We start from the raw sequence: 55799 nt of genomic DNA, 5'->3' as shown, positions 1-55799 counted from the left end.
GCGCGGGGGCTTGCAGCTATGGCCTGATCGAGCGCTGCCAGGAGGCTCTCGACCTTGCCGAGTTCCGCCGGCCCCTCATGACCAAGGGCATTGACGGCCCGCAGCAGGAGCCGCAGCCGGACCTCCTCAGGCAGATTGGCAAATGCCGAGGCCTCGAAGCTGCGAACGCCCGCCTGCGGCGCATCGCCGCGTGCCCGAAGCTGAAGGAAGCGCTCGGCACCGTCGACCAGCACGTCGATCGCCGCATTGGCGCGCGCCAGCCTGCCTGCGAGTCGCGCCAGGCTCCTGCTGTCGCCCCCCTCGGCCGCGAGCTGCGGCAGCAGCGCGCGCAGCCGCGGCCGGGTGAAGGCGGTGTCGCGATTAGTGGGATCATCGGCAAAGCCGATCTTCGCCCGCCTCAAGGTCGCGATCAGCTGCGACTTCGGGACATCGAGCAGCGGGCGCACCAGCACGACGCCGTCGCGTTCCGTGAGGCGCGCCATCGCCGACAGCCCGGCAAGCCCGCTGCCGCGGACAAGGCGCATCAACACGGTCTCGGCCTGGTCGTCGCGGGTGTGGGCGGTCAGCACATGGCTCGCGCCGGCCTTGTGTGCGGCTTGCGCAAGCAGGCGGTAGCGGGCTTCCCGTGCGGCGGCAGGCAATCCCGTGTTCGGCTTCGCGCCGCGCCAGCGCAGGGTCCGGTGTACCAGCCCGAGTTCGGCCGCCAGCCGCTTGACCTCGCGCGCCTCGCGCGCCGCCTCCGGGCGCAGGCCGTGATCGACGGTGACGACGGTCAGTTGCGGACCGCGCGCAAGACCGCGCTTCCAGCGCGCGGCGAGCCACATCAGCGCGACCGAGTCAGGTCCGCCGGAGACCGCGAGTACCAGCGCCGGCGCGCTTCTGAGCTCGGCGAAGAGTTGCTTCGCCGCGCGCGCCGAGATCGGTGAGTTGTCGTCGTCTGACATGACGCTGCCCAGGCAATCACCAGACTATTTAGCGCGGCGCCATCCGCATTGTCAGGGCGCAAATGCCATGCGTCAGCACTTCACCCGCTTCTGCTCGCGATCGACGGCGGATTTGACGCCGGCGGAGGCGCGCGGATATTTGCGGCCGACCTCGCCGAAGGCGGCGCAGGCGGCCTCCTTCTCCTTCAGCGCGGCCAGCGACTGGCCGAGCCGCAGCAGGGCATCCGGCGCCTTGGCGGATTTGTCGTATTTGGTGGTGACGGCGAGGAAGGCTTCCGCGGAGTCGCGATATTGCTGGCGCTGGAAATAGCTTTCGCCGAGCCAGTATTGCGCGTCGCCGAGCAGCGGATCGCTCGGATATTTCTGCGCAAAATTCTTCATGGTCTGCTCGGCCAGCGCATAATCCTTGCGCTGCATGTAGCCGATGCCGAGGTCGAACTCGTCGCGCGGCGTTGCCGAGGGCGGCAGGGTCGTCAGGCCGGTGCCGCCCGATGGCGCCGGATAACCCGATTGTGCCGGCGGATAGCCGGGCTGAGCTGCCGGCGGCACGCCTTGCTGGTAGCGCGGGCTGGTGTTGGCGAGATCGAGCGGCTCGCCAGCACCGCGCCCGCCGCCAGGGGCGCCTGCCGGCATCGGCTGCTGCCCGCCACCGAGCGCACGCGGCGCGCCGGGCGCATTCGGGTTCTGGTTCGGATCGAAGGAATCACCGCGGCGGCGCACGCCGGGCGCACCGGGCGCCGGCTGCTCCTGAACGATCGGCGCGGGAGCAGCGATCTGCGGCTGCTCGTAATTCGGCTGAGCCTGTTGCTGCTGGCGGTAGGCCGGCGCGGACTGCGCAGGCGGTACGGCTGCGACCGAGGGCTGGACCGGCACCTGTCCGGGCGCGGCCTGCGCGCCACCCTCGAGCGCCCGCAGCCGCTCTTCGAGCTGGCGGTTACGGTATTGCAGCTCCTCGTTCTGGCCGGTGAGCTGGCGCAGCTGGTTCTCCAGCCGCTCGATCCGCATCTCGGGGTCATCGTCCGACTGCGCCAGTGCGGGCGAGCACAAAGAGAACAGCGCGGCGATCGCCACGGTGCCGGTAAAGACCTTGGATCTGGATGACATCTTGCCCTGACGACGAAAACGAAATCTGCGACGGAACCTGCGACGCGCCACACATTGAAAGGCAGTACGCCAAAAATGTGACTGGCACCACGGGGTTTCGGTCACAGATGGCTGAAACAAAACCGGCGCCCGAGAGGGCGCCGGCATAATCGGTTCCTGAAGATGAACGGCGCCTGACTGATCGTCAGGAGCTCGCGTTCAGCACGGTGACGGCGCGACGGTTCTGCGACCAGCAGGAAATATCGTTACAGACCGCGACCGGCCGCTCCTTGCCGTAGGAGATCGTGCGCATGCGGTTCGGATCGATGCCGCGCGAGGCGAGGAACGAACGCACCGACTGGGCGCGGCGGGCGCCGAGTGCGATGTTGTATTCGCGGGTGCCGCGCTCGTCGGCATGCCCCTCGATGGTGAAGCTGTACTGCCGATAGTTCTGGAGCCACTGCGCTTGCTTCTCCAGGGTCACGATCGCCTGCGGCGTCAGATCGGTCTGGTCGCTCTCGAAGAACACGCGGTCGCCCACGTTAACGACGAAATCCTGCTGGCTGCCAGGCGTCGCAGCATTGGCCATCGCATCCGTCGCTGCGTTCTTGTTCGCGCATGCGCCCATCGACAGCGCGATCGCAACCACCGCAGCCAGCTTCAATCCCTGGAGGATACGCATAGGGTATTTCATTCCGGAGCCTCCACGCTCACGTTCGTCCACTGCTGTCCGGTCTACAGGGGGTTGGTTAAGCGAACGTTCCGTCAACCTTGATGGAACCTTGCTTCAGCCGGTCAAATGCCCCTAAACCGCGAAAAGCAACCGTCATGGTTAATGGGTTCTAAATGTGGCGCGAGGGTGAAGCAACCTGCAGCAACCGGCAAAAGTGCAGGTTTTTGCTGGAATTTTGGGCTCGAACGATGATGGGGATGAACGGAGCCCCGGCCGAACGGCGCGCGGCGGCTCGAGGCGGTGACGGCAGGCAATCAGACGTGAGCGGCTTCCGGCACCAGTGACGACCGCTGCGGGATCTCGCGCTGCCCACCGCGCCCGAACAGCATCCGCCGCTCGAAGGCGGTGGAGCGCATGATCGGATAACGCTCGAACACCTTCTTCCGGAAGGTCGGGAAATCCGCCGCCATCAGTCCGAACGGCTTGGTAAGACCCGGCACCAGGCGGGGCTCGGCGATCGTCTCGTGCAGGAAAACCCGACGGTAGAAGGCCTGATGCTCGGGACGGACGATGGCGAGGCCGAGATCGGCATTGAAGTGCTCGCACGCCATGTAGGCGAGCCGGGTCGTCAGATAGGGCAATTCCGGCACCCGCTTCACCTGGTCGGGATCGGCGACAAAGCGGGTCGGGTCGATCATGACCTCGCCGCGATCGAGCCGCGGCAGCAGGATGTCGGGGAAGACGTCGGCCGAGGTGGACTCGCGCCATTCAGAAGTCAGCACGCTGATGCGCACGGAGCTGCAGAGCTGGCCACGGAGATAGACGCCGAAGGTCCACGCGTTCGGCAACTCGTCGTAACGGTCGGTGACCCGGGCTTCCGCGGATTCCCTGACGGCACCCTCGCGCAGATAGGCGCGGTAGCGGAGGTTGTAGATTTGCTCCTTCTCCGCGTCCGTTTCCGCGAGATGATAGTCGACGTCGGTCAGAAGCTCCGCTCCCCGTCCAACAGCCGAAATGACAGATCTGGCTGAGGACTGCATTCGAACTCCTTACCCACCACCAACAACACCACGCGAACCTGGGCCATTTGCCGCTGACAACTTGCGCGCGCGTGACGATTTATTAACACCTCCTTAACGACGATGCAAAGCAATCGACGCGATAGGGTTAACCCCCGTAGCACTACGGTGGGTTCAGCAACTGTCTGAAACGACGTTCAATTTCTGGATGTGGACTCAGGCGAAGGAGCGTGAGCTGACAACCTGGAGCAGGCCCTCGCCGCGCCGTCCATGCGAGGCGTTGAGGAGCTGGCGCATCCGCACGGCGGGCACCGGACGGCTGAACAGATAGCCTTGCGCCTCAGAGACGGTGCCGTCTGCGCTGATCAGCTCGAGCTGCTCATTGGTCTCGATGCCTTCGACCACCACGGCCATGCCGAGGTCGGCCGACAGCCGCGCCACGCCACGCAGCAGCGTCAGCGGCCGGTCGGTATCGATGCCCTCGAGGAAGGAGCGGTCGATCTTCACCTTCTGCATCGGGAAATTGTGCAGATAGCTGAGGCTGGAATAGCCGGTGCCGAAATCGTCGAGCGAGATGCGCACGCCGAGCGCATGCAGTTGCGACAGCGTGTCGTGGGTGAGCTGGGTGTTACGAAGCAGCGAGGACTCCGTGATCTCGATCTCCAGCCGATGGGCCGGCAGCCCCGAGACCTCGAGCGCGTAGCGGATTTCGCTGAGCACGTCGCGCTGGTGGAATTGCTGCGGCGAGAAGTTGACGGCGACGCTGACGCCGTCGGGCCACTTCATGCATTCCATGCAGGCGCGGCGCAGGATCCAGCGGCCGAGATCGACGATCAGCCCCATGTCCTCGGCGACCGGGATGATGTCGACCGGCGAGACCGTGCCGCGCACCGGATGATTCCAGCGCAGCAGCGCCTCGCAGGTGGTGATCTTGCCGGACTTCAGATTGACCAGCGGCTGGTAGAACAGCTCGAACTCCTCGTTGGCCAGCGCCTTGCGCAGGTCGAGCTCGAGGATGCGGCGGGCCTCGACGGTCGCCGCCATCTCGTCGCGGAAGAAGCAGAAGGTGCCGCGGCCGTCGGCCTTGGCGCGGTAGAGCGCCATGTCGGCGTTCTTGAGCAGCGTGTCGGCCCTGACGTCGCCGTCCGGCGAGGTCAGCGCGATGCCGACGCTGGCGCCGATCTCGACCAGGTGATTGTCGATGCGGTAGCGCTCGCTCAGGCGTTCGACGATGCGGCGGGCGAGGCTCGCGGCATCCTCGGCCGAGCTGATGTTCTGCTGAAATACGACGAACTCGTCGCCGCCGAAGCGGGCGACGAAATCCTCGGGACGCAGCATCTCGCGCAGGCGGTTGGCGACCGCGCACAGGAGCTGGTCGCCGCAGGGATGGCCGAGCGTGTCGTTGACCTGCTTGAACTGGTCGAGGTCGACGAACAGCAGCGCCGAGAGGCGCTCGGCGTCGTGCGAGATCGCCAGCAACCGTTCGATCTCGTCGCGGAACGAGACCCGGTTGGGCAGCGCCGTGAGTTCGTCATAGCGGGCGAGATGGGTGATCCGGGCTTCCGCGTTGGTACGCTCGGTGATGTCTTCCAGCAGCAGCACCGTGCCGCCGCCGGTCATCGGCTGGAACGTCCAGGCGAGTGCGCGGCCGCGCGAGGAATCCGGGTCGGTGGTGACGATCTCGCAGATCCGCGCATGCTCGATCTCGGCGAGGATCTGCTTGCCGCTCTCCGCCGAGATTGAGCCGGCGGCGATACAGGCTGATACGATGTCGGCAGCGGTGGCGCCACGCTTGACCAGATCTTCGGGCAACGCCATCAGCTCGCCGAAGCGATGGTTCATCACCGCAAGGCGGCCGTCGGCGCGAAACATGCACAGGCCATGCGGCATGTTGTTGAGCGCGGTGTCGAACTGGCTTGCCAGGGCGGACTCACGAAAGCTCGAGGTCAGCGCCTTGACGAAGATCGCATGCAGGCTGAGGTTGATGTTCTTCAGCCCGACGAAGAAGAACACGAGCAGGACGGCGAGCCCGATGTGGTAGAAGCCGCCATGCAGCAGCAGCGCGAGCGACATCGGTGCGCAGGCGAGCGCGACGTGCCACTGGATCACCCGGGGCTGGCCGTAATTGCGGGCGGCGCCGCCCGCGGTGTAGCCGATGCCGATGGCAACACAGAGCATGTCGGCAATCGGATCGTCATTGTTGTAGATGACGACGAAGGACCACAGGCCGAGCACCGCCGCATAGCTGAGCGCGCCGAGCCAGTAGCGCGGCTCCAGGTGCTTGGCTTCCTCGAACGACAGTGGGTGCGTGCGGTTTTCGTATCCGCGCATCTGGAACGCGCGCGCGGTGCCGATGGCGATCAGCAGAAATGCGAGCGGCCACAGCCAGACATCGCCTGTCTTCAGCGCAGTCATGACCGCGGCCACGGCCGCGGAGGCCGAGCCCAGGAAAATCGCCCAGAAATTCTGCACCATAGAGTTGATGAGAGCGGCGTAGAGTATCGGCTCCAGCTCGTCTCGATCGCTCTGCTTCTGGTCGGCCAGCTGCATCGGCTTGTTACGCGTCCTGTTTGGCGCGTACTTTTACCCAGACCTGATGAAGCCTTTCTGAGGGAACATCGTTAAAGTCGAGTTGTTTTTCGGCAATAGCGAACATGTTTCCGCTGAAATATCAAGCAACTAGGCAAGCGTTGCCGGGCACAAGGTGAAGGAAAGCTTGCGTCCCGCGCCAAACCCCGAAAAAATCGGCATGTTTTTTCGAAAACATCGCACGTCTGAACGCGCAATGTCTTAGCCCCGATGTTTCACGCGAACTGTATCCACTTCGCCCGCAATCGCTCTAGCCGGGTGTCGAGGACAGCAGCGGCGACCATGCCGGGTCGGAGGCGAAGCCCGGCGTCGGCACCTTGAGCTCGTTGCGGCCGGAGATGTCGACGGAGAACAGCGACGGCCCGCCGCTGCCGCCGGGATCGCGGAAGAACATCAGCACACGACCGTTCGGCGAGAAGGTTGGCCCTTCGTTGTGATAGCCGGAGGTGAGCAGCCGCTCGCCGGAGCCGTCCGGCTTCATGACACCGATCGAGAACTGCCCGCCGCCCTGCCTGGTGAAGGCGATGTAATCGCCACGCGGCGACCACACCGGCGTCGAATAGGTGGCGTTGGTGTCGTCCTTGGAGAAGGAGATGCGCTGCGCCTGTCCACCGCCCGCGGCCATCACATAGATCTGCGACCTGCCGCCGCGATCGGATTCGAAGCAGATGCGGGTGCCGTCCGGCGAGTAGGACGGCGACGTGTCGATCGCCGGCGTGTCGGTAAGGCGCGTGGTCGAGCGCGAGCGCAGATCCATCACGAACAGGTTCGAATTACCGCCCTGCTGCAGGCTCATGATGACGCGCTGGCCGTCCGGCGAGAAGCGCGGCGCGAAGGTCATGCCGGGGAAATTGCCGACGATCTCGCGCTGGCCGGTCTCGATGTTGAAGAGATAGACCTTCGGATCGCCCTGGCCGAACTCCATATAGGTGATCTCTTGCGAGTTCGGCGAGAAGCGCGGCGTCAGCACGAGGTCGGAGCCGCGCGTCAGATAGCGCACATTGGCACCGTCCTGGTCCATCATCGCGAGCCGCTTGACGCGGCGCTCCTTTGGACCGGTCTCGTCCACGAACACCACGCGGCTGTCGAAATAGCCCTTTTCGCCGGTCATCTGCTCATAGATCTGGTCGGAGATGATGTGGGCGATACGGCGCCAATATTCCGGCGAGGTGAAATATTGCTGGCCCGCAAGCTGCTGGCCCGTGATGACGTCCCACAGGCGGAATTCCGCCTTGAGCCTTCCGTCCTGCCCCCGCGTCATGCGGCCGGTGACAAGGGCCTGCGCGTTGATGGTCTTCCAGTTCTGGAATTGCGGCGCGACGTCGATGTTGCTGATGCGCTCGATGAAGGCGGCCTGGTCGATCGGTGCGAACAGGCCCGACCGCTTCAGATTGTTGGTGATGACCTGGGTGACGCCGTTGCTGACGTCGCCGTCGGCGGGCGAGCCCGGCACGAAGTTGGAGATCGCGATCGGGATCGGCCGAAACTCCGTTGGATTGAGTTCGAGCCGCTTTTGGCCCTGGGCCAGGGCGTGTCCGCCCCCGAGCGTCGCGAGCGCCGATCCTGTCAGCGTCATGAAGCGGCGGCGGTTCATCGATAGGACGTCATTCATCGCAAAATTCTTTTGTTCGGATGTCACAACATATCTTTCAGGCCGAAGCGCATTGGAATGGTCTTCCAGGTGTCATACTGCTGCTTCGGCAGGAACGAATAGACCTGACACTGCACGATGGCGCGCTTGGCGCTCTCCGCCACCGCCTGAGCAATCGACCGAGACGGGCCGCGAACGGCGACGATAATCGGCTCGGACGCAAGCGAGCCGTCGATTTTCATCGGGATATCGATGTCAGCCTCGTATTGCTCGGCGTCTTGCCCGTTATAGGTGGGCGTGAAGCAGCGCCGGACCGCATTCGTGAACGCGCCGCCCCACGTCGCAACGTTGTTGGCAGCAGTCCCGGTCGTCGATCCCAGCGCAGCCGACGCATTCAGCGCCGCGCCGGAGATCTCGTGCCGGGTCGCCGCGCGCTTGTCGAGGTCGCGCTGGATCTGCGCGGGATCGAAGCTGCGCTCCTTCGGCTTCGGTTGCTGTTGCGGCTGCACCGCCGCGACCTTCTGCTCGACCGGCTTCGGCGGAGGCTTCTTGGTCTCCAGCTTCTTCTGGAGCTCGGCGATCGGATCTTCCTTGGCCGGATCAGGCTTCTTTTCCTGCGGCTTCGGCTCTTCTTTGGGCTTGGCCTCGGCAACGGGCTTGGGCGGCTCGGGCTTCTTCTCGACCGGCTTCTCGACGGGTTTCGGCGGCGGCTCGGGCGTCGAGTTGGTCTTGATCAGCTCTTTCTTCTCGGTGACCTTGCCGACCGCGTCTTCCTCGGGCTTGGCCTCGGCGATCTTCTCGACCTTGGGCTTCGGCTCTTCCTTCTTGCCGGTCTTCTGCCCCGACATCATCTGCGCAAGCTGATCGGTGGAGATGATGTCGATCGGAAGCGACTCTTCCGCGACAAAGGCCTTGCTGCTAAAGGTGACCAGTCCCCATCCAAGCACGAGGACGTGGAGGGCAATCGACGCAACGAGTGTCTTGTCGACGTTCACCTTCACCGGTTTACCCCTGATCCGCCTCGGTCACGAGCGCCAGCTTCTTGAAGCCGGCGCCGGACAACAGGCCCATGACCTTGGCCACCGTTCCGTAATCCGCCTTCTTGTCCGCGCGAAGATAGATGCGCTCCTCGAGCCCGCCGCGCGCGTCCGTGATCGCCTTCAGCTTCGGGATCAACTCGTTGATCGCGATCTCGGCGTCGTTGATGAACACCTTGCCCTTGATGTCGACCGACATCTGGATCGGCTTCTGATCGTTGTTTTCGAGGCTCTTGGCCTGGGTCTGCGGCAGGTCGAGCGGCACACCGACCGTCAACATCGGCGCCGACACCATGAAGATGATGAGCAGCACCAGCATCACGTCCACCATCGGCGTGACGTTGATCTCGGCCACGACGGGCTTGCGCCGGCCGCGGCGCCCGCCGCCTCCGGACGAACTAGCTACGTTCATCGCCATGATCGAGTGCCCAAATTGCCCCTCACACTATACATCCCGTCCGTCAGCCCCGCTCGTCGATCTGACGCGACAGAATGGCGGAAAATTCATCAGCGAAACCTTCCAGCCGCTGGGCCTGCCGGTTCACCTCGGAAGTGAACTTATTGTAGAAAATAGTGGCAGGAATGGCGGCGATAAGGCCGACGGCGGTCGCAAACAGCGCTTCCGCGATGCCCGGCGCGACCACCGCCAGGGAGGTATTTTTCGATGCCGCGATCGACTGGAAGCTCGACATAATGCCCCAGACCGTGCCGAACAGGCCGACGAAGGGGCCGGCGGAGCCGACGGTGGCGAGCACCAGCAGCCGGCGTTCCAGCCGCTCGACCTCGCGCGCGATCGAGACGTTCATCACCTTGTCGATGCGCATCTGAAGGCCCGCGACCGAGCGGGCGTGGCTCTCGAACGAGCGCTTCCACTCGCGCATGGCGGCGACGAAGCAGGCCGCCATGGAATGCGTCGGCTTGGCCGAGAGCGTGCGATAAAGCTCCTCGATCGACTCGCCGGACCAGAAGGCCTGCTCGAACCGGTCCATCGAGCGGCGGGTGCGCGCGTAAAGAAAGATCTTGTCGATCGCGATGGCCCAGACCCAGACCGAGCAGGCGAGAAGCCCCAGCATCACCGCTTTCACGATCCAGTGAGCCTGCCAGAACAGCGCAATCAGCGACACGTCCGCGGAAGCGGCAACCGGAAGGGCTGACTGAGCCACGTCGGCCGGATTCATAAGCAGTATCCTCTCAAGGCGATCATTTCCCTGACCTCTCCGGCCAGCAAATGGCTGCCGGTTCCCCAACAGCCGCGCTAGCACCGGCGCGGCCGGCAAGCCCGCTCAAAGCCTTGTCTTTCTGGGGTACAGGGGCTCGTCCAAAGCCGGCCGCCTGCATTCCCTGCCAAGATGTCAAAACTATGGGCCTTGAGCACGGCTCCGGGCACGTCTGTCCGCAATTACCAGAGCCCGCCGATGGTTAACGTGCGGTTACCACGGCCGAATTTGGCTGCCGGAAAGGTAGGCAGCGCAGGCGGTTCGCCGCTTTGCCGCGGGGAGGCGCTACCTGCCTGCCGACGTATTCGAGCCGCCCGCTCCGGGCGAGATCGGTTCCCTCCCCCCCTTGCGGGGGAGGGCTAGGGGGAGGGGTACCGCACGGGGGCTCCCACCGAAATCGGACGCACGCAACGAGCACCTTTTCCTGAGCTACCCCTCTCCCCCGCCCTCCCCCGCAAGGGGGGAGGGAGCGCAGCGTGCTCCGTGCGGGCACCCGATTTCTTACGCTGACCGTTCGATCACCGCTGCCATCAGCGGCCGATTTGCCCGACGGATTCCGCCTGATAGGCTGCGCTTGCATAGATCAACAAGGGCCGGGACAGCCGGCCTCGCCAAGGGAGCAAGCCGTGCAAAATGCGGGAACACGCCTGCGGTGGCTGAACGCCGCGATCATATCGATCTGCCTCACAGCCTTTGACCCCGCCCACGCGGCGTCGGTCGCGCCGGTCGCTGCGCAAAACGGCATGGTGGTGTCCGCGCAGCATCTGGCGACCCAGGTCGGTGTCGATGTGCTGAAGCGCGGCGGCAATGCCGTCGATGCCGCTGTGGCCGTCGGCTATGCCTTGGCCGTCGTCTATCCGGCCGCCGGCAATCTCGGTGGTGGCGGCTTCATGACGATCCAGCTCGCCGACGGCCGCAAGACCTTCCTCGATTTCCGCGAGACCGCGCCCAAGGGCGCGACTGCAAACATGTATCTCGACAAGGATGGCAACGTCATCAAGGGCATCTCGACCAAGGGGCATCTGGCCGTGGGTGTGCCAGGCTCCGTCTCGGGCATGGAATATGCGCGCGAGAAGTACGGCACTATGAAGCGCGCCGACCTGCTCGCTCCCGCGATCCAGTTCGCCGAACAGGGATTTGTGCTCGACCAGGGCGACATCGACCTGCTGCGCACGGCAACCGACGATTTCAAGGACGATCCGGCATCGAGCGCCATCTTCCTCAACAACGGCCAGCCGTTCGGCGTCGGCGATCGACTGCAGCAATCCGAGCTGGCGAAAACCCTGCGCGAGATCAGCAGCAAGGGCACCGACGGCTTCTATAAAGGCTGGGTCGGCAGCGCCATCGTGGCGTCGAGCCAGGCCGGCAAGGGCCTGCTGACGCAGGACGACCTCGACGGCTACAAGACGCGCGAGCTCGCACCTGTCGAATGCGACTATCGCGGCTATCACGTGATTTCCGCGCCGCCACCGAGCTCGGGCGGCGTCGTCATCTGCGAGATCCTGAATATCCTGGAGGGCTACCCTCTGAAGGAGCTGGGCTACCATTCCGCGCAGGCCGTGCACGTGCAGATCGAGGCCATGCGGCATGCTTACGTGGACCGCAACAGCTATCTCGGCGATCCGGATTTCGTGAAGAATCCGCTCGACCGCCTGCTCGACAAGAATTACGCCACCAAGATCCGCGCCGTGATCGATCCGAACAAGGCCGCAATCTCCAAGGACATCAAGCCGGGCGTCGCGCCGCACGAGGGCAGCAACACCACGCACTATTCAATCGCGGACAAGGACGGCAACGCGGTGTCGGTGACGTACACGCTGAACGATTGGTTCGGCGCCAAGGTGACGGCGGCCAAGACCGGCGTGCTGCTGAACGACGAAATGGACGACTTCACGGCCAAGGTCGGGGTGCCGAACCTGTATGGCCTGGTGCAGGGTGAGGCCAACGCGATTGCTCCCGGCAAGCGTCCACTGTCCTCGATGAGCCCGACCATCGTCACCAAGGACGGCAAGACGGTCATGGTGGTGGGCACGCCCGGCGGCAGCCGCATCATCACGGCGGTCCTGCAGACCATGATCAATGCGATCGACTACGGCATGAATGCGCAGGAGGCGGTCGACATGCCGCGCATCCACCAGCAATGGCTGCCTGATATCACCAACGTCGAGAGCTATGCGCTGTCACCGGACACGCAGAAGATCCTGGAAGGCATGGGCCACAAATTCGGACCGCCGCAGCCGGCCAACCATTTGGCGGTCATCATCGTCGGCGCGCCGTCGCTGAACGGCGAGCAAGTCGGCAATAATCGTTACTACGGTGCGAACGATCCACGCCGAAACTCGGGATTGGCCGCCGGGTATTGATCTACGCCACCGTCACGACTGTCATACCCCGTGGAAGCGGGGTATCCAGTACGCGGCGGCTCCTCCGTATCTCAATGCTGTCTCTGGAATACTGGATTGCCCGCCTTCGCGGGCAATGACGGCGGTAGGAATGGTCGAGGGCCGCCCCTCTACCACTTCTCCTTCGAGGTCCGCACGTCGAGCTCGAACGACCAGGCGCGCTCGGGCTGGCGATAGAGGAAGGCGAAGGCATCGACGATGCCATCGATGTCGATCAGGCTGTCCTCGCGGCCGGCCGCATCCGGGAATCGTGAAAAGATCTTGTCGCCGGCGATCGCGCCGTCGACCACGACATGGCCGACATGGATGCCGTCGCTCGCGTATTCCTTCGCCATCGCCTGCGCCAGCGTGCGCAAGCCGGCCTTGGACGAGTTGAAGGCGCCGTAGCCGGAGCGTCCGCGCAGCGAGGCACTGGCGCCGGTGAACAGCAGCGTGCCGGTCTTCTTCGGCACCATGCGGCGCACCGCCTCGCGGCCGAACAGGAAACCGCCGAAGCAGACCACGCGCCAGGCGTTCTCGAAATAGTCGGCGTCCATCTCGATGATCTTGCCAGGCGTGTTGTTGCCGGCGTTGTAGATGGCGAGGTCGAGGTTGTCGCCGGCGGCATCGAACAGCGCGACGATGTCCCCCTCCCTGGTCGCATCGGCAACGAAGGGCACGGCTGCGCCGCCCGCCTTCGTGATGTCGTCGACGACGGCCTGCAAGGCAGACAGCGTCCGGCCCGCGACGATCACCTTGAGCCCATCGGCCGAAAAACGCTTGCAAAGCCGGGCTCCGAGCCCGCGGTCCGGACCAACGCCGATCACGATTGCCGTCTTCATTGCAACTCTCCGAAGGTTGATAGGGTCAGGCCGCCGAGGCGGGCTCGGGGCAATTGGTCAATCGCGCGGGATTGCCGATCGCGGTGCAGCCAGCGGGCACGTCACCCGTCACAACAGCGCCGGCGCCGATCTTTGCGAAATCACCGATATTGATGTCACCGAGAATGGTCGCGCCGCCGCCGATGTAGACGCCGCGGCCGATGCGCGGCGAGCGCGTCGGCAATTCACCGCGACGGCCGACGCTGACGTTCTGGAGGATGGTGACCTCGTCGCCGATCACCACATTCGCACCAATCACGATGCCGGTGGCGTGGTCGAGATAGACGGACGATCCAATGGATGCGGCCGGATGAATGCTGATCTGCAGCAGGTTGGACGCCTCGTTCTGAAACAGCAGCGCCGCGTCGTGATGGTCATGACGCCAGAGCCAGTTCGAGACGCGCCAGGCTTGCAGCGCGACGTAGCCCTTGTAATGCAGCAGCGGCGGCAGCAGGTCGGTGATGGCGGGATCGCGCAATGCGATGGCCTGCAGATCCCGGCTGGCGGTTTCGATCAGGTCTGGCTCGCCTTGAAAGGCGTCGCGGGAATAGGACGTGAAGCGCGTGCGCCCGGTGGTGCCGCTGCCGAGCCGCTGCCCGATCAAATCGGCCAAAGCGGCAGCAAAATCATCATGAGCGAGAATGGCAGTCGCAAGGGCCTTGCCGAACACGGGGTCGGCATCGGCCGCGCGCTGCGCCTCGCTGCGGACCTGTTGCCAGAGGCCGTCGCTCGCCGTGATCGCAGCTTCCGCCATTGTCGCCTCCGGTCCGCCCACTCTCGTGAAGGCGAATATAGGCGGTCCGGGTCGGGGCGCCAGTCACGCCGCCGGGACGCGCTTGCTTTCGCCCTCAAGACCGGGCCGGGCCCGCTTGCGCAGGCTGAGCGCGTAGAGCCAGCCGCCCGCCGCGATCAGAATGGGCAGGACGAAGAGCACGACATCGCGGAGCAGGATCATGGGGCGATACTCCCCTTCGCAAAAGAGACCGCGCGGCTGAGTGCGAACGAGGCGAACCAATAGAGATAAAGGCTGAGAAAGAACCGCCAGGATTCGCCGAGCTGCCACTGCGGATAGAGCTGGACTTCCGTCGGCCATCCATTGAGGAACGCGATCGCCACCGGCACGGTGTTTCCGAACCGGTCGAACTGCGCCGAGGCGCGCTCGAGGAGCGCGATGCCATGGCTGATCTCTCTGCGTTCGGCGTTGGTCATGGTCGGGCCCGTCAGCGCGCGGGAGATGCGCCGTCAGGGCTTGGTCGGGCCCAGCGCGGATCGGGTTCTACCGGTCCTGCACATGTACGTGATCGACGCCGCAGAACGCACGCCCACCGGCGCAGAGGCGAAAATGGCAATCGGGATCGGACGCGCAGCCGCCATAGACCAAGCCGATGTAGCCCAGCACCGCCAAGGCGGTCACGGCAAGCAGCAGGCGGGTGTAGAGGTCCATGATGCGCGTCGTCCAGACAAGAGCAGCGCGGCCCGGTGAGGCAGCGCAAGTCTTAGTATCGAATGACCGAGTCTGGGTTCTGGCCGCTCGTAGCCAAGCAACGACTGGATCTACTCCCTCTCCCCGTTCTTACGGGGAGAGGGTTGGGGTGAGGGGCCTCTCTCCACACGCGAGATCGTCGATTGACCCGTACCCCCTCACCCGCCGCGCTCAGGGGCGTAAATGCGCTCCCGAGCGCGTCGACCTCTCCCCGCAAGCGGGGCGAGGTGAAAAAACCAAACCGCCCGCCTGCGGGTTGCGCAGGCGGGCGGCTCGGGGCCATCAGGACTTTGGGGGCATGCGCCTGAAGGCTTTGAGAGGCAGACCCCGGATCAGCCTTTTTAGATCAGCCTTGCGGCTGGTCGGTCGGCGGCGGGGTCGGGCGCGTCTTGTGCTGCGCCATGAACTGGTCGAACTCTTCCTTGTCCTTGGCGTGACGCAGACGGTCGAGGAAATTCCTGAACTCGACCTGCTCTTCCTCAAGCCGCTGCAGCGTCTCGGTGCGGTATTCGTCGAAGGCACGGTTGCCGCTCGAGGGCGGGCCGAAGCCGAAGCCGAAACCACGGCGCTCCATGCGGCCGCGCATGCGGTCCATCTTGTACTGCATCCGCTCCATCTTGTTCTGCCAGCGATCCTGGTGGCTCCAGCAACCCATTTTTCTGCTCCCGAGTGTGAAAAAGAGAAGGGCAAGTCCGATCGGCCACCAGATGATGAAGCCGAGGATGGTCACGGCGATCCAGCCGGGATGCCAGGGCGTATCGAGCATGTGGGGGCGCTCATAGCGTTCGTCAGAGGAACCGCGCCATCGATTGACATCAGCGGTGTAGGCCATTTCCATCTCCATCACGGCACCAGCGCCGTTGTGAATGTAAATAACATTTACATAGCTAGACCATCCCGCGGTTTTGTCAAGCCGGCCGCCTGACAGGGGCGCCGAATTATTTGCGCAATTTTATTTCGGCTTGCCCCAGGGGCCGCTGGGCGGCAGGCCAGAACCGGAGGATGCCTCCGGTGGCACCGGCGGCGGCTCGGCGCTTCTTGCGGGCGGACGGCGGTCGGTCGGGAAGCCGAGGCCGCGCAGATAGATCAGCACTTCGGCTTCGAGCAGGTCATCCGGCGACATCGGCAGTTTTCGCCGCGCGGCGTCGCCACGCGAGAACAGCGAGGCCACGCCGTGCGCCATCGACCAGATGTGCAGGGCCATCATCATGGCTGGTGGCCGCGGCGTGCCGGGCGGCGCCAGCGCCGCAAGCCGCTCGGCGGCTGCGCGAATGATGTTGAAGGCGCGTTCACTGGCGGCCTGCAGGGCCGGATTTGAATCGACCGGCACGCCTGATTCGAACATCGCGTTGTAGAAGGCGGGCTCCTCGCGGGCAAAGGCGAGATAGGCCTTGCCGACACGCTCGAACGCCGTGACCGTATCCGGTCGCCCGTCGTCCCAGGCCGCGGTCAGGCGCTGCTCGAACTGCTCGAAGCCGCGCTGCGCGATCGAGGACAGCAACTCCTCGCGGTCGCGGAAATGCCGGTAAGGCGCCGCCGCGCTGACGCCGGCCATGCGCGCAGCATCGGCAAAGGTGAAGCCGGCCGCGCCCTTCTCGGCGATCAGCCCGAGGGCAGCCTGCAACAGGGCTTCCTTCAGATTGCCGTGGTGATAGCCGCGCTCGGTGCGGCCCTGGTCCTTACGCCAGCTCATGTGAACAGCTTTTACATGAGCCGGGCGTGAAGTCACTAGCGCAGGCCGGATTTGATTAACCGGCCACCTCGTCATTCCGGGGGCGGCTCGACCCGGGGCTGCTCGACGAGCCGAACCCGGAATCTCGAGATTTCCGGGTTCGCGCGTGTGCGCGCCCCCGGAATGACACGGCCTAGCCGCCGGGGATCGGCAGCACCGGCATGATCTCGACGCGTTCGCCGGGGAAGATCGCGAAGTGCGGGTGGTTCTCGAACATCTTGGCTGCGGCCTCATGGGACGCGGCGCGGACCACGGTGAAGGCGCCCATCTCGTTGGCGATGTCGGCGACCCCCTTGCCATCGACCTTCTTGGTCTTGCCGAGAGGGCCGCCCATGGCCTGGATCGCGCCTTGATGCTTCTCGACCCAGCCTTTCCAGGCCGCCATGCCCTCCTGCTCCTTCGCCTTCCGCTCGGTCTCGGACATCGCGTTCCATGCGGCCCATTGCGGGCTGGTCTTGCTGCCGAGGAAAACGGCGAGATAGGTATCGGTGCTCATTGGTTCTCTCCTTTGTTGATGGATGATGGATCGACGAGCCGCGAATTGATCCGCGGCCGTCTCGGCTACGTCTTCAGATCGTCGAAGCCGGCGGCGGCTGCCTGCACCTCCGGCGGAAAGTCGGCCATCTCCTGCACCTGCCGGATCTCGATGACTTCATTGGCGGAGGCCGGGCACTTCTTCGCCCAGGCGATCGCCTCCTCGCGCGAGGCAACCTCGATCATCCAGTAGCCGCCCAGAACTTCCTTGGCTTCGGCGAAGGGGCCGTCGGTCACGATGGGCTCGCCGGTCGCGAACGAGACGCGCGCGCCCATCGACGGCGGGTGCAGGCCGTCGAGCGTGATGAGCACGCCGGCATCCTTCAGCGCCTCGTTGTAGCGCATCATCGCGGCGACGCGTTCGGGATCGAGTTGCACGTCCGGCGGCGCGGTCTCGTAGCCGAGCGGGATCATCAGCATCATGAATCGCATGAGCAGTCCTTGCTTGCTTTGTCGTTTCGGGTTTGCGCGGCAAGGCGCCACCCCCCGGAAGGACGGGAGCGGCGGGCGCGGGTCGCCCACCCTCACCTCTAAGACGAACCAACCTTTACGGAACCGACAAGGTGATGAAAATTATTCCGGAGGTCATTGCGCCGGCCGCTAGCGCGGCTGCGGCAGGAGGCGCCCATCCCTTCGGGCAGCGCCGAAATAGACGTCGATGCGGCGGACCTTGCCACCGGCAAAGGTGAAGAACTCCGTGTTGCGAAAGCTCCTGCCATCTGTCGCCAGACAGAGATAGGTGACGAAGGCCTCGTCGCCCCGGACGAAAATCCGCTCGATGTCGTGTCGCGCGATCCAGCCGGTGTCCCGCCAGCAGCGCTCGAAATAGGCCGCCTTGTCGAGGTCGTCGTCGAACGGACTGGTGAAGCGGAAATCGTCGGCCAATGCGTCGGCGACCCGTTGCCGGTCGTTGCCGAGATAGGCGGCGAAGAGGTCTCGAATCAGGCGCTCGCGGTCATCGGGCATTGAGGTCTCCGCAGAGAAGATCCTCTTGAAGACGATGCACGAACGCGTGCCCCGACATTGCTTGCCGAATTTCAACAGAGACGATGCGAAAATATCGCGAGGCGGGTCCGTACGATTACGGACCGACTATGTCCACCGCCGTGCATATAGGACGAGAATCTTCGCGGGTAGAACAACATGGCCGGCGCACGCGGAACCACGGAGACCGCGCAGCTTGCTGCAAGGATTTACAGTTGATCAACGCGTGCATGCAACTTTTCGGGAAGGCCAATTGCAGCTGGGCCGACGCATAGTTGAACCATTCCGGGGACCTTCAAGTGTTCAATTTCAACAGCAAGGCCAAAGTCCAGCACGCGCTCGCGGAAGTCGACGCCCTTGATCGCTCGCAGGCCGTCATCGAATTCGATCTCGACGGCACCATCCTCGATGCCAACGAGAACCTTCTGAAAATGAGCGGCTATTCGCTCGCCGAGATCAAGGGCAAGCATCACAGCATCTTCGTCAGCCCGGCCGAACGCGAGAGCGCCCGCTACCGCGACTTCTGGGCCAGCCTGAACCGCGGCGAATTCCAGACCACGCAATACAAGCGCTTCGGCAAGAACGGCAAGGAAGTCTGGGTTCATGCCTCCTACGCCCCGCTGCTGGACAAGAACGGCAAGGTGGTCAGCTTCATCAAGTTCGCCACCGACATCACGGCGTACAAGATCAAGACCATGGAAGACTCCGGCAAGATCGCCGCGATCAACCGCGCGCAGGCCGTGATCGAGTTCAACATGGACGGCACCATCGTCACCGCCAACGAGAACTTCCTGGGCGCGATGGGCTATTCGCTCGACGAGATCAGGGGCAAGCATCACAGCATGTTCGTGACGCCCGAGGACCGCGCGAGCTCGGCCTATGCCGCATTCTGGGCCAGGCTGAACCGCGGCGAGTTCGAGGCGGCCGAATACAAGCGGCTCGGCAAGGGCGGCAGGGAGATCTGGATTCTCGCGACCTACAACCCGATCCTCGACGAGACCGGCAAACCGTTCAAGGTGGTGAAGTTCGCAACCGACATCACCGCGCAGAAGATGAAGGGCGCCGACAATGACGGCCAGCTCGCCGCGATCCAGAAGTCGCAGGCGGTGATCGAGTTCAACATGGACGGCACGATCCGCACCGCCAACGAGAATTTTCTCAAGGCGGTGGGCTATTTGCTGGCCGAGATCAAGGGCCAGCACCATTCGATGTTCGTCGAGCCGAACGAGAAGAATTCGGCGGCCTACCGCCACTTCTGGGAGAGGCTCAACCGCGGCGAATACCAGGCCGCCGAATACAAGCGGATCGCCAAGGGCGGCCGCGAGATCTGGATCCAGGCGTCCTACAATCCGATTCTGGATCTCAACGGAAAACCCTACAAGGTGGTCAAATACGCCACCGACATCACCGCGCAGGCGATCGGCCGCAAGAAGGCCGACAATGCGCGCGGGCTGATCGAGGCGGTCGCGGCCGGCAGCGAGCAGATGAGCGCCTCGATCCGCGAGATCTCCGAGACCATGGCGAAATCGCGCGAGACCTCCAAGGTCGCGACCACTAGGGTCGAGTCCGCGGACGGCCAGGCTCAGAAGTTGACTGCGGCGGCCCAGGCCATGAGCGGCATCGTCGAGATGATTTCGGGCATCACCAGTCAGATCAACCTGCTTGCGCTCAACGCCACGATCGAATCGGCGCGGGCGGGCGAAGCGGGCCGCGGCTTTGCCGTGGTCGCCGCCGAGGTGAAGAACCTCGCCAGCCAGGCCAAGCAGGCCACCGACACGATTACCTCCGAAATCGACGCGCTGAACACCATCTCGGGCGACGTTGCGAGCTCGCTCACCGCGATCAAGGCCGCGATCGCCGGCGTCAACGAGTTCATCGCCTCCACCGCAGCCGCGGTCGAGGAGCAGAGCATCGTGACCTCCGACATGTCGTCGAACATGCAGCGCGCATCGGCAGAGCTGGCGTAAGCTCTCGCTTTATCACTATCCCCGTCGCCCTTCGAGGGCCGCTGAAGAAGCGGCCGCCGTAGGGTGACGGTGAGAGAGACCGACACCCTTATCCTACTGCTCCCAGCGTCGCGTCGCTTCACTCGCCCCTTCCGGCAGCATCTCGAAGACCGGCGAGGCCAACACCGCATGGACATGCAGCATGGTCGCTCCCGAATTGCGAAAACCGTGCTTGCGTCCGGCGGGAACCAGCAGCGCCTGTCCGGCCGTCACCGTGATACGCTCGGCTTCGACCCACATCTCCGCCTCGCCCGCCCGCACGGTGAGCACCTCCTCGACCGTGTGGCTGTGCGTCGGCGCGCCGGCGCCGGGATCGACCCATTGCTCGAAGATGCAGAGCGCGGTCGCGCCGTTGCGCGCGGATGTCACCATGCGGGTCTTCACACCTGGCCGCCATTCCTCGAGCGGGATCGTGCTGGGATCGATGAGCATGGCCTGGAGCCCTTCTTGCCGGGACGAAAGCGAAGTAAAAGGAGCCGGCGCTCGTGCGCGCCTCTTTCGAACACAGGACAGATTAGCAAATGCCGCAGGCCCCACAAAACGTCGCCCTCGTCACCGGAGCCGCGCGAGGCATCGGGCTGGCGACGGCCAAGAAATTCCTGGCCGAAGGGTGGCGCGTCGCGCTGCTCGATATCGAGGGGGAGCTGCAGGCGGGCGCGGCGGCGGCCCTGAAGAATCCCGATAATGCGCTGGCAATCACCTGCGACGTGTCCGACGCAGCCGCCGTGGGAGCTGCAATGGCGGCGGTCATGAGCCGCTTCGGTCGGCTCGATGCTCTCGTCAACAACGCCGGCGTCGCCGTGTTCGCGCCAGTGCTGGAGACCAGCGACGCCGACTGGAACAGGATCATGGCGGTCAATCTCACCGGCCCGTTCCTGTGCACCAAGGCGGCCGCGCCGCTGATGCGCGAGCAAGGCGGCGGCGCCATCGTCAACGTCACCTCGATCTCGGCGGTGCGCGCCTCGACCCTGCGTTCGGCCTATGGCACCAGCAAGGCGGGCCTTGCGCACCTAACCAAGCAGCTTGCGGTCGAGCTCGCCTCGCTCAACATCCGCGTCAACGCAGTCGCGCCGGGGCCGGTCGACACCGCGATGGCGAAGCAGGTGCACAGCAAGGAGATCCGCGCCGACTATCACGACGCCATTCCGCTCAACCGCTACGGCCTGGAGGAGGAACTCGCCGAAGCGATCTATTTCCTGTGCTCGGAACGATCGAGCTACATCACCGGCCAAATTTTGGCCGTCGATGGCGGCTTCGATGCGGCTGGCATCGGCCTGCCGACGCTGCGCGGCGAACGGCGGAACGGGTGAACATCGTAGGGTGGGCAAAGGCGCGCAAGCGCCGCGCCCACCTTCCCTTCAGATTTGCGATGCCATTGGTGGGCACGCTACGCTCTGCCCACCCTACGGGATCGAGCTTGTGGAGTGCTCCATGCGACGCATGTTCTTTGTGGGTGCCTGGATGCTCGCATCTGCGCTCTTTACCACCACCCCCGCCATGGCCGAAATCCGCATCGTCCAGTCGCCGGGCGGAGAGGTCGGGCCGTTCCTCGACCTGTTCGAGCAGGTGCGCGAGAGCGGCGAGCGCGTGGTGATCGACGGTCCGTGCCTGTCCGCCTGCACGCTGGTGCTCAGCATCGTGCCGGGCGAGCGCATCTGCGTCACCAAACGCGCGATACTTGGCTTCCACGCGGCGCGTTCGGTCGACCGGCGCGGGCGTTTTTATGCCGAGCCCGAAGCCTCCGACGCGGTGCTGCAGGCCTATCCCGGCCCGGTGCGCGCCTGGATCAGCCGGCACGGTGGCCTCTCGTCCAGATTGCTTTTGCTGAAGGGCCGCGACCTTGCGGCGATCTATCCGCGCTGCCGCTGAGCAACAGGCGGCCGCCAGCGATGTGACCGGGTTGCATCCGGCGCTGTCCGGCTATTAGGCAGTTTTGCAAAATCCCGACGATCCGACACGAAATCCGCTCAACCGCTTGGCAATGCCTGCCCAATTTACGCGGTTTGCGGCCTTTCCCGACCGTCTATGATGGCCCCGTCCAGATTGAGGCCGCTCGGGTCACGATGGCTGCAGGGCCGTCATAATCTCAGCAGTGGTCACAGACTAGGATGGTTTCGCTTTTTCAAGATTACTCATTTTCAAACCCATCGCAGGCCGTGCAGCCCATCGATTTTCACTACCGCCTGTCGGACCAGGGACGCATTGTCCTTGGCCAGTTGAGCTCCGAGGAAACCGTCGAATTCGAATTGCTGTCGCGGCGCCACCGCGAGGACCTGATGGACCTGCCGTCCGAGCTGCGGCTGCTCGAGCTCTATGTGAAATATATCGGCTCGGGCGCAGAGGCCGCGCTCGCGCCGTCGGAGCTCGCATGGCAGGCGAGCGAGCCACTGCAGCGGCGGAGACCGCCGCGTGCGCGAACGGCACGGCCGCGCAACTACATCCTCTCGATGATCGTGATCGCGAGCGTCAGCTTCACGCTCATCGCGTTGCTGGTGAGCTAGCCGGCAAGCGCGACGGCGAAATTGCGCCGGCCACGCATTTCGTTAGGCCTAGTAGAGCCTCTGGATGGTCTGCGCCAATTCCAATGTCGCGCAGATGAGCATGCCCCAAAGTGCAAAATTGATTTGTAGCGCCGCTGCCATCGGTCGCTCCCCTTCCAAGTTACGCCCACCCCAGTTTGTAGAATTTATGAAGAAATTATTAGCGATTCTGTCGTGGAGTTTACAGCCTAATATTTCGCCAGTTGTTGTGCGATGCGATCCTCATCATTTCACGAAGCGGCCTCACTGCTCTCGCAATGTGATGCGAGAGCACGATTCCATATTGGGCCTGGCGGCCACGTCGTTTCCCTTAGGTTCCATTTAACCGGCGCGATGCAAAGCTCCGCACGCGGAGTTTGCGTGTCGCGTACCGCACCAAGGGTCCGGCATGCTGCGTCACGGCTTCGTCTTGCTCACTTTTTGCGCAGCGCTCCTCGGATGCGCGGCGGCGCCGGCGCAGGAGCGCCGACCGATCGCATGGGACGGCCTCGGCCGGGATCCGAACCAGGCCCCTCACCGCCCCTCTGTCACAAAGCGGCGCACAGCGAACCCGGCACCTGCGCAGGACAATCCCAATCAGGAGCGGGAAAGAGTGCTCGCCACCTTGCGCCCGTTCTCCGAGGCGTGGTGGGTGGTCCATGACGAAATCGAGGCGGAGAACGACAAGCAGCTTGGCACGAAACTCGTGATCTGCCCTCGCTGCGTCGAACCGTCCCCGCCAAGCGATGACGTGACCGGATCGCGCCGGTGAGCGAGCATCCGGCCGATCGGTCGTGTGACATGCCGACAGCTAACGGGCCCTCTCCCGCAACTACGGTAGAGAGATTACGGCTTGGTGCATCAGGCGGTCACGCCTGTCACATGCCCTCGGCCGGGCAGTTCACCATCCAGGGAATGCCGAACTTGTCGACGCACATGCCAAAGCCCTTGGCCCAGAACGTCTTGCTGAAGGGCATGGTGACGGTGCCGCCGTCGGCGAGCGCGTTGAACTTGCGCTCCCCATCCGCGGGGTCGGTGACCGTGAGCGAGACCGAAAAGCCCTGGGCTTTTTGAAAATGCTCGGGTGGCGCGTCGGAGGCCATCAGCACGCTGCCGTCGGGCAGCGACATCCGCGCATGCATGATCATCTTCTCGCGGCCGGGCGCGGCGGGCATATCCGGCGGCGCTTCTGATGAGCGCATCATGGCGTCGATCTTGCCGCCCAAAACCTTGGCGTAGAAGTTGAACGCCGCTTCGCAGGTGTCCTGATAGAACAGATAGGCATTGAGCATCGTTTCTCTCCTCTTCGTTTTCTTGGCGGTTCGTTGGCAGTTCCTTGCAGTTTCTCGGCGGTTTCTTGGCTGCTCTTTCGGGCAGCAAGCCTTGTTACTTTTCGGTGAGCTTCTTCAAGCTGGCGAGGCCGGTCTCGAAGTCCTTGCCGATCATGTTGTCCATGTTGATGAACACCTGCATCACCTTGGACATGAACGGCGCCGGACCGTACATCGCCCATGTGACCAATGTGGCATCGCCTTGCGGCACAAAGGTGAACTCGGCGGTGTTGTGGCCTTCGAACGGGCGCTCGAAATCGAGCTTGATCCGAAGCTTCGACGGTGTGCTTGCCTCGAGGATCTCCATATGCCCGGCGCCGACATTATTGTTGCCGTCCCAGGCATAGGTCGCGCCCTTGCCTGACGCGGTTCTGCCGAAGGTCCGCTTCATGCCGGGGTCGCGATCCTCATAGGGCGACCAGCTCATCCAGAAATGGAAATCGGCAACGTGCGGATAAATCGCATCGGCCGGCGCCTTCACGGCGAGCGAGCGCTCGACACGGAACGTATCGGGTTTTGTCAATGCGAAGACGAGGACCGCGGCTATGCCGACGGCGAGGACGACGGCGATGATGGCAATGGCTTTCAGCATGAGTGGCTCCCTGGATATGGAATTAAGACGAAGGGGAACGGCGGGAGCCGACAATTGGCGGGACGAAATTTTTGGCCGTCACTTTGCCTTTGCGCCCTGCCTGGCGCCGCCATTGGCGCCCTTCGGCTGGCTGTCCCGGATCAGGCGATCGATGTGCATGCGGATATGGGCGGCTTCCGCCGAAGTATTGGCGAGCGCGATGGCGTGGTCGAAGGCGATGCGGGCTTCGTCGTTGCGGCCGAGCTGCATCAGGAAGGCACCACGCACGCCGTGGAAATGAAAGTAGTTGGTGAGCTTCGGCGCCAGCGGCTCGATCAGCTCGAGCGCCGCTTGCGGGCCGCGCACCTTGGAGACGGCAACCGCGCGGTTGAGCGTCACCACCGGCGAAGGTTGCATCAGTTCGAGCGCGCCGTAGAGCAGGTCGATCTGTGTCCAGTCGGTTTCCTCGGGCGTCGACGCGCGCGCATGCAGCGCGGCGATCGCGGCCTGGACCTGATAGGGGCCGCTGCGGCGATGGCGCATCGCCTTGTCGATCAGCGCCAGGCCTTCCGCGATCATGTTGCCGTTCCACAGCGTACGATCCTGGTCGTCGAGCAGGATCACCGCGCCGTCCGCGGCAAAGCGCGCGGCGCTGCGCGCATGCTGCAACAGCAGCAGCGCCGCGAGCCCCATGATCTCCGGCTCGCTCTGGAACAGCCGCAGCAGCAGCCGCGCCAGCCGGATCGCTTCCTCGCACAGCGGCTTTCGGATCTCCGCCGTGTCGCCGCTGGCCGAATAGCCTTCGTTGAAGATCAGGTAGATCATTGCGGCAACACCGGCGAGCCGCTCGGAGCGTTCGACCGCGCCGGGCGTTTCGAACGGCGCCCCGGCCTCGGCGACCTTCGCCTTGGCGCGGGTGATGCGCTGCTCCATCGCCGCTTCCGAGACCAGGAAGGCGCGCGCGATCTGCTTCACGGTGAGGCCGGAGACGATGCGCAGCGCCAGCGCGATCTGCTGGGTCGCCGGCATCTGCGGATGGCAGCAGATGAACATCAGCCGCAGGATGTCGTCGCGGTAGTGCGAGCCGTCGAGCCGCTCGGCGAGCGCGCCCTCGGCGTCGTCGAGATCGGAGATGGCCTGGTCATCCTCCGGCAGCGGCTGCTGCTTGCGGGCGCGGCGGACCTCGTCGATGGCGACGTTGCGGCCGACCATGATCAGCCAGGCCGCGGGATCGCGCGGCGGCCCGTTCTGCGGCCAGGTCTTGAGCGCGCGCAGGCAGGCGTTCTGGAAGGCCTCTTCGGCGGTGTCGAGATCGCGGAAATAGCGCAGCAGCGCGCCGACCGCCTGGGGGCGCGCCGAGGTCAGCGCGGTCTCGATCCAGGCGGTGTCGGTGTCGCTCACGCCGAAATTCCTCCGGGCCTGAACACGCCCACAGGGCGCACCTCATAGGCGCCGCCGGGATTGGCCGCGCCGAGGTCGCGCGCGACGTCGAGGGCTTCGTCGAGGTTTTTGCAGTCGACGATATAGAAGCCGAGCAATTGCTCCTTGGTCTCCGCATAGGGGCCGTCGAGCACCAGCGGCGGGTCTTCCTTGCGCAGGGTCGCCGCCGCCGTGGTCGGCAGCAGCCGCGCCACCGGACCCAGTCGGCCCTGCTGTGTGAGCTTGTCCTGCACCACGGCGAGCTTCTTCATCACAGCCTCGTCCTGGTCCTTGCTCCAGGAGCCGACGAAGTCCTCGTCGTGATAGCAGAGGATCGCATAAAGCATGGGCAGCACCTTCCTGAACACTTGTTTTTAAGACGATCCAATATGCCCCGCCCCGACAGGGCTGCGGAAAAAATTTGCGAGAAAAATCCGTCGGATCGTGCCAAGGAGGGTTTTCAAAACGGAACCGACGAGGCACTTCGAATGAGCATGGGCACACTGGCCGTCCTGATCAACAGCACGCAGCAGAACTGGCTGCCGGAGCGCTGGAAGGCCCGGTTCGACGCGGTCTGCGGCGGCCGCCGCGTGGTGCTGCTGCCCAACGCCGGGCTCGATCCGGCCGAAGTGCACTATGCCGCGGTGTGGAAGCCGGTGCCGGGCGATCTCGGCTCTTTCCCCAATCTGCGTGCGATCTTCAATCTGGGCGCCGGCGTCGATGCGCTGATGGCCGACAAGAGCCTGCCCGACGTGCCGCTGGTGCGCGTCGCCGTGCCTGATCTCACCAATCGCATGACCGAATATGTCGTGCTGCACGTGCTGATGCACCACCGCCAGGAGCTGTACTTGCGGGACTCGCAGCGCGCAAAACGCTGGGAGCCGCAATATCAGTGGCCGGCGAGTGCCGTCACCGTCGGCGTGATGGGACTTGGCACGCTGGGTGCCGATGCCGCCGAGGTGCTGCGCCGGCTCGGCTTCCGGGTTGCCGGCTGGAGCCGCAGCCCACGCACGATCGAGGGCGTCGAATGCTTCCATGGCGCCGCGCAGATCGATGCATTCCTGCGCAAGACCGACATCCTGGTCTCACTGTTGCCGCTGACGCCGGATACGCACGGCATCCTCAACCGCGACGTCTTCACCAAGCTCAACCGCAGCAGCCCGCTCGGCGCGCCCGTGCTGATCAATGCGGGTCGCGGCGGCTTGCAGAACGAAGCCGATATCCTGGCCTGCCTCGACGACGGCACGCTTGGCGCGGCCTCGCTCGACGTTTTCGTGCAGGAGCCGCAGCCTGCGGACAGCCGGTTCTGGACCCACCCCAAGGTGCTGCTGACCCCGCACAACGCGGCCGACACCGACGCCGATGCAATCTCGGCCTATGTCGCCGAGCAAATCGCAAAGTTCGAGGTCGGCGGTGCGCTGGAGAACGTGGTGGACCGGGCACGGGGATATTAGACGCTTCGGCAGGCTGGGAGAGGCACGCACGCGCCCCACCCTCGCTGTCGTCCCCGCGTACGCGGGGACCCATACTGCGTGATTTATCGTTGCGGCTGGTCGCAGTACCGAACGACCAGTCTTCGACAAACTTCTCGCTGTGGCTATGGGTCCCGGGCTCGCGCTATGCGCGCCCCGGGACGACGGCCTAACTTTTGGCCCCCACCATCACGTCAATCGCCCCCTTCACGATCGCCTCGAGCTCCTTGCGCGACACGCGGGCGCGGGAGCGGATGGCGATCGAATGCACGGTTGCGGAGGCGAGCTGCGCCAGCACGGCCGGGTCGGCGCTCGCGGGCAACTCGCCCTTCTCCTTGGCGCGGCGGAAGCAACTGGCAAAGGCCTTGTCGAGCTCGGTCAGTCCATCCAGCACCATGGCACGGATCTCGGGATCGCCGACGGCTTCGGACGCCGCGGTCACCACCGTGAAGCAGCCGCGCGGACCGGTCTCGCCGGAGAGATAGATGTTCAGTGCGGACGCGAAGATGCGCTCGAGCCGCTGGCGCACCGGCATCTCCTGGCGAAAGATCTCCACCATCGAGGCGCGCGCGTCCTCGCGGTAGCGCTGGTAGCTCTTGATGTAGAGCTCGCGCTTGTCGCCGAAGGCGCCGTAGAGGCTCGGCCGGTTCATGCCGGTCGCTTCGCTGAGATCGTCCAGCGACGTCGCCGCAAAACCCTGCCTGCGGAACAGGTCGAGCGCCTTGCCGAGCGCGACGTCGGGCTCGTAGGCGCGCGGACGGCCACGCCGCTTCGGCTCATTGGCGGCAGCTGGCGGCTTCGATTTTTGTACCATTTCGCAAACTAATCCTTGACCGCCGCGATATTATACAAGATGGTACAAAAATCAATCTGGCCAGGTTGAGCGACATCCAAAGAGGAATTGCCCAAGGAGGCCCAAGATGGATCTTTATTTCTCGCCGCTCGCCTGTTCGATGGCGACCCGCGTCGCGCTGTATGAAGCCGGCGCCGAAGCGAATTATCTCGAAGTCGATCCGCCGACCAAGAAAGTGCTGAACGACGGCACCGACTTCCGCACGATCAACCCGATCGGCCTCGTGCCGACGCTGCGCACCGACGAGGGCGTGGTGCTGACCGAGAACGCCGCGATCCTGCAATATGTCGCGGATCGATTCCCGCAATCCGGCCTCGGTGCGGCCGAGGGCATCGATCGCACCCGGCTGCATCAATGGCTCTGCTTCATCGGCACCGAGCTGCACAAGGGCCTCTTCATCCCCCTGCTCGACCGAAAGGCGCCGCAGGAAACCAAGGCCTATGCGCTGGAGAAGAACCTGTCGCGGCTCGACTATCTCGACAACTACCTGAAGGGCCGCGACTTCCTGCTCGACCATTTCAGCGTGGCCGACGCCTATCTCGTCACGGTCATCAACTGGACCATGGCGACCCCGCCGATCGAGCTCGCCAAATGGCCGAACGTGAAGGCGTATCACGACCGCCTGCGCCAGCGGCCGTCGGTCGCGAAGGCGATCGCCGAAGAGTTCGAGCTGTACAAGGCCGAGCAGGCGCGCAAGAAGGCGGCGGCGTAAGGCCAAAGCGAGATCTTCATAGCGACGTCGTCCTGGCCAAACCGGGACGGCGTCGTTCCTTCAGCAATTCAGCTACCTCGGCGTTTGCAGCACGATCCCATAGCGACCGTAGATCCGATCGATCGTGCCGTCGTTGCGCAGCCGTTCCAGCGCCCCATCGATCGCCTCGCGCAACGCATCATCCGGGCGGACCATGCCGACGGCGACATTCCAGTTGAGGTCGGCCACGCCCTCGTCGCGATCCAGGATCCGGAGTGGCTTGTCAGGATGCGTCAGATTGAAATAGCTCGCCGCGGTGGGCGTGACCGCAGCCGCATCGATCTCATGGTTTGATACGGCATCGAGGCTGTCGGTCTCGAAGCCGAAGGTCGATGTGGGCACGTGCCGCTGACCGATGATCATGGCAGCGACAGAGCCGACCTGGACCCCAACCTTGGTATGCTCGCTGAGGCTCTTGAACGAAGTGAGCGCGCTGGATGACGGCACCGCGAGCGCGACGCCCGTGCGATAGTATGGTTTCGAGATCCTCAAACGGGTCTCGCCTTGCGCTTCGCGATCGGCGATGACATCCAGGAGAATGTCACAGTTGGCGCTGCGCATTTGATACTGCGTGATGATCCAGTCGAGCCGCAGCGAGACACCGAGCTCGCGTGCCAGCACCTGTCCCAACTCAACCTGAAAACCGGGCGGATCGCCGCCCTTGCGCGCAAAAGGGAGCGAGTTGGGATGCGCGCATAGTCCGAGCGCGCCACTGGCGCGGATCGCGTCCAGGGTTCGCGCCTGCGCCGGTCCCGACAGCCCGATAGCGGCACCGACGATAACCAGGACAATTGCTTTCATGCCGCGTCTCATCTGGATGGATCAGGTCCCGGAGGGTCAGCCCTCGCGCGGCTTCAAGGCGCGGATATATTTGACGATCTGGTCGATCTGCGCGTCGCTGAAGCTCTCGCCGAATGCCGGCATCGCACCTTGCTTGCCGATCTTGATACGGTTGTGCAGAAATTCGTCGTCTCGTTGCGAATTCATCAGTTGCGGTCCCCTGCCGGCAGCCCGGCCGCCGTCGGAGTGACAAAAGCCGCAGGTCCCCGCGAACAACTGTTCGACGTCCAACGACCCGTTGTCCGGCGCCGGCGTGGCAGATTGAGCTCGAGCCACCACAACGCACAGCAACGAGGCCCCTAGCACCGCCGGAAGCGACATCGAATGCAGTTTCAACACGTCCGCTCCATTCCTGAATCACGCGCGGCCGCTGCAATCGACCGAGAAGCGGGCTTGCACCCGTTTCTCGGCAGATCGTTTGAGGCAGACTATTTCAAGCTGAAGACGACGAGGGCGCCGTCGTCGCGTGGCATGCTCTTGTAGACGCCGCCGAAGTTTGGCGCATATTCGTCCGCCAGCATCCCGCCGAAGCCGGCCGTCACGGCGATATATTGCTTGCCGCCGACGGAGTAGCTGACGATACCGCCCTGGTGGCCGGTGCCGTTGTTGTGCTTCCACAACTCGGCCCCGGTTTCGGCATCGTAGGCGTGAAGGATGCCGCGGGAGTCGGGTACGAACACGAGATTACCCCCGGTCGACAAAACGCTCCCAAGCGGCGGCTCGGGAAAGCGAACCTCCCATTTCTTCGCGCCCGTTATCGGGTCGCGCGCGTCGAGATGTCCGTAGATCTCGCCGCTCGGAGGCGGCACCATCTTGAAGTCGGCGCCGATGTTGAGCTGGACCTGGGGCGCGGTGACCGGCGTCGTCTTCTGAATATCCAGCGTCATGCACCATTCCTGGCCGATCTTGTAGTAAAGACCGGTCTTCGGGTTGTACGAGCCGGCGTTCCAGCTGATGCCGCCGCCAATGAAGGGACACAGCGGTACTTCAGTGACTTTCCCGACCGGGAAATCGCGACGTCCGATCAGCGCACCTGTCTTGGGATCGATATCCTTGACGAAGTTGATGTTCTCGACCAGCCGCCAGACGTTCTTCACGCCAAGATTACGGTCGTAGACGAAGACGAAGCCGCCCTTGTTCGGATGAACCACGTATTTCTGGCCGTCGCGCTCAAGCATCACGAACTCGCCGACGGCGCTGTCGAAGTCCCAGGCGTCGTGAGGCAGTTCCTGATGGTAGGATTTCAGCTTTCCGGTATCGATATCGAGAGCGATGACCGAACTCGTATAGAGATTGTCGCCGGGACGCGCACCTTGCGTCTTGTAGTCGGCGCCCGACCAATCGTAGAGCGGCGCCGGGTTCGCGGTGCCCCACAGGACGGAGTTGGTCTCGGAGTCGTAGGTGCCAGGCATCCAGCCGCCGCCACCGCCCGTGCGCCAGGAATCGTTGCCCCAGGTCTTCATGGCCTCGTCGGTGCCCGCGACCGTCAGAAACTCCCACTTCTTCTTGCCGGTGGTGGCATCGACAGCGAAGATCGGGCCACGGCCCGGCCATTCCCCCCCCTGCGAGCCGATGATGACGCTTCCCTTCGCGTAAAGCGGCGCGCCAGTGAAGCCGACCGTGAGCTTCTGCGAGTCGATCAGCCTGGTTTCCCAGAGCACCTTTCCCGACTTCGCATCGAGCCCGAACAGACGGCCATCCATCGTACCGACGAAGACCTTGCCTTCACCGAGAGCTACGCCGCGATTGTAGGGCGAGTGGGTCTGTCGGCTGATGAGCGCCTCGTCGAGCTCCGGAAAGAACGACCAGATGACCTCGCCGGTCGCGCCGTTCAGTGCAAAGACCCGGCTGTACGAACCCGAATAGTAGAGCACGCCATCGGCCACGAGCGGCATTGACTGCAGGCCGCGCGTCGATCGTCCGGGAATGTGCGTCCAGGCTACGCCCAAATTGCCGATGTTGCTCGCATTGATCTGCGCGAGCGGGCTGTAGTGATGGGATTTGTATGAACCATGATAGGTGAGCCAATCGTTCTGACCGGCGTTCTCGATCCGGGCAGTATCCACGGTTTGGGCCAACGCCGACGACACGATCAGCGTCGCGCCGGCAACAAGAGGTAGACCAGAATTACACCAACGCTTCTTCATCCGTTCCTCCCGCTTTTGTGTTTGTTGAACTCGCGTCTCGCAGACGCCGCGAGGGATGTTTGCAGTTCAGTGCGCGTCGATTGTTCTCTATCGAGGATGAGCTGCCAACAGATATCCCCCTCTCTCGGCGCATGTCGCCAAAGGAGCTACGTTCACTGGAGTGGTTGCTATTGCACTTCTGCGCGCCCTCACAGAGTACGCCGGATCACGGGGAGTGCAAAGACGGAATGCGCGCACGGCGTGAACTTGACGCACGGGGACAATTCGAAACGTCAGCTGCGCTGACCGTTTCGTCTCGGCCGGCAGTTCTCAGACTCAAACATCGCAGCGCCCGCGGAGAAGCTTCGTCGCGTGATCATTTGGACTGGGGCGGCGTCAATCTCTTTTGAGGAATTCAAGAACGGCCATCATACCGGAGCGATATACAAAGCCTTGCTCAAAGCGCGACGCCGCGCCATACAAGTGCCGCGATACGCGACCATTGAATACAAGCAATAATTGATCCACTGACCGCCCTCTCCTTCCGCGATTTTGCTCTGAAGACCGAACGGCACCGCTGCCGGCGGCATGGGCGCGAAGCAGGGCCAAGCTGGAATAAGAAGAATGCCCGTTTCTTTGCGAATTGTTCGTTCGACGAAACGTGCCGGGCTTGTTGCGCTCGCCCTCACCGCGCTCGCGCAAGCCGCGCACGCCGCCGACAAGCCGCCGCTCGCTCCTGATCCGCCGGCGCCGCTCGCGACGACCTCACGGGTGTCCGCAACCATTGAGTTCGGTCTGCCGGCGCTCGCCAAGGCGATCGAGCAGGATATCCCCAAGCGGCTTGCCACCATCGACGAGCGCGTCAACTGCGTGCACCGCCGCGTACTGATGTTCCGTGTCAACGCCAATTGCGACGTGTTTGGCTTCGTCAATCGCACCAGCGGCGTCTCGCTCTATGGCCGCGGCGACCGCGTCTATGGTGCAGTCTCGATCTACGGCGCGGCCGAAGGCCAGGGCGCCAACCGCTTCACCGCGCGCATCCGCGGCCAGACCGAAGCGCGCGCGACGATCGAGGCCGAGGCACGGCCCGCGCTGCGCAAGGACTGGTCGCTCGACCTGAATTTCAGCGACTCCTTCCACTGGAGCGAAGCACCTTATTTGCACGTGCTCGGCCGCGAGGTCGATCTTGCGCCCTACGTCGAGCCGCGCATCCGTACGCAGCTCGCGCGCGTGCGATCACGTGCGCTGGCCGCGGCAAGGAAACTCAATCTGCGGGACAAGGCGGCCGCTGCCTGGACACATGCGTTCGAACCGATGAAGCTCGCCGACGAGCCGCCGGTCTGGCTGCAAGTAACGCCGCGGAGCGCAGCCTTCGCCGGCGTCCGCGCCAACGACAAGGTTCTGTCGGGCTCGCTCGAACTCTCCGGCACTGCGGTGACGTCAATCGGACAGCAGGGAGCGAGCGTCGTGCCGACTCCGCTGCCACAGCTCGGCTCCGACGTAGCCGCACCGGGCACGTTCGACGTCATCCTCCCCGTTCGCATCGGCTATGACGCGATCAAGGACAAGATCAGCCAGGCGATCGCAGCGCTGCCGGCGCAGGACACGAACTTGCGCGAGGTGCAGGTCTATCCGTCGTCGGGCAAGCTTGTGATCGGCCTTCGTCTTGCGAACACCTCTGACAGCGATCCCAATGCGGGGCTATGGAGTTATCTCGCCGCTGCGCTCAAGATTGACGACGGCAATAAGAGCGTAGGTCTTGGCGATCTCGACGTCGCCACGCAGGACGGCGGACAGAGCGACACAGCCTTGCAACCGATCGTCGCGCAATTGAAGCAGGCCGTGAACATCGACTACGGCATCTCCTACCAGAACCTGCTGATGGCGGCGAACCAGCGACTGACGCGGCCGCTCAAGGACGGCTTTCGCACAGAAGGAAAGCTGTCCTCGATTCAGTTCGACAAGGCACTGCTGCTGGCCGACGGCCTGACGCTCGCGCTGCGCGCCAGCGGCGAGCTGAAAATCCTGTACGGGATGTGACCATGCGCAGGACCGGCTTGCAGATGCTGAGCCCGTTCGGCCGCGGGGCGATGGCCGCACTCGTCATGTTCGCCGGGTTGGTAGCGGCACGCGCGCAATCGCCCTTCTACGACGCGCCGGCATCGCTCGCGGACGGTCTGCCCGGCAGCCTGGTGCGACAGGAGCCGATGTATGGCGCACCGCTCGGCGCCTCGAGCTACCGCGTGCTCTACCGATCGACCGGATTGAAAGGTGAACCCATTCTCGTCTCCGGCGTCGTCATCGTACCACAGGGCCCGCCGCCGCCCGGCGGCCGCCCGATCGTGGCCTGGGCGCATCCAACGTCAGGCATTGTGCCGCGCTGCGCACCGTCGCTCGCGATCTTCCTGTTCCAGCAGATCCAGGGACTGCGCTCGATGGTGGCGCGTGGCTACATCGTCGCGGCAACCGACTATCCCGGGCTCGGCACGCCGGGTCCGCATCCTTATCTCGTCGGCGAGAGCGAGGGCCGCGCCGTGCTCGACATCGTGCGCGTTGCGCGCGATCTGCCGGGCGCCGGCGGAGCCAAGGATTTTGCCTTGTGGGGACACTCGCAGGGCGGACAGGCTGTGCTGTTCGCCGGACGGCTGGCGCCGACCTATGCGCCCGATCTCCATCTGCTCGGCGTTGCCGCTGCGGCGCCCGCGACGGATCTTGCCACGCTGATGAGCGACGACATCAACTCAGTCGGCGGCAAGAACATCACCGCAATGACGCTGTGGTCATGGCATCGCGTCTACGACGCCGCGCTCGACGGTGTCGTAGACCCGCGCGCACTTCCGGTCATCGACCGACTGGCGCGCGAATGCATCGAAGGTCCCTTCGACATCTTCATCCGCCAGCGGACCGAGCGGCCGCTCCAGCAACATTTCCTGACCGTGCCCGACCCGACCAAAGCCGAGCCGTGGCGCTCGCTACTGGAGAAGAACAGCGCCGGCACCTTGCCCGCCGGCTTGCCTGTGTTCCTCGCGCAGGGGACCGTCGACCAGATCATCCGGCCCGCGGTGACGCGCGCCTATATGGGCCGGCTGTGCAAGGCGGGCAGCCCCGTGAAAATGGTCACCCTTCCCAACATCGGACACGGCCGCGCCGCACAGGCGAGCACCATGGCCGCGGTGAACTGGATGACCGACCGCTTTGCCGGCAAGGCACCGCCGAATGACTGCGGCCAGTAAACGGCCGCAGTCAACGCAGCGGAGCTAGCCCCGCGCGTATCCGTACAGGGCGGCCGCATTGTCGGCAGACACCAGGCCGCTCTCGATGTCGTCGTTGACCGCCGTGCGCTCGCGTTCGGTGGGCGCGCCGATGCCGGCACCGCCCGGCGTCATCACCACCAGCCGGTCATCAGGCGGTACGGTCTGAAAACCCTTGCCGCGCATCTTCTGTCCAGACTTCAGGCCGACATAGCCGGCCTCGCCGTTCCGGCCGCCGTCGCGGCCGCGCGGCGGATGATCGATGCGATCGAATGCAGCGAGGATGTCGAAGGGCGCATCGATGCCGCTGCCGACCTCGATGATCTGGCCGAGACCGCCGCGGGTGCGCCCGGCGCCGCCGGAATCCGGGCGAAGCTCCTTGCGCCAGAAGATCAGCGGCGTTTGCGTCTCAGCGATCTCGACCGGCGTGCCGCGCACGCCGCTGGGATAGGCGGTGGCCGACAGCCCGTCCTTCGCAAAGCGCGCGCCGGTACCGCCATTCGAAGTCACCGCCATCGAGAACCCGTAATTGCCGCCGGCACCTGAACGGGTTTGTCCGCGGACGTTGAGATTCCACAGGCACGAGGTGCCTTCCGCGGGTACGCGCTCGGGAATGATCTGGCGCAGGCAGCCGAACACCACGTCCGGCAGCATCTGTCCGACGATGTGGCGCGAGGCGACCGGCGCGGGCTTCGGCGCGTTCAGGATCGCCCCCGCGGGCGCCGACACGGTCAGCAGCGAGAGCGAGCCGGCATTGTTCGGGATCTGCGAGGCGACGACGCAGCCGAGGCCGAACACGGTGTAGGCCGTGGTGTAGGACAAGGGCACGTTGATGCCGAACTTCGAAGCGGCCGAAGTGCCGTCGAAATCGACGTGGATGCCCTCATCCGAGATCGTCAGCGTCGCGGCGAGCGTCACCGGCGCATCGTAGCCGTCCACGACCATGGTGTTGTGCCAGCTGCCCTTCGGCAGCTTTGCGATCTCGGCCAGCACAGCCTCGCGCGAGCGATCGCAGATGTAGTCGCCGAGCTCGTCGAGCGTATTGATCTCGAACTCGGTCATCATCTCGACCAGGCGTTCGCAGCCGACGTCGTTGCAGCCGGCCAGGGAATAGGTGTCGCCTTCGGTGTCGATCGGCAGCCGCGTGTTGGTGCGGATCATCGCCATCAGCGTTTCGTTGACGACGCCCTGGTCGATCAGCTTGAGCATGGGGATGTAGAGCCCCTCCATGAACACGTCGGTGGCGTCAGGGCCGAAGCCGATGCCGCCGATGTCCATGAGATGGCTGGTGCAGGAGAACAGCGCGACCGGCTTGCCGTCCTTGAAGCAGGGCGTGGTGACGACGAAGTCGTTGAGGTGACCTGTGCCCATCCAGGGATCGTTGGTGATGTAGGCGTCGCCTTCCTTCATCGTCTCGATCGGGAAATGCGCAATGAAGTGCTTGACCGATTCCGCCATCGAGTTGACGTGGCCGGGCGTGCCGGTCACGGCCTGCGCGAGCATCCGTCCCCTGAGGTCGAACACGCCGGCGGAGAGGTCGCCGCATTCGCGCACGATCGGGCTGAAGGCGGTGCGGAGCAGCACCTGCGCCTGCTCCTCGACCACGGCGATCAGCCGGTGCCACATGATCTGGAGGTCGATCAGGCTCGCGCCATTTGCCTTGCTCATGATCAGGCCGCCTTTCGTTCCATGACGATGCTGCCGGCACCGTCGATATGGGCGTCAAAACTGTTGGAGACGAAGGTGGACGTTTCGTCCTCGGCGATCACGGCGGGGCCGGCAATGGTCGCGCCCGGTGCCATGTCCTCGCGGCGATAAAGCGGGATCTCGATCACTTCCCCCGCGCGTCCGTCGAAGAATTTGCGGCTGCCCGAGGCCTTGCCGGCGGGCTTGCGCGCAACGGAAGCGACGACAGAAGGATTGTGCGCATCGGTGGTCGCGAGCACCGACCAGCTCAGGACCTCGATCGCGGCGCCCGGGATCGGCCGCTCGAACATCGCCGAATAGTCGGCCTCGAAGTTCTGGCGCAGGCCGGCGAGATCGGCCGATGTCAGCCGCCGGTTCGGCAGCTCGACCGAGATCTCGTGGCCCTGGCCGACATAGCGCATGAAGGCCGCGCGGCGTTCGCGCACCGGCGCACCGGCCGCGCCCGGCTCCACCAGCGCGCGCGCTTCAGTCACCATCTCCTGGAGTAGCTCCGAAACCCCCTCCGTGTCGAAATCATCGAGGCGGACATGGCGGCTGCGCACCAGCTCATAGGCTATGGGAGCAGCCAGGAAGCCGACCGCCGAGCCGACGCCGGCATTCGAGGGCACGATGACTCGCGAGACGCCGATCTTCTCGGCGACGCGGGCCGCATGGAGCGGCGCGGCACCACCGAAGGCGATCAGCGTGTGCTGGCCGACGATCTCGCCGCGCTCGACCGCATGCACGCGCGCCGCGCTCGCCATGTTCTCGCAGACGACCTCGTGCACGGCATAGGCCGCGTTTTCCGCCGACAGGCCCAGCGGCTCGCCGACGGCGCGCAACAGCGCCGCCTTTGAAAGCTCCGGGCTGAGCTTGATCGTGCCGCCCGCAAAGGCATCAGGATCGATCATGCCGAGCGCAACGTCCGCATCCGTCACGGCCGGACGCTGGCCACCGCGGCCGTAGCAGGCAGGGCCCGGCTCCGACGAGGCGCTCTCGGGGCCGACAGTCACGCGCTTCATCGCATCGACATGCGCGATCGAGCCGCCGCCGGCGCCGATCTCGACCATCTCGATCACGGGGATGCGCACCGGCAGGCCGGAGCCCTTCAGGAAGCGCGCCGCGCGATCGACCTCGAACACGCGCGAGGTCTCGGGCTGGTATTTTTCGATCAGGCAGATTTTTGCGGTCGTGCCGCCCATGTCGAAGGACAGCACCTTGCTCTCGCCGAGCCGCGCAGCGATCTGCGCCGCGAAGATCGCACCGCCGGCGGGACCGGATTCGACGAGGCGCACCGGAAAGCGCCGCGCCGTCTCGATCGAGGTGACGCCGCCGCCGGAGGTGACGAGGTAGATCGCGCCGCGGAACTGCTCGACCTGCAAGGCATCCGCCATGCGGGCGAGATAGCCGTCGATCAGGGGTTGCACATAGGCGTTGGCGACCGCGGTGGAGGTGCGCTCGTATTCGCGGATCTCCGGACACACCGCAGAGGACACGGTCACGGAGATGCCCGGCATCTCCTCGCCGAGGATCGCGGCGGTGCGGCGCTCGTGCTCGGGATTGGCGTAGGAGTGCAGGAAGGCGATCGCGACGCTCTCGACGTTCAACGCGCGCAATTTTGGCGCGAGTGCACGCACTGCCGCCTCGTCCAGCGGGAGGCGAACGGCGCCGTGTGCGTCGATCCGCTCCGGCACGGTGAAGCGGAGCGACCGCGGCGCCAGCGGCCTCGGCTTGTCGATGCTGAGATCGTACTGGTCATAGCGGCTCTCGGTGCCGATATCGAGCACGTCGCGAAAGCCGTCGGTCGCAATCAGCGCGGTCTTGGCGCCGCGGCGCTCGATGATGGCATTGGTCGCGAGCGTCGTGCCGTGAATGAAGACGTCGATGTCGCTCATATGCGCGCGCGCGTCAGTGAGAATGAGACGCATGCCATCCAGCACCGCCTGCTCGGGCCGCTGCGGCGTCGTCAGCACCTTGCGCGTCTTGCGCACCCCGCCCACGTCCAGCACGATGTCGGTGAACGTGCCACCGATATCAACGGCAAGCCGCACCTCGGCTCCCTCAAGCATTCCAAATTCTCCGTGCTGGTCGACAAACTGTGCGAAAACCGCAGCAATTTTCATACCAGCGACAACGCCCGGGGTGAAGCGTCCGAGCCGTTTTGCGCGGCACCTATGCGGTAGAAGGGTGCGGCCCACGCGCTCAGAGCAGGAATGCAAGCGCCGCCTCGCAGCGCTCCTCGACCTTGAGCGTGAGGAGATCGTCGGCGCGGGTGCGTCCGAGATTGACCGCGGCGATCGGGATCTGCCGGTTCGCGGCAGCCTGCACGAAGCGGAAACCGGAATAGACCATCAGCGAGGAGCCGACGATCAGCATGGCGTCGGCCTGCGCCAGATGATCCTGCGCGGTGGCGACCACGTCGCGCGGGACGTTCTCGCCGAAGAACACGACGTCGGGCTTGAGGATGCCGCCGCAGGCTTCGCAGGCGGGCACCTTGAACGACGAAAAATCCGCGTGCTCCAGATCGGCATCACCATCAGGCGCATCGGCGGCGTCGAGCGTCAGCCATTCCGCATTGGCACGGCCGAGCCTGTCCTGGAATTCGTTGCGCGGGGTCTTCGCCCCGCAGCCCATGCAGCGGACCAGATCGAGCCGGCCATGCAGATCGATCACCTGCCGGTGGCCGGCGGACTGATGCAGCCGGTCGACGTTCTGGGTCAGAAGCATCTCGCAGCGCCCGCTCGCCTCGAGCCGGGCCAACGCATGATGCGCATCGTTCGGCCTCGCCTGGCCGAACCGCCGCCAGCCGATCAGACTGCGCGCCCAATAGCGCTGGCGCGTAGGCTCTTCCGACATGAAGGCCTGGAAATTGACCGGCTGGGTCCGCTTCCAATTGCCGTGGCTGTCGCGGTAATCGGGAATGCCCGAATTGGTGCTGCAGCCGGCGCCGGTCAGCACGAACAGACGTTCGTGCCGGCCGACGAAATCTTCGAGCGAACGGTTTGCCTGCGGAGGGTTTGCCATGGCGCAGATGTAGTCTGCGCCATGACGTTTTGCCAGATGTCCGCCGCTGCAACGTGACCAGCCGCCCGCAGTCGAGGCTGATCCACTCTAGCTCGCCCAGTTCTCCCGAAATTCCGGGAACAGCGTCAGGCCTCCGCAGGCGTAAATGGTCTGGCCCGTGATGTAGCTCGCGTCATCCGAGGCGAGGAAGGCGAACACGGCGGCGATCTCTTCCGGCGTGCCGACCCGTTCCAGCGGAATGTGGCTGGTGACGACGCCGCGCTTGGCGGGATCACCGGTCCAGGCCGCGTTGATCGGCGTGTCGATCGCGCCGGGGCCGACCGCATTGACACGAATGCCGCGGCCGGCGAATTCCAGCGCCAGCGTGCGCGTCAGATTGGCGATGCCACCCTTGCTGATCGAATAAGCGAGATAGCCGGGCTTCGGGATAATCTGGTGGACGCTGGAGCAATTGATGATGGAGCCCCCTGCCCCGCGCGCGACGAAATGGGCGAGCGCCTTCTGCGCGCAGAGCACGGCGCCGTTGAGATTGACGTCGATGATGCGGCGGTAGGTCTCGACGTCGAGCGCCTCGCTCGGCGACTCCCGCTGGAAACCGGCATTGTTGACAAGGCAGTCGAGCCGCTTCCAGCGCGAAAGCACCGTCTCGAACATCGCGGCGACCTCCTGCTCGTTGCTGACATCGGCCTTGACGACGACATGGTCGAGCTTGCCGTGGCCGCGGTCAGCCGATCCCGTCCTTGCGAGCGCGAGCGTCTCCTCGGCCCTCTCGGGGTGATCGACATAGTTGATGGCAACGGTCGCGCCCTCCTGCGCGAGCCGGATGGCGACCGCGCGGCCGATGCCTTGCGAGGCACCGGTCACCAGCGCGTATTGGCCGACGAGGCGGGAGGAAAACGGGGTCGAGCGATCGGTCTGCGGCATGAGCTTTCTCCGGGGATGCTTCATCATGGACGGAACCGGCGTTTTGTTCCATCCCGCTGGCGCATCGCAGGGATTCACTCGGCGCGGCGCGCGAGCGGCGAGGTCAGGATCTGGTAGAGAATGATGGCGCCGAAGGTCGCCGTGCCGATCCCGCCGATCGTGAACGCGCCGAATTTGAGCGTGAGATCACCCGCGCCCGCGGTCAGCGCCACCGCGACGGTGATCAGGTTCGCCGGATTTGCGAAGTCGACCTTGTTCTCGACCCAGATCCGGCCCGCCATCGCGGCGATCAATCCGAACAGCACGATCGAGAGGCCGCCGATGACGGGACCCGGGATCGACAGGATCAATGCGCCGAATTTCGGCGAGAAGCCGAGCAGGATCGAGACCGTGGCCGCGAATGCAAACAACAGTGTCGAATAGACTTTCGTCGCCGCCATGACGCCGATGTTCTCGGCATAGGTGGTGACGCCGGTGCCGCCGCCGCAGGCTGCCACGATGGTCGCGAGGCTGTCGGCGAACAGCGCGCGGCCGAGATAGCCATCGAGGCTCCGGCCCGTCATGGCGCCGACGGCCTTGATGTGACCGAGGTTCTCGGCGACGAGGATGACGGCAACGGGCGCGATCAGAAAGATTGCATCGGCGTGGAAGGTCGGCGTGGTGAAGCTCGGCATGCCCAGCCACGGCGCGGCTGCGAGCTGCGCGAAGTCGATCGGCTTGCCGAAGCCGAGGCCGTTCGCGAACAGCAGGTACAGGAGATATCCGCCGATCGCACCGAGGATGATCGGCAGGCGGCGCCACAGGCCTGGAGCGGCAACGGCCACCATGCCGATGATCAGCACCGTCGCGAGCCCGATCCAGGTGTCGAACGCGTTGACGCTCACCGCCTTGACCGCTACGGGCGCGAGATTGAGGCCGATCGCGGCGACCACGGCGCCGGTGACGGCCGGCGGCATCAGGCGCTCGACCCAGCCAACGCCCGACCACATCACGATCAGCGCGATCACGCCGTAGAGCACGCCGGCACCAACGATGCCGCCGAGCGCGACGGAGAGATTTGGATTCGGCCCCTGCCCGGCATAGCCGGTGGCGGCGATGACGACGGCGATGAACGCGAAGCTCGAGCCGAGATAGCTCGGCACGCGCCCCGCGACGATGACGAAGAAGATCAGCGTGCCGATGCCGGAGAACAGGACCGCAACATTGGGATCGAACCCCATCAGCAGCGGCGCGATGATCGTCGAGCCCGACATCGCGACGCAATGCTGGAGACCGGAGACGACGGTCTGGCCCCATGACAGCCGTTCCTCCGGCATGATCACGCCCGAGGCCTTGAATTTCCAGCGCGGAAAATAGCTCTGCGGCTGCTCGTCCGAGCCCATCGTGGTTGTCATATTCCCCCCGTTGCGGTGCAGCGACCGATCTTCGTGCGATCCGACAAAAATGTGATTGTCGCTTCTGCGGCGACCATCACATGATGCGAGTCATGCAAGATTCAAAACTTGCAAAATCCAGATCTTGCAGAATCAAAAACCGATGCGTTCCGGGGCACACACTATGACACAAGTCGCGATCCAGCCAGCCGTCCATCGCCGGCATCAACCCTGGTACAAGATCCTCTACATCCAGGTCCTGATCGCGATCGCACTCGGGGTGCTCGTCGGCTATTTCTATCCTGATCTCGGCAAGGAGCTGAAGCCGCTCGGCGACGGCTTCATCGCGCTGATCAAGATGATGATCGCGCCTGTGATCTTCTGCACCGTGGTGCACGGCATTTCCTCGATGGGCGACCTCAAGCGCGTCGGCCGGGTCGGGCTGAAGTCGCTGATCTATTTCGAGACGGTCTCGACCGTCGCGCTCGCCATCGGCCTGCTGGTCGGCGAGATTCTCCAGCCCGGGCACGGCTTCAACATCGATCCCGCCACGATCGATCCGAAATCGGTCGCGACCTACGTCACCAAGGCCAAGGAGGAAGGCATCGTCGCCCATCTGATGGCGATCATTCCCGACAGCTATGTGGGCGCGATCGCGCGCGGCGACCTGCTTCAGGTGCTGCTGATCTCGATCCTGTCGGGCTTCGCCATCGCCTTCCTCGGCAAGGCCGGCGAGCCGATCGCGGAAGCGATCGACAAGGCCGCGAAAATGTTCTTCGGCATCATCCGCATCATCGTGCGCGTGGCGCCGATCGGCGCGTTCGGCGCGATGGCCTTCACCGTCGGCGCCTACGGCCTCGGCTCGCTGCTCAACCTCGCCGCCCTGATCGGCACGTTCTATCTCACCAGCATCCTGTTCGTGCTGATCGTGCTGGGCTCGATCGCGCGACTCTCCGGCTTCTCGATCCTGCGCTTCATCGCCTACATCAAGGACGAACTCTTGATCGTGCTCGGCACCTCCTCCTCGGAAACGGTGCTGCCGCAGATGATCCAGAAGATGGAGCATCTCGGCGCCTCGCGCTCGGTGGTCGGCCTCGTCATTCCGACCGGTTACAGCTTCAACCTCGACGGCACCAACATCTACATGACGCTAGCGACGCTGTTCCTGGCGCAGGCGACCAACACCCATCTGACGATCTGGCAGGAGCTCGGCATTCTCGGCATCGCCATGATCACCTCGAAGGGCGCCTCGGGCGTGACCGGCGCCGGCTTCATCACGCTCGCCGCGACGCTCTCGATCGTTCCCGACATCCCGATCCAGTCGATCGCGATCCTGGTCGGGATCGACAAGTTCATGAGCGAGTGCCGCGCGCTCACCAACCTGATCGGCAACGGTGTCGCCTGCGTCGTCATCAGCATCTCCGAAGGCGAGCTCGATCGCGAGGCGCTGCACGAGACCATGGCTCATCCGCTGGAGATGGGCGAGGCGCTGGAACCGGGCGGCAGCGCGGCCTCGTAGGCCGCGTCACGCAGCCGGTAGTCTCCCGGACTGGAGAATTGGCAAGGCACGCGTCACAACAATGGCGTTGGGTTCACCGATTGATACTCTATCTTTCCACCCGACGCGCTGGGGGCAGGGCGTCGGGTATTTGTGTCGGCCCATGAGCCTTAGAGAGCCGAGCTGGCGATCAGCTCGACCCTGCGCGTGATATCGATCGCCTGCAGGAACGCCTCGTCGTGACTGACCACGAGCAGCGCGCCGTCATAGGCCCGCAGGCCCGCCTCGACGGCTTCAATGGCGTCGATGTCGAGATGATTGGTCGGCTCGTCCAGAATCAGCAATGAAGGCGGTGTCGTCCCGCCAAACACGCAGGCAAGGCCGGCACGAAGCAGCTGCCCGCCACTCAGGCTCTCGACGATCTGCAACGCGGCATCGGCGCGAAACATGAAGCGCGCCAGCGCGGCATGGCACGCATTCGTGCCCGCATGTGGATGGAGACGCCTGAAATTATCCAGGATGGAGACCGCGGGATCGAGCAGGCTGACTTTCTGGTCGAACAATGCGAAGTCCGGCCTGACCCGCACAGTGCCCGCAAGAGGGCGCATCTCGCCCGCAATGAGCTTCAGCAAGGTCGTCTTGCCCGAGCCGTTCGGCCCGACGACAGCAACGCGCTCCGGCCCGACGATTGTGAAAGATAGATCGCGCATGATCGCGCACTCCGGATGATAGCCGGCACTGACTCCTTCGAGCCAGACCATCTCCCGCCCCGCCGGCAGGTTTGTCGATGGCAGTTTCGCGGACAGCGGTTGAAGAATCTCGATGCGGCGGCGTGCCGAGTCGACAGCTTCGAGCGCCTCCGTACGCCGCCGCTCGGCGATCTGCGCGGTCTTTCCGCCGCTGTCCTCGCTGCGGTCCTTGCGTGCACCGGCGAGAATGCGCGGCATGTCGCCCTTGGCGCGCTTCTTCCTGCCGCCGCTGTCCTTGCGCGCCTTGCGTTCCGCTGCCTCCTGCGCCTTGCCGTCGATCTCGGCGAGATGCTTCTCGGCATTCGCAAGGTCGTGCCTGACGGCAGCGAGCTCGATGGCCTTCTGCTCGCGGTAACTGCTCCAATTGCCGCCGTACCGTCTTGCCCCGAGCGATGTCATCTCGACGATGGCATCCATGGTCTCGAGCAGGTCGCGGTCGTGACTGACGACGATCGCCCCGCCCCGCCAGCCTGCGAGCAGGTCGACCACTGACTTACGTCCATCCCGATCGAGATTGTTGGTGGGCTCATCGAGCAGCAGGAAGTCCGGCTCGGCGAAGACCAGCGCGGCCAGACGGATCCGCGTGACCTGCCCGCCCGACAAACGATCCAGCTCCGTGTCGGTATCAGGAGCGAACCCGACACGCGCGAGCGCGGACGCAAGCCGCGCTTCAAGCGTCCAGTCGACGTCGGTGACTTCGTCGGCGAATGCATCGCCCCGCTCGGCACGGCGAAGCAGCTCCAGCGCTGCGCGCGCGCCGAACAGATCGATCACCGCGGCGCCCGCAGGAAGCTGGACGTCCTGGCGGAGCATCCCCACGGTTCCGCTCACGAGAACGCGTCCCGCTTGGGGAATGTGCTCTCCGGTGATCGCAGCAAGCAGCGTCGTCTTGCCGACGCCGTTGCGGCCGACGAGACCAGCCCGTTCGGCACCAAATGTCAGGTTGAGGTCGGAAAGGAGAGGACGGCCGTCAGGCGTGGACAGCGAGAGGTTCGACAGAATGATCGATGCAGGCATGGAATTCCCCGTGAGCAAGGCGGATGGGCGTTGCGGTCGGGGTGAAATCCATGGATGCGAAACTCCTGATTGATGTCTCGCTGATAATCCCGCCGGGCGCCGAGATCAAGGCGCATTCCGTGCGACGCGTCCGGGCCAATCAGCAAAGCATCACGAAGCTGTTGATGGACGCTGCATGGGGCATGCGGTAAGGGGCAAAAAACAACGTGTCTCAACCAAGAGGCCATCTCTTGAGCGGCAAGCCGAATAGCCCCCTCGCCCAACTGCTTCAGCAAGCCTTTCTGGCGCTACGTGCAAAGCAGTTCGACATTGCAAGGCAGCTTGCGACCGAAGCCCTGAAATCAAATCGTACCGACCGGAATGCCGTGCTGATCCTCGCCCATGCCCTGCTCGGCCAGGAGCGTGCAGAGGAGGCGATTGCGCCGCTGGAGAAAGCCGCGAAGCGCAATAGCGACCCCGAAATCGAGACGCTGCTCGGCCATGTGCTGTGTGCCGCGCGGCGCAGAAGCGATGGACTGGCGCAACTGCGGCGAACCACAGCGCGCCGTCCGCCCTATCTGCCCGCGTTCCAGGAGCTGGCGGGCCAGCTTGCGAACGCCGGCGAGGTTGGCGAGGCGGTCGGGATGATCGAGCAAGCCCTCGCGCTCGCCCCGGCCAGCGTCGATCTGCAACTCGACCTTGGCCGCATGCATGTCCGGAATAACAATCGCGCCAAAGCGCGTACCGTGCTGACCGCGGCGCGCGCGATCGCGCCGGGACGCACCGATATCCTGACCGAACTTGCCTGGGCCGAGCTTCTCGACGGCGCCTATGCGGAGGCCGCCGACACCTACCGTCACGCGCTCGGGCTTCGCCCGGACGACGCTCTCTCCCGCGCCAATCTCGCGATCTGCCTGATGGAGATGGGCGAACGCGATGGCGGCGAGGCGGCGCTGCGGTCCGTGTATGGCGGACGGCCGCAGATGCTCAGCCGCGCCGCCCTCACACTCGCCGCCTCGTCGCACGGCCGCTTCTTCTTCCGCCCGAGCGCCGCGGCGAAATTCCTGGGAGCCAGGCCCGAGCGGCCTACGCCCTGAATTTCCGCCGGTACAGACCCGGCTCGCGCTTCAGCGCGGAGCGCAGGGCGTGGACTTTCTGCGCTTCATCCTCGGTGAAGGCCGAGGTCTGCCGCGTCCAATCCTCACGCTTGACCGGAATGCATTGCGCGATCGGTGTGCCCTTGGGCAGCACGCCGCGAAAGCCCGTATTGTGCCAATGCGCCGGAAAGTGGATCCAGCTGTCGCGATAGCGATCGCAATCGACGAGGCCGCTCAGCGTGATGAACGGCAGGTCGAAGCGATTGACCGGATGGGTGAAGAACAGCGAATAGCCTTCCGGCGCCTCGATGGTCCAGAGATTGTGAAACTTGATGACGAAGCGATCGGCCTCGAACAGCGGCGAGCCGGTGAGCTGGCCCTGATCGTGAAAGCTGATCGGCGAGCGCGGAAAATCGATCTCACCGCCGGGCGGGATGTCGTTGTCCCAGCTGATCTCGCCATCCTCGACCCTGATATCGCAGATCAGCGGGATCAGGAAACCGCATGTCATCGCGTCGATGAAGGGCGGGCAGCGCTTGACCGTCTCGTCATCCTGCTGATTGAGGGCACTGAAGGCCGTGGTCGGCATCGCCTTGAGCCAGTCGGGAACGCCGAGATTCGCCGGCACCGGCTGCGGCAGCAGGCCTTCGAGTTCTCCGGGGCAGCGAAATTTGATCGCGAGCTTGTTATTATTATTCTGCGAGGACATTGGGCATTCCAGCCGAGTCCCCTACTGATAAACGGAAACTGCGGCGCGTCAAAGCGCCGCAGCTAGTCCAGACCATTACATCTTCGTCATGTTCGGATCGACGGCTCTCTTCACGGTCCCGTGAGAAGAGCGCAATCAGCCCTTGAGCGCAGTGACCACCACCTCGATCAGCGCACCGCCGCCGAGATCGGCGACGCCAACCGTGGCGCGCGTCGGCAGGTTGTCGCCGAAGAATTCGGTCCAGACCGCGTCCATCTCCTTCTTCTTGGAAAGATCCGTGACGAAGATCGAGGTGCTGACGACGCGCGACTTGTCGGTGCCGGCTTCCTTCAGATAGCCGGCGATCTTGCCGAGGATGTTGCGGGTCTGATCGCCCATCGAGACCGAGGTGTCGTCGGCGATGGTGCCGCCGATGAAGACGAAGCCGTTGGCCTCGACGGCGCGGTGCATGATGGGCGTGCGGATGCTGCGGGTGATGCTCATGATGTCCTCTTCTTAGAGCGTGGAAGGATGGAAACGGTCGATGCCGAGATCGCCGATTCGGGTCTGGGTGCCGCCGTTGACGATCAGCTCGGCCATCACGGCGCCGGCGCCGGGGCCGAGCTGGAAGCCGTGCAGCGAGAAGCCGAACTGGTGATAGAGGCCCTTGTGGCGGCTGCTCGGTCCGAACACCGGGATGTCGTCCTTCATCTTCGCCTCGATGCCGGCCCAGGCGCGGACGATCGTCGCGCTGCGCATCACCGGGAACAACTCGAACACGGTGCGCGCGCTGATCGCGAGGCTCTTCCAGTCCAGCACGGTCTCGTTGCGATCCTGATAGGGCGTTGCCAGATGGCCGCCGCCGATCAGCACGGTGCCGTTGGAGAATTGCTTGAAGGACAGTTTGCGCCCGCGCAGGATCACGACGGGGTCGATGAAGTGCGGCACGCGCGAGGTGATCATCAGCATCGGCGCCACGGTCTCGACCGGAACGGGCTCGCCGAGCGCGGCGGCGATGTTCCCGGCCCAGGCGCCGGCGGCATTGACGAGCACCGGCGCGGCAAAGGTTTCAGTGCCGACATCGACGTGCCAGAGGCCGTCGCTCTGACGGATGTTGCTGGCCGCCACGCCCTCGCGCACGGTCGCGCCGAGCTGCTCAGCCTTGCGCCGGAACGCCGTCGTCGTCTGCGCCGGATTGGCGGCGCCATCGCGGCGCGACACCACGCCGCCCGGACATGTCTCAGCCACGGCCGGCACCAGCCGCCGCAATTCAGTCGCGTCGATCAGCTCTTCATGGGTGAAACCAAGCGCGTTCAGCTCAGCGACACGCGTGCGGCAGACCGCGAGCTCCTCCTCGTTCTCCGCGACAAGAACCTGACCGTAACTCTCAAAGCTGCAATCGTCGTCGAGAAGGTCGGTGATCTTCTCCCAGATCCCCATCGAGCGGATCGAGAGCGGGATTTCGGGCACGTGCCGCGCGAGCTGGCGGACGCCGCCGGCATTGACGCCGGAAGCATGGCGGCCGGCGTAGTCTTTCTCGATCAGCACCGGCTTCATGCCGGCGAGGCACAGATGCAGCGCGGTCGAGCATCCGTGGATGCCGCCGCCGACGACGATCGCATCCACGTTTTGGGTCATCCGCGCACCACCGCTTTGACGTCGGCCTCGCTCTTCGGGACAGCGGCGAGCTCGGCGAGCGTGATTGGCTTGACCGGCGCGCGCAGCCGGTAATAGCCGATCTCCTGTGCCGTCTTGCCCCGCGCCTGCGCCATCAGCTCGGTCACGGTCAGGCCGCAGAGCCGGCCCTGGCACGGGCCCATGCCGGTGCGGCGATAGGCCTTGAGCTGGTTCGGCCCGGTCGCGCCGATGGCGACGGCATCGAGAAGGTCCTTCGCGGTGACTTCCTCGCAGCGGCAGACGATAGTGTCGCCCGTGGGAATGCGGAACTGCGGCGCGGGCCGGAACAGCGTGTCGAGGAAGACGCGGCCGCGCTCGGCCTTGGCGAGATCGGCGCGGAGCGTCGCCATCGGCGCAAGTTTTGTCACAACCGCAGGCGCCAATGCCTCCACCGCCGCGCGCGCCGCGATGCGGCCACGGACCACAGCCGCATTGGCACCACCGATGCCGGCGCCGTCACCAGCGATCGCGATGCCAGCGACCGATGAATTGCCGCTCGCGTCTAACACTGGCGACCAGCACAATTGCAGATCATCCCAGCGATGCTCGATACCAGCGGCCATCGCGAGATTGACGTTGGGCACGACGCCCTGATGCAACAGCAACAGATCCGCGGGGATGGTCTCGCGCTTGCCACCGGCGACATAGCTCACGCTCGCGAGCTGGCCCTCGCCAGCCGCAGCTAGCTCGGTCACACCTGAGACGACCTGCACCTTCGTCTTCACCTCGCGCATCATCGACAGGCCCTTGGTGAAATAGGGCGAGGTCAGGAACGCGAAGGCGTGCGGGAGCGCGGCGAAATAATTGCCGCGCTCGGTGGTGTCGAGAATGCGGTCGATGCGGCCGCCGAGGCGCAAAATCTGCGCGGCGAGCAGCCAGAGCAGAGGCCCCTGCCCCGCGATCACCGTGCGTCCGTCAGGCACCAGGGCCGATGATTTCAGCATCGTCTGCGCCGCGCCCGCGGTCATCACGCCCGGCAAGGTCCAGCCGGGAATCGGGAACGGCCGCTCCAGCGCGCCGGTCGCGAGGATCACGCGCTGCGCCTTGAGGAAAGCGGATGCACCGCCGATCGAGACGGCGATCTCGAGGTTGCGGTCGAGACTCCAGACGGTGGCGCGATGGATAATCTCGGCGCGGCTCGCGCGGAGCGACTGAACGAGATCGGCACCGACCCAATAGTCGGCGCCGAGCTGGTTGCGGTCGGTCACCGGCGTCGACGAGATGGCGCGAAACACCTGGCCGCCGGGCCCGATGTTCTCGTCGAGCAGCAGCGTCGACAGGCCGGCTTCGGCTGATGTCGCAGCGGCCGCGAGGCCGGCGGGCCCGGCGCCGATCACCACGACGTCATAGGCTTCGCGCTTGGGAGCTACAGTCATTTTCCGATCTCTCGCTTGCCCTTCTGAATCTCGATCTGCATGCCCTCGGCGACAGGCACGAGGCAGCCCTGGCGGTTGCCGACGCCGTCGATGGTGATGAGGCAGTCGAAGCACACGCCCATCATGCAATAGGGCAGACGCGGCGCGCCGCTCACTGCGGTGGAACGGCGCGCATCACAGCCGGAGGCCAGCAGCGCGGCGGAGACGGTGTCGCCCTGGCGCGCCGCGATGGCCGTGCCATCCACGAAGATCTGGACCTGCGGTCGCTTGTCCTGCTCGGATCGTCTAAACATGGGATGCCTCTTGGCTCCTTTAGATATCTCTAATAGCCGCTGTTGTTCGCAGCGCCGGCGGCGCCGAAACGGCTGGCCGAGAACGCGCCGACCAGCTCCGGCTCGAGCGCGCCAGCTGCGACCATGCGCGCGATCTCGAAGGCGTGGTTGGAGGCGAGCGTCACGCCGGAATGACAGCAGGCGACGAAGGCGCCGGGATGCGTCTCCGACTGGTCGTAGATCGGAAAGCCGTCCTGCGGCATGACGCGGATGCCGGCCCAGCTCCTGACGACGTTGAGCCGCGACAGATGCGGGAACATCCTTTGCGCGCGATCGGCCATCACGGCGCTGACGGAATGCTTCAGCGCGCGATCGTCGAGCTCATCCTCCTTGCTGTCACCGATCATCACCGTGCCCTCGTCGGTCTGGCGGATCGTGGTCAGCGGATGCGGCAGGAACGGCATGGTGCGCTCGGTCACCACGATCTGGCCGCGGGTCGGGCCCATCGGCGCGTGGAGGCCGACCATCGGCGCCAGCGTCTGGTTGGCATTGCCGGCCGCGAGAACGATCTTGGCGGCGCGCAGCTCGCCCTTCGGCGTGGTCAGGCGGAATTCGCCTCCGCTCTTGCTGATCGCCGAGACCGGGCGCTCCGGAAAATAGTCGATGCCGAACGCCCTGAAGCCGGTGTGGAACGCGCGGAAGGTCCGCAGCGAATTGACGTGGCCGTCGAGCGGACAATAGCTGCCGCCGGACACTTCCGGTCCAATCAGCGGCAACGACTTTTTCACCTCGGAGGCGGAGAGCATCTCCATCTTGTAATCGGCAGCACCGGTCTGGTTGTGCATGCGCTTGACCAGCTCGGCGCGTTGGCCGAACTCGTCGTCGCCGAGCGTGAGATGAAAGCCACCATTCTGCTGGAGCGAGACGTCCAGCCCGGTCTGCTGCTTCAGCTCCGAGGCGAGCCGGCCCCAGGCTTCCGATGCCCGCACGGTCCAGACGGTATAGGCGGGCATGCCCAGACCTTTGCTCTGCACCCAGACCAGCGCAAAATTCGCGCGCGAGGCGCGCTTGGTGATGTCGCCTTCGTCGAGCACGGCCACGCTCTTGCCGAGCCGACCGAGGCCCCAGGCAATGGCGGAGCCGAGCAGTCCGCCTCCGACGACGGCGACGTCGTAATCCGTTCGCATAAATTCTCCTATCGTCCCGTATCGCCCTTGCCGGCGAGCACACGGTCGAGCCCGTAGAAGCGGTCGAGCAGAATGAGGGCGGTCATGGTAACAGCGATCACGCAGGCCGAGACCGACGTCACCAGCGGATCGATGTTGTCCTGGATGTAAAGGAACATGCGCACCGGCAACGTCTCGGTGCCGGGTGCCGCGAGGAAGACGGTCATGGTGAGATCGTCGAACGACTGGATGAAGGCGAGCGCCCAACCACTGATGACGCCGGGCAGGATCAGCGGCAGCGTCACGCGGCGAAACAGGGTCCAGCCGTTGGCGCCGAGCGAGACTGCCGCCATCTCGACCGAGAGGTCCATGCCGGTCGCCGCCGCCAGCGTCAGCCGCAGCGCGAACGGAAACACGATGATGACATGCGCGATGATCAGCGCGGCAAAGCTGCCGCCGAGGCCGGCCGAGGTGAAGAAGCGCAGGAAGGCGATGCCGAGCACGACATGCGGGATCATCAGCGGCGACAGGAACAGCGCCGCGAGCGCATCGCGGCCGCGGAAGCGATAACGCGCGATCGCGAGCGCCGCCGGCACCGCGAACAGCAGCGCCACGAGGGATGAGAGCGCACCGAGCCCCAGGCTGACCCAGAAGGCATGGATGAACTCGGGATAGTTGGCGATCGCCCTGAACCAGCGCAGCGAAAAGCCGTTGGTCGGCAGCGACAGGAAGCCCTCGGGCGTGAAGGCAACGAGGCAGACCACCAGGATCGGCGCCACCATGACGATGACGAAGATGGTGTGGAAGATCAGCGCGAGCGGGCCGTTCCGGCTCATCGGAACACCTCCGCGTAGCGGCGCTCGATCAGCGCGTTGCTGCCGACGACGATCAGCACCAGCGCGACCAGCAGAAGGGTTGCGACCGCTGCACCGAGCGGCCAGTTCAGCGTGTTGAGGAATTCGTCATAGGCCAGCGTCGCCGCGACCTTGAGCCGACGGCCGCCGATGATCGCCGGCGTCGCGAAGGCACTGGCGGAGAGCGAGAACACGATGATCGCCCCCGACAGCACGCCCGGCATGATCTGCGGCATGATGATGCGGCGGATGATGGTCACGGGTCCCGCGCCGAGCGACATCGCGGCGTTCTCGATCTGCGGATTGAGCCGCTGGAGCGCGGCCCACACCGACAGCACCATGAACGGCATCATCACATGGGCGAGCGCAACCACCATCCCTGTCTCGGTGAACATGAAGGGAATGGGCGAGCGGATCACTCCGAGCGACATCAGGAGCTTGTTGACGAGTCCGTTGTTGCCGCCGAACAGCAGCGCCCAGCCAAGCGTCCGCGCCACCACGGAGATCAAGAGCGGTCCGAGGATGATCAGCAGGAAAAAGCTCTTCCAGCGGCCGCTCATGCGGTTGAGGATGTAGGCTTCGGGTGCGCCGAGCAAAGCGGTGAGCAGCGTTGTCAGGATCGCGATGCGAAACGTCCGCCAGAACATTTCGGCGTAATAGGGATCGGTCGCGATCTCGTGCCAGTTCTTGAGGATGAAGACCGGCTCGATGCCCTTGTACTGCCCCCAGTCGTGAAACGACAGCATCACCGTCATCGCCAGCGGAATCAGCAGCACGCCGACGAACAGCATCAAGGCGGGCGCGGTCAGCGCCCACGGTGCACGCGCGCTGCGCTCCTCGGCGGCCGTGCTCATGCGCCGGCCCTCGCGCGCACGCTCATGTCCTCGGGCCGCCAGACGAGGCGAACCGCCTCGCCCTCAGTCGGCGGCGCGGTCCCGTCATTCTGGCGGATCACGATCGCGGGTCCGCATTCGCTGTCGCACTGGAACAGCCAGTGATTGCCCTGGAAGATGCGCGTGACGATCTTTGCGATCAGCCCCGTATCGCCAAAGCCGATCCGTTCAGGGCGAATGCTGACAGTGACAGGGCCACTGAGCCCGGCTGGCGCCAGCGCGTTCCATGAGCCGGCAACCAGCCGCGCGGGCGTCGCGGTCCGATCAATCGTCGCCGCAAAGTCGTTGGACTTGCCGAGGAACTGCGAGACGAAGGCCGAGGCCGGCTTCTCATAGGTCTCCTGCGGCGAGCCGATCTGCTCGATGCGGCCCTGGCTCATCACCACGATGCGGTCGGACAGCGACATCGCCTCGTTCTGGTCGTGGGTGACGAGGATCGTCGTGGTGCCGATGGTGCGCTGGATCTGGCGCAGCTCGATCTGCATCTCCTCGCGCAGTTTGGCGTCGAGATTGGACAGCGGCTCGTCGAGCAAGAGCACGCTCGGCTTGATCACCAGCGCGCGCGCCAGGGCCACGCGCTGCTGCTGACCGCCGGACATGCGGCGCGGATGGCGGTCCTCATAACCGGCAAGACCGACCATCGCGAGCGCGGCGCGGACGCGCTCGGCTCTTTCGGCGCGCGGCACGTTGCGCATCTCGAGGCCGAACGCGACGTTCTCCGCCGCGGTCATATGCGGAAACAGCGCGTAGCTCTGGAACACGATGCCGAGCCCGCGCTTCGCGGGATGGATCGCGGTCAGGTCCTTGCCCTCCAGGCGGATCGCGCCGCGTGTGGGATCGAGGAAGCCCGCGATCATCTGCAACGTCGTGGTCTTGCCGCAGCCGGACGGGCCGAGGAAGGAGATGAACTCCCCCTTGCCCACCGACAGACTGAAGTCATCGACCACAGTCTGCGCGCCGAACTGTTTTGCGACCCGATCGAGCTCGAGATAGGCCATGCGCTGTCTCCGCTACGAACGATCAGATCAACGCTCGACCTCGCGATTCCAGCGCTTGGTCCACTCCTCGCGCTTCTCGTTGATGACGGTCCAGTCCGGATTATAGAGCTTTGCCGCGCGCTCGCCGATCGGCGCCATCTTGCCGAGCTCCGGCGGTACCACCAGTGATTTCAGCATCGGGCCGTAGCCGTAGTCCTTCAGCATCACGAGCTGGATTTTTGGGTCGAGCAGCATCTTGACGAAGCTGGAGGCCAGCGGTGAGGCGTTGGGCTTCGTGATCGGACACGCCGTCGTCAGCAGCGTCGCCGCGCCTTCCTTCGGATAGACGAAGTCGACGGGGAAGCCGGTGTTGGCGAAGCTCTGCACGCGGCCGGTGCCCCACACCGCGATCACGGCCTGGCCGGACTGGAACAGCTCGGTCATCTTGCCCGGCGACGGCTCATAGGCCAGCACGTTCGGATTGATCTGCTCCTTGAAGATCTTGAAGCCGGAATCGACGTTGGTCTCGCCGCCGCCGTTCATCTTCGACAGCATCACCAGCGCTTCGAGGCCGTAGGTGTTGTTGATCGGCGGGATCACGAGCTGCTTGGCGTATTTCGTGTCCTTCAGATCGTTCCAGGAGGTCGGCGGCGCCCAGCCTTTCTCGGCGAACACCTTGGTGTTGTACATCAGGCCGGTCGCGACGATGCCGATCGCAACGGCGCGATCGTCCTTGAAGCGCGCGGTGTCGTAGAGATCGGCCGGCAGACCGTCGAGCTTGCCGCAGAAGCCGAGCTGGATCGCCTGGTACATCGGGCCGTCGTCGACGATGGCGACGTCGATCTGCTGGTTGCCCTTCTGCGCCTGCAGCTTGGCCAGCGTGTCGGTGGAGTTGCCGGCGACGTACTCGACCTTGACCCCGTTCTCCTTCTCGAAGGCCGGGATCACCTCATCGCGGATGGTCTTCTCGAACGAGCCGCCGTAACCGGCGACGTAGAGTGTTTTCTGCTGGGCCGAGGCGGCCGACGGGACGGCGATGAGCGCTGCGATGCTGACCGCGGTCAGAAGGCTGAGAGTCTTCATATGGACCGATCTCCAATACCGGGATGAGGTGACGTGCCGAAAAATCTCTGACTGAGGCGCCTTCCGCATAGAGCTGGCCCCGGTTGTTTGGACAGCGCCCCGCTGGATTTAAGTGGATTCCTGCCGGGTTATGCTGAACGCGGGGCTTTACGGTTTTGTCGTTGCGTCGGGAGGGCGTA

At 64.7% G+C, this 55799-nt stretch carries 57 protein-coding genes (1 of these 57 running past the window's edge); 13 read left to right on the top strand and 44 right to left on the bottom strand.

Translation table 11 applies throughout. From position 1 onward, the window contains the following. From tilS to tolQ, 9 genes are all read right to left on the bottom strand, one after another. Positions 1-944 carry the 5' portion of a tRNA lysidine(34) synthetase TilS gene (gene tilS, locus QJT78_RS21665; RefSeq protein ID WP_038943228.1) on the bottom strand. 139 nt of this gene lie to the left of the window's left edge, so 944 of the gene's 1083 nt are visible here — the first part of the coding sequence; the start codon lies at positions 942-944; the stop codon falls past the left edge of the window. Positions 945-1016: 72 nt separating this feature from the next. Further along, a complete protein-coding gene (gene ybgF, locus QJT78_RS21660; protein WP_028152223.1) occupies positions 1017-2048 on the bottom strand; it encodes a tol-pal system protein YbgF in 1032 nt (343 codons plus the stop codon). 184 nt (positions 2049-2232) lie between these two features. Continuing rightward, positions 2233-2721 (bottom strand): peptidoglycan-associated lipoprotein Pal, encoded by a 489-nt coding sequence (gene pal, locus QJT78_RS21655; RefSeq protein WP_028152222.1) that lies wholly within the window; start codon positions 2719-2721, stop codon positions 2233-2235. A 293-nt stretch (positions 2722-3014) separates the two neighbouring features. After that, positions 3015-3740: a hypothetical protein gene (locus tag QJT78_RS21650; protein ID WP_028152221.1), complete on the bottom strand. Its 726-nt coding sequence runs from the start codon at positions 3738-3740 to the stop codon at positions 3015-3017. Positions 3741-3935: 195 nt separating this feature from the next. Further along, positions 3936-6269, bottom strand: coding sequence for an EAL domain-containing protein (locus QJT78_RS21645; RefSeq protein WP_028152220.1), 2334 nt, complete (start codon positions 6267-6269; stop codon positions 3936-3938). A 289-nt stretch (positions 6270-6558) separates the two neighbouring features. Next, positions 6559-7920 carry a Tol-Pal system beta propeller repeat protein TolB gene (gene tolB, locus QJT78_RS21640; protein ID WP_028152219.1) on the bottom strand — a complete coding sequence of 454 codons (1362 nt, stop codon included), beginning with the start codon at positions 7918-7920 and terminating at the stop codon, positions 6559-6561. A 23-nt stretch (positions 7921-7943) separates the two neighbouring features. Further along, positions 7944-8900: a hypothetical protein gene (locus QJT78_RS21635; protein WP_028152218.1), complete on the bottom strand. Its 957-nt coding sequence runs from the start codon at positions 8898-8900 to the stop codon at positions 7944-7946. Between the two features lie 4 nt (positions 8901-8904). Further along, on the bottom strand, positions 8905-9354 hold the full coding sequence (tolR, locus tag QJT78_RS21630; protein WP_028152217.1) for a protein TolR: 450 nt from the start codon (positions 9352-9354) through the stop codon (positions 8905-8907). 43 nt (positions 9355-9397) lie between these two features. Further along, positions 9398-10114 (bottom strand): protein TolQ, encoded by a 717-nt coding sequence (gene tolQ, locus QJT78_RS21625; RefSeq protein ID WP_014492404.1) that lies wholly within the window; start codon positions 10112-10114, stop codon positions 9398-9400. Positions 10115-10779: 665 nt separating this feature from the next. Here tolQ and ggt point away from each other — a divergent pair. Continuing rightward, complete coding sequence (ggt, locus tag QJT78_RS21620; protein ID WP_028152216.1) at positions 10780-12516, top strand: gamma-glutamyltransferase; 1737 nt, start codon at positions 10780-10782, stop codon at positions 12514-12516. Positions 12517-12665: 149 nt separating this feature from the next. Here the strand turns inward: ggt and QJT78_RS21615 are convergent, their stop codons facing one another. The 10 genes from QJT78_RS21615 to QJT78_RS21570 form a co-directional block, all read right to left on the bottom strand. Then, the gene (locus tag QJT78_RS21615; RefSeq protein ID WP_028152215.1) at positions 12666-13376 is read right to left on the bottom strand and encodes an SDR family NAD(P)-dependent oxidoreductase; all 711 of its coding nucleotides are present in this window, start codon (positions 13374-13376) and stop codon (positions 12666-12668) included. Between the two features lie 25 nt (positions 13377-13401). Further along, positions 13402-14169 (bottom strand): serine acetyltransferase, encoded by a 768-nt coding sequence (locus tag QJT78_RS21610; RefSeq protein ID WP_028152214.1) that lies wholly within the window; start codon positions 14167-14169, stop codon positions 13402-13404. Positions 14170-14232: 63 nt separating this feature from the next. Continuing rightward, positions 14233-14370, bottom strand: coding sequence for a hypothetical protein (locus QJT78_RS21605; protein WP_193375943.1), 138 nt, complete (start codon positions 14368-14370; stop codon positions 14233-14235). Then, on the bottom strand, positions 14367-14624 hold the full coding sequence (locus QJT78_RS21600; RefSeq protein WP_028152213.1) for a hypothetical protein: 258 nt from the start codon (positions 14622-14624) through the stop codon (positions 14367-14369). Before QJT78_RS21600 ends, QJT78_RS21605 begins: the two co-directional genes overlap by 4 nt. Before the next feature lie 67 nt (positions 14625-14691). Beyond that, positions 14692-14859: a hypothetical protein gene (locus QJT78_RS21595; RefSeq protein WP_155257986.1), complete on the bottom strand. Its 168-nt coding sequence runs from the start codon at positions 14857-14859 to the stop codon at positions 14692-14694. Between the two features lie 385 nt (positions 14860-15244). Beyond that, the gene (locus tag QJT78_RS21590) at positions 15245-15730 is read right to left on the bottom strand and encodes a DUF2852 domain-containing protein (protein ID WP_028152211.1); all 486 of its coding nucleotides are present in this window, start codon (positions 15728-15730) and stop codon (positions 15245-15247) included. Between the two features lie 120 nt (positions 15731-15850). Further along, complete coding sequence (locus QJT78_RS21585) at positions 15851-16591, bottom strand: TetR/AcrR family transcriptional regulator (RefSeq protein WP_028152210.1); 741 nt, start codon at positions 16589-16591, stop codon at positions 15851-15853. A gap of 172 nt (positions 16592-16763) precedes the next feature. Then, positions 16764-17126 (bottom strand): YciI family protein, encoded by a 363-nt coding sequence (locus QJT78_RS21580; protein WP_028152209.1) that lies wholly within the window; start codon positions 17124-17126, stop codon positions 16764-16766. Between the two features lie 65 nt (positions 17127-17191). Then, positions 17192-17596 (bottom strand): YciI family protein, encoded by a 405-nt coding sequence (locus QJT78_RS21575; RefSeq protein WP_028152208.1) that lies wholly within the window; start codon positions 17594-17596, stop codon positions 17192-17194. A gap of 168 nt (positions 17597-17764) precedes the next feature. Next, positions 17765-18130, bottom strand: coding sequence for a nuclear transport factor 2 family protein (locus QJT78_RS21570; RefSeq protein ID WP_028152207.1), 366 nt, complete (start codon positions 18128-18130; stop codon positions 17765-17767). Between the two features lie 317 nt (positions 18131-18447). Here QJT78_RS21570 and QJT78_RS21565 point away from each other — a divergent pair, with 317 nt between their 5' ends. Beyond that, positions 18448-20115 (top strand): PAS domain-containing methyl-accepting chemotaxis protein, encoded by a 1668-nt coding sequence (locus tag QJT78_RS21565; RefSeq protein WP_038943223.1) that lies wholly within the window; start codon positions 18448-18450, stop codon positions 20113-20115. 93 nt (positions 20116-20208) lie between these two features. On the opposite strand, the gene QJT78_RS21560 is transcribed toward QJT78_RS21565, so the two are convergent. After that, positions 20209-20586 carry a cupin domain-containing protein gene (locus QJT78_RS21560; RefSeq protein WP_028152205.1) on the bottom strand — a complete coding sequence of 126 codons (378 nt, stop codon included), beginning with the start codon at positions 20584-20586 and terminating at the stop codon, positions 20209-20211. 89 nt (positions 20587-20675) lie between these two features. On the opposite strand from QJT78_RS21560, the gene QJT78_RS21555 reads away from it, so the two are divergent. From QJT78_RS21555 to QJT78_RS21540, 4 genes are all read left to right on the top strand, one after another. Next, a complete protein-coding gene (locus QJT78_RS21555; RefSeq protein ID WP_028152204.1) occupies positions 20676-21464 on the top strand; it encodes an SDR family oxidoreductase in 789 nt (262 codons plus the stop codon). Between the two features lie 121 nt (positions 21465-21585). Beyond that, positions 21586-22023, top strand: a complete 438-nt coding sequence (locus QJT78_RS21550; RefSeq protein WP_028152203.1) for a hypothetical protein — start codon at positions 21586-21588, stop codon at positions 22021-22023. 287 nt (positions 22024-22310) lie between these two features. Then, a complete protein-coding gene (locus QJT78_RS21545) occupies positions 22311-22655 on the top strand; it encodes a hypothetical protein (protein WP_028152202.1) in 345 nt (114 codons plus the stop codon). Between the two features lie 427 nt (positions 22656-23082). Next, positions 23083-23445 carry a hypothetical protein gene (locus tag QJT78_RS21540; protein WP_028152201.1) on the top strand — a complete coding sequence of 121 codons (363 nt, stop codon included), beginning with the start codon at positions 23083-23085 and terminating at the stop codon, positions 23443-23445. A gap of 106 nt (positions 23446-23551) precedes the next feature. Here the strand turns inward: QJT78_RS21540 and QJT78_RS21535 are convergent, their stop codons facing one another. The 4 genes from QJT78_RS21535 to QJT78_RS21520 form a co-directional block, all read right to left on the bottom strand. Further along, complete coding sequence (locus QJT78_RS21535) at positions 23552-23965, bottom strand: VOC family protein (RefSeq protein ID WP_028151474.1); 414 nt, start codon at positions 23963-23965, stop codon at positions 23552-23554. A gap of 94 nt (positions 23966-24059) precedes the next feature. Continuing rightward, on the bottom strand, positions 24060-24596 hold the full coding sequence (locus tag QJT78_RS21530) for an SRPBCC family protein (RefSeq protein WP_028151473.1): 537 nt from the start codon (positions 24594-24596) through the stop codon (positions 24060-24062). A 78-nt stretch (positions 24597-24674) separates the two neighbouring features. Further along, on the bottom strand, positions 24675-25976 hold the full coding sequence (locus QJT78_RS21525; RefSeq protein WP_038943222.1) for an RNA polymerase sigma factor: 1302 nt from the start codon (positions 25974-25976) through the stop codon (positions 24675-24677). Continuing rightward, positions 25973-26341 carry a YciI family protein gene (locus QJT78_RS21520; RefSeq protein ID WP_014492384.1) on the bottom strand — a complete coding sequence of 123 codons (369 nt, stop codon included), beginning with the start codon at positions 26339-26341 and terminating at the stop codon, positions 25973-25975. Before QJT78_RS21520 ends, QJT78_RS21525 begins: the two co-directional genes overlap by 4 nt. Before the next feature lie 141 nt (positions 26342-26482). On the opposite strand from QJT78_RS21520, the gene QJT78_RS21515 reads away from it, so the two are divergent. Then, the gene (locus tag QJT78_RS21515; RefSeq protein ID WP_028151470.1) at positions 26483-27448 is read left to right on the top strand and encodes a glyoxylate/hydroxypyruvate reductase A; all 966 of its coding nucleotides are present in this window, start codon (positions 26483-26485) and stop codon (positions 27446-27448) included. 187 nt (positions 27449-27635) lie between these two features. Here the strand turns inward: QJT78_RS21515 and QJT78_RS21510 are convergent, their stop codons facing one another. Next, positions 27636-28280, bottom strand: coding sequence for a TetR/AcrR family transcriptional regulator (locus QJT78_RS21510; RefSeq protein WP_028151469.1), 645 nt, complete (start codon positions 28278-28280; stop codon positions 27636-27638). A 106-nt stretch (positions 28281-28386) separates the two neighbouring features. Between QJT78_RS21510 and QJT78_RS21505 the strand changes: the two genes are divergently transcribed. Beyond that, positions 28387-29031 carry a glutathione binding-like protein gene (locus tag QJT78_RS21505; protein ID WP_028151468.1) on the top strand — a complete coding sequence of 215 codons (645 nt, stop codon included), beginning with the start codon at positions 28387-28389 and terminating at the stop codon, positions 29029-29031. Positions 29032-29103: 72 nt separating this feature from the next. Here the strand turns inward: QJT78_RS21505 and QJT78_RS21500 are convergent, their stop codons facing one another. The 3 genes from QJT78_RS21500 to QJT78_RS21490 form a co-directional block, all read right to left on the bottom strand. Next, positions 29104-29871, bottom strand: a complete 768-nt coding sequence (locus QJT78_RS21500; RefSeq protein ID WP_028151467.1) for a transporter substrate-binding domain-containing protein — start codon at positions 29869-29871, stop codon at positions 29104-29106. A 36-nt stretch (positions 29872-29907) separates the two neighbouring features. After that, positions 29908-30231 carry a cytochrome c gene (locus tag QJT78_RS21495; protein ID WP_085965707.1) on the bottom strand — a complete coding sequence of 108 codons (324 nt, stop codon included), beginning with the start codon at positions 30229-30231 and terminating at the stop codon, positions 29908-29910. 107 nt (positions 30232-30338) lie between these two features. Further along, positions 30339-32057 carry a PQQ-binding-like beta-propeller repeat protein gene (locus QJT78_RS21490; RefSeq protein ID WP_028151465.1) on the bottom strand — a complete coding sequence of 573 codons (1719 nt, stop codon included), beginning with the start codon at positions 32055-32057 and terminating at the stop codon, positions 30339-30341. Between the two features lie 603 nt (positions 32058-32660). On the opposite strand from QJT78_RS21490, the gene QJT78_RS21485 reads away from it, so the two are divergent. Together QJT78_RS21485 and QJT78_RS21480 are read left to right on the top strand one after the other, a co-directional pair. Continuing rightward, positions 32661-34076: a DUF4403 family protein gene (locus tag QJT78_RS21485; protein WP_049807610.1), complete on the top strand. Its 1416-nt coding sequence runs from the start codon at positions 32661-32663 to the stop codon at positions 34074-34076. 2 nt (positions 34077-34078) lie between these two features. Continuing rightward, positions 34079-35269: an alpha/beta fold hydrolase gene (locus tag QJT78_RS21480; RefSeq protein WP_028151464.1), complete on the top strand. Its 1191-nt coding sequence runs from the start codon at positions 34079-34081 to the stop codon at positions 35267-35269. Between the two features lie 24 nt (positions 35270-35293). On the opposite strand, the gene QJT78_RS21475 is transcribed toward QJT78_RS21480, so the two are convergent. The 5 genes from QJT78_RS21475 to QJT78_RS21455 all read right to left on the bottom strand — a co-directional run bounded on the left by QJT78_RS21475 (position 35294) and on the right by QJT78_RS21455 (position 42315). Beyond that, entirely contained in the window at positions 35294-36955 is a 1662-nt protein-coding gene (locus tag QJT78_RS21475; protein ID WP_028151463.1) for a hydantoinase B/oxoprolinase family protein, read from the bottom strand. A 2-nt stretch (positions 36956-36957) separates the two neighbouring features. Continuing rightward, positions 36958-39042 carry a hydantoinase/oxoprolinase family protein gene (locus QJT78_RS21470; protein WP_212490788.1) on the bottom strand — a complete coding sequence of 695 codons (2085 nt, stop codon included), beginning with the start codon at positions 39040-39042 and terminating at the stop codon, positions 36958-36960. Positions 39043-39175: 133 nt separating this feature from the next. Then, positions 39176-39997, bottom strand: coding sequence for an NAD-dependent protein deacetylase (locus tag QJT78_RS21465; RefSeq protein ID WP_028151461.1), 822 nt, complete (start codon positions 39995-39997; stop codon positions 39176-39178). A gap of 87 nt (positions 39998-40084) precedes the next feature. Continuing rightward, positions 40085-40921, bottom strand: coding sequence for an SDR family oxidoreductase (locus QJT78_RS21460; protein WP_028151460.1), 837 nt, complete (start codon positions 40919-40921; stop codon positions 40085-40087). 74 nt (positions 40922-40995) lie between these two features. Continuing rightward, positions 40996-42315, bottom strand: coding sequence for a solute carrier family 23 protein (locus QJT78_RS21455; RefSeq protein ID WP_038943216.1), 1320 nt, complete (start codon positions 42313-42315; stop codon positions 40996-40998). A gap of 163 nt (positions 42316-42478) precedes the next feature. Here QJT78_RS21455 and QJT78_RS21450 point away from each other — a divergent pair, with 163 nt between their 5' ends. Next, positions 42479-43813, top strand: coding sequence for a dicarboxylate/amino acid:cation symporter (locus QJT78_RS21450; protein ID WP_028151458.1), 1335 nt, complete (start codon positions 42479-42481; stop codon positions 43811-43813). Between the two features lie 149 nt (positions 43814-43962). Here the strand turns inward: QJT78_RS21450 and QJT78_RS21445 are convergent, their stop codons facing one another. Next, on the bottom strand, positions 43963-45558 hold the full coding sequence (locus QJT78_RS21445; RefSeq protein WP_028151457.1) for an ABC-F family ATP-binding cassette domain-containing protein: 1596 nt from the start codon (positions 45556-45558) through the stop codon (positions 43963-43965). 23 nt (positions 45559-45581) lie between these two features. Here QJT78_RS21445 and QJT78_RS21440 point away from each other — a divergent pair, with 23 nt between their 5' ends. After that, a complete protein-coding gene (locus tag QJT78_RS21440) occupies positions 45582-45749 on the top strand; it encodes a hypothetical protein (RefSeq protein WP_155257924.1) in 168 nt (55 codons plus the stop codon). A gap of 39 nt (positions 45750-45788) precedes the next feature. After that, the gene (locus QJT78_RS21435; protein ID WP_028151456.1) at positions 45789-46634 is read left to right on the top strand and encodes a tetratricopeptide repeat protein; all 846 of its coding nucleotides are present in this window, start codon (positions 45789-45791) and stop codon (positions 46632-46634) included. Here the strand turns inward: QJT78_RS21435 and QJT78_RS21430 are convergent. The 10 genes from QJT78_RS21430 to QJT78_RS21385 all read right to left on the bottom strand — a co-directional run bounded on the left by QJT78_RS21430 (position 46624) and on the right by QJT78_RS21385 (position 55620). Then, positions 46624-47343 (bottom strand): hypothetical protein, encoded by a 720-nt coding sequence (locus QJT78_RS21430; RefSeq protein ID WP_028151455.1) that lies wholly within the window; start codon positions 47341-47343, stop codon positions 46624-46626. The genes QJT78_RS21435 and QJT78_RS21430 overlap by 11 nt on opposite strands. 135 nt (positions 47344-47478) lie before the next feature. Next, complete coding sequence (locus QJT78_RS21425; RefSeq protein ID WP_028151454.1) at positions 47479-47826, bottom strand: RidA family protein; 348 nt, start codon at positions 47824-47826, stop codon at positions 47479-47481. 12 nt (positions 47827-47838) lie between these two features. After that, on the bottom strand, positions 47839-48960 hold the full coding sequence (locus QJT78_RS21420) for an FAD-dependent oxidoreductase (protein ID WP_028151453.1): 1122 nt from the start codon (positions 48958-48960) through the stop codon (positions 47839-47841). Continuing rightward, on the bottom strand, positions 48957-50375 hold the full coding sequence (locus QJT78_RS21415) for a (2Fe-2S)-binding protein (protein ID WP_038943213.1): 1419 nt from the start codon (positions 50373-50375) through the stop codon (positions 48957-48959). The genes QJT78_RS21420 and QJT78_RS21415 overlap by 4 nt, the downstream gene beginning before the upstream one ends. Next, the gene (locus tag QJT78_RS21410) at positions 50372-50668 is read right to left on the bottom strand and encodes a (2Fe-2S)-binding protein (protein WP_028151451.1); all 297 of its coding nucleotides are present in this window, start codon (positions 50666-50668) and stop codon (positions 50372-50374) included. Before QJT78_RS21410 ends, QJT78_RS21415 begins: the two co-directional genes overlap by 4 nt. A 29-nt stretch (positions 50669-50697) precedes the next feature. After that, positions 50698-51834: an FAD-dependent oxidoreductase gene (locus QJT78_RS21405; RefSeq protein WP_028151450.1), complete on the bottom strand. Its 1137-nt coding sequence runs from the start codon at positions 51832-51834 to the stop codon at positions 50698-50700. Between the two features lie 8 nt (positions 51835-51842). Next, entirely contained in the window at positions 51843-52649 is an 807-nt protein-coding gene (locus QJT78_RS21400; protein ID WP_028151449.1) for an ABC transporter permease, read from the bottom strand. Next, positions 52646-53521, bottom strand: a complete 876-nt coding sequence (locus tag QJT78_RS21395; protein ID WP_028151448.1) for an ABC transporter permease — start codon at positions 53519-53521, stop codon at positions 52646-52648. Before QJT78_RS21395 ends, QJT78_RS21400 begins: the two co-directional genes overlap by 4 nt. Then, complete coding sequence (locus QJT78_RS21390; protein WP_038943212.1) at positions 53518-54558, bottom strand: ABC transporter ATP-binding protein; 1041 nt, start codon at positions 54556-54558, stop codon at positions 53518-53520. The genes QJT78_RS21395 and QJT78_RS21390 overlap by 4 nt, the downstream gene beginning before the upstream one ends. 27 nt (positions 54559-54585) lie before the next feature. Beyond that, positions 54586-55620 (bottom strand): ABC transporter substrate-binding protein, encoded by a 1035-nt coding sequence (locus QJT78_RS21385; protein WP_038943211.1) that lies wholly within the window; start codon positions 55618-55620, stop codon positions 54586-54588. Positions 55621-55799 lie beyond the last annotated feature (179 nt).

Source organism: Bradyrhizobium sp. Mp27, assembly GCF_029953005.1.
Lineage (GTDB): Bacteria > Pseudomonadota > Alphaproteobacteria > Rhizobiales > Xanthobacteraceae > Bradyrhizobium > Bradyrhizobium barranii.
Note: the sequence above shows the minus strand (reverse complement) of the source record. Positions and strands in the feature narration are given on the sequence as shown.

Coding starts and splice junctions, on each gene's coding strand:
- QJT78_RS21410 (WP_028151451.1), bottom strand. CDS start 50,668: ATGTTTAGACGATCCGAGCAGGACAAGCGACCGCAGGTCCAGATCTTC.
- QJT78_RS21605 (WP_193375943.1), bottom strand. CDS start 14,370: ATGATCCTGCTCCGCGATGTCGTGCTCTTCGTCCTGCCCATTCTGATC.
- QJT78_RS21540 (WP_028152201.1), top strand. CDS start 23,083: ATGCTGCGTCACGGCTTCGTCTTGCTCACTTTTTGCGCAGCGCTCCTC.
- QJT78_RS21520 (WP_014492384.1), bottom strand. CDS start 26,341: ATGCTTTATGCGATCCTCTGCTATCACGACGAGGACTTCGTCGGCTCC.
- QJT78_RS21395 (WP_028151448.1), bottom strand. CDS start 53,521: ATGAGCACGGCCGCCGAGGAGCGCAGCGCGCGTGCACCGTGGGCGCTG.
- pal (WP_028152222.1), bottom strand. CDS start 2,721: ATGAAATACCCTATGCGTATCCTCCAGGGATTGAAGCTGGCTGCGGTG.
- QJT78_RS21550 (WP_028152203.1), top strand. CDS start 21,586: ATGCGACGCATGTTCTTTGTGGGTGCCTGGATGCTCGCATCTGCGCTC.
- QJT78_RS21490 (WP_028151465.1), bottom strand. CDS start 32,057: ATGAAGAAGCGTTGGTGTAATTCTGGTCTACCTCTTGTTGCCGGCGCG.
- QJT78_RS21440 (WP_155257924.1), top strand. CDS start 45,582: ATGGGCGTTGCGGTCGGGGTGAAATCCATGGATGCGAAACTCCTGATT.
- QJT78_RS21585 (WP_028152210.1), bottom strand. CDS start 16,591: ATGAGCTGGCGTAAGGACCAGGGCCGCACCGAGCGCGGCTATCACCAC.
- QJT78_RS21430 (WP_028151455.1), bottom strand. CDS start 47,343: ATGTCCTCGCAGAATAATAATAACAAGCTCGCGATCAAATTTCGCTGC.
- QJT78_RS21465 (WP_028151461.1), bottom strand. CDS start 39,997: ATGGCAAACCCTCCGCAGGCAAACCGTTCGCTCGAAGATTTCGTCGGC.
- tolB (WP_028152219.1), bottom strand. CDS start 7,920: ATGAATGACGTCCTATCGATGAACCGCCGCCGCTTCATGACGCTGACA.
- QJT78_RS21495 (WP_085965707.1), bottom strand. CDS start 30,231: ATGTCGCTTCCGGCGGTGCTAGGGGCCTCGTTGCTGTGCGTTGTGGTG.
- QJT78_RS21460 (WP_028151460.1), bottom strand. CDS start 40,921: ATGCCGCAGACCGATCGCTCGACCCCGTTTTCCTCCCGCCTCGTCGGC.
- QJT78_RS21445 (WP_028151457.1), bottom strand. CDS start 45,558: ATGCCTGCATCGATCATTCTGTCGAACCTCTCGCTGTCCACGCCTGAC.
- QJT78_RS21405 (WP_028151450.1), bottom strand. CDS start 51,834: ATGCGAACGGATTACGACGTCGCCGTCGTCGGAGGCGGACTGCTCGGC.
- QJT78_RS21420 (WP_028151453.1), bottom strand. CDS start 48,960: ATGACCCAAAACGTGGATGCGATCGTCGTCGGCGGCGGCATCCACGGA.
- QJT78_RS21555 (WP_028152204.1), top strand. CDS start 20,676: ATGCCGCAGGCCCCACAAAACGTCGCCCTCGTCACCGGAGCCGCGCGA.
- QJT78_RS21615 (WP_028152215.1), bottom strand. CDS start 13,376: ATGAAGACGGCAATCGTGATCGGCGTTGGTCCGGACCGCGGGCTCGGA.
- tolR (WP_028152217.1), bottom strand. CDS start 9,354: ATGGCGATGAACGTAGCTAGTTCGTCCGGAGGCGGCGGGCGCCGCGGC.
- ybgF (WP_028152223.1), bottom strand. CDS start 2,048: ATGTCATCCAGATCCAAGGTCTTTACCGGCACCGTGGCGATCGCCGCG.
- QJT78_RS21475 (WP_028151463.1), bottom strand. CDS start 36,955: ATGAGCAAGGCAAATGGCGCGAGCCTGATCGACCTCCAGATCATGTGG.
- QJT78_RS21645 (WP_028152220.1), bottom strand. CDS start 6,269: ATGCAGCTGGCCGACCAGAAGCAGAGCGATCGAGACGAGCTGGAGCCG.
- QJT78_RS21595 (WP_155257986.1), bottom strand. CDS start 14,859: ATGGACCTCTACACCCGCCTGCTGCTTGCCGTGACCGCCTTGGCGGTG.
- QJT78_RS21580 (WP_028152209.1), bottom strand. CDS start 17,126: ATGAGCACCGATACCTATCTCGCCGTTTTCCTCGGCAGCAAGACCAGC.
- QJT78_RS21415 (WP_038943213.1), bottom strand. CDS start 50,375: ATGACTGTAGCTCCCAAGCGCGAAGCCTATGACGTCGTGGTGATCGGC.
- QJT78_RS21590 (WP_028152211.1), bottom strand. CDS start 15,730: ATGGCCTACACCGCTGATGTCAATCGATGGCGCGGTTCCTCTGACGAA.
- QJT78_RS21510 (WP_028151469.1), bottom strand. CDS start 28,280: ATGGTACAAAAATCGAAGCCGCCAGCTGCCGCCAATGAGCCGAAGCGG.
- QJT78_RS21530 (WP_028151473.1), bottom strand. CDS start 24,596: ATGCTGAAAGCCATTGCCATCATCGCCGTCGTCCTCGCCGTCGGCATA.
- QJT78_RS21535 (WP_028151474.1), bottom strand. CDS start 23,965: ATGCTCAATGCCTATCTGTTCTATCAGGACACCTGCGAAGCGGCGTTC.
- QJT78_RS21560 (WP_028152205.1), bottom strand. CDS start 20,586: ATGCTCATCGATCCCAGCACGATCCCGCTCGAGGAATGGCGGCCAGGT.
- QJT78_RS21400 (WP_028151449.1), bottom strand. CDS start 52,649: ATGAGCCGGAACGGCCCGCTCGCGCTGATCTTCCACACCATCTTCGTC.
- QJT78_RS21450 (WP_028151458.1), top strand. CDS start 42,479: ATGACACAAGTCGCGATCCAGCCAGCCGTCCATCGCCGGCATCAACCC.
- QJT78_RS21505 (WP_028151468.1), top strand. CDS start 28,387: ATGGATCTTTATTTCTCGCCGCTCGCCTGTTCGATGGCGACCCGCGTC.
- QJT78_RS21515 (WP_028151470.1), top strand. CDS start 26,483: ATGAGCATGGGCACACTGGCCGTCCTGATCAACAGCACGCAGCAGAAC.
- QJT78_RS21390 (WP_038943212.1), bottom strand. CDS start 54,558: ATGGCCTATCTCGAGCTCGATCGGGTCGCAAAACAGTTCGGCGCGCAG.
- QJT78_RS21480 (WP_028151464.1), top strand. CDS start 34,079: ATGCGCAGGACCGGCTTGCAGATGCTGAGCCCGTTCGGCCGCGGGGCG.
- QJT78_RS21385 (WP_038943211.1), bottom strand. CDS start 55,620: ATGAAGACTCTCAGCCTTCTGACCGCGGTCAGCATCGCAGCGCTCATC.
- QJT78_RS21575 (WP_028152208.1), bottom strand. CDS start 17,596: ATGCGATTCATGATGCTGATGATCCCGCTCGGCTACGAGACCGCGCCG.
- QJT78_RS21470 (WP_212490788.1), bottom strand. CDS start 39,042: ATGCTTGAGGGAGCCGAGGTGCGGCTTGCCGTTGATATCGGTGGCACG.
- QJT78_RS21570 (WP_028152207.1), bottom strand. CDS start 18,130: ATGCCCGATGACCGCGAGCGCCTGATTCGAGACCTCTTCGCCGCCTAT.
- QJT78_RS21425 (WP_028151454.1), bottom strand. CDS start 47,826: ATGAGCATCACCCGCAGCATCCGCACGCCCATCATGCACCGCGCCGTC.
- QJT78_RS21455 (WP_038943216.1), bottom strand. CDS start 42,315: ATGACAACCACGATGGGCTCGGACGAGCAGCCGCAGAGCTATTTTCCG.
- QJT78_RS21485 (WP_049807610.1), top strand. CDS start 32,661: ATGCCCGTTTCTTTGCGAATTGTTCGTTCGACGAAACGTGCCGGGCTT.
- tolQ (WP_014492404.1), bottom strand. CDS start 10,114: ATGAATCCGGCCGACGTGGCTCAGTCAGCCCTTCCGGTTGCCGCTTCC.
- QJT78_RS21600 (WP_028152213.1), bottom strand. CDS start 14,624: ATGACCAACGCCGAACGCAGAGAGATCAGCCATGGCATCGCGCTCCTC.
- QJT78_RS21500 (WP_028151467.1), bottom strand. CDS start 29,871: ATGAAAGCAATTGTCCTGGTTATCGTCGGTGCCGCTATCGGGCTGTCG.
- QJT78_RS21610 (WP_028152214.1), bottom strand. CDS start 14,169: ATGGCGGAAGCTGCGATCACGGCGAGCGACGGCCTCTGGCAACAGGTC.
- QJT78_RS21650 (WP_028152221.1), bottom strand. CDS start 3,740: ATGCAGTCCTCAGCCAGATCTGTCATTTCGGCTGTTGGACGGGGAGCG.